At 71.7% G+C, this 57671-nt stretch carries 49 protein-coding genes (1 of these 49 running past the window's edge); 25 read left to right on the forward strand and 24 right to left on the reverse strand.

Going from position 1 to position 57671, the window contains the following annotated elements; all coding sequences use genetic code 11:
* From IO20_RS0100005 to IO20_RS0100025, 5 genes are all read left to right on the forward strand, one after another.
* Nucleotides 1-5677, forward strand: a 5677-nt coding sequence (locus tag IO20_RS0100005; protein WP_281181552.1) for a golvesin C-terminal-like domain-containing protein, incomplete at its 5' end; no start/stop codon positions are given.
* A gap of 278 nt (nt 5678-5955) precedes the next feature.
* On the forward strand, nt 5956-6276 hold the full coding sequence (locus tag IO20_RS0100010) for a hypothetical protein (protein WP_030547988.1): 321 nt from the start codon (nt 5956-5958) through the stop codon (nt 6274-6276).
* A gap of 139 nt (nt 6277-6415) precedes the next feature.
* Nucleotides 6416-7252 carry a class II glutamine amidotransferase gene (locus IO20_RS0100015; protein WP_030547987.1) on the forward strand — a complete coding sequence of 279 codons (837 nt, stop codon included), beginning with the start codon at nt 6416-6418 and terminating at the stop codon, nt 7250-7252.
* A 19-nt stretch (nt 7253-7271) separates the two neighbouring features.
* Nucleotides 7272-8372, forward strand: coding sequence for a carboxylate-amine ligase (locus tag IO20_RS0100020; protein ID WP_030547986.1), 1101 nt, complete (start codon nt 7272-7274; stop codon nt 8370-8372).
* 171 nt (nt 8373-8543) lie between these two features.
* On the forward strand, nt 8544-9773 hold the full coding sequence (locus tag IO20_RS0100025; RefSeq protein ID WP_030547985.1) for a PP2C family protein-serine/threonine phosphatase: 1230 nt from the start codon (nt 8544-8546) through the stop codon (nt 9771-9773).
* Nucleotides 9774-9845: 72 nt separating this feature from the next.
* Here the strand turns inward: IO20_RS0100025 and IO20_RS0100030 are convergent, their stop codons facing one another.
* From IO20_RS0100030 to IO20_RS0100060, 7 genes are all read right to left on the reverse strand, one after another.
* Nucleotides 9846-11462, reverse strand: coding sequence for an MFS transporter (locus IO20_RS0100030; RefSeq protein WP_030547983.1), 1617 nt, complete (start codon nt 11460-11462; stop codon nt 9846-9848).
* Between the two features lie 129 nt (nt 11463-11591).
* The gene (locus IO20_RS0100035) at nt 11592-13022 is read right to left on the reverse strand and encodes a DUF2252 domain-containing protein (RefSeq protein ID WP_030547981.1); all 1431 of its coding nucleotides are present in this window, start codon (nt 13020-13022) and stop codon (nt 11592-11594) included.
* Nucleotides 13023-13025: 3 nt separating this feature from the next.
* Nucleotides 13026-13478, reverse strand: coding sequence for an amphi-Trp domain-containing protein (locus IO20_RS0100040; RefSeq protein WP_030547979.1), 453 nt, complete (start codon nt 13476-13478; stop codon nt 13026-13028).
* Between the two features lie 53 nt (nt 13479-13531).
* Nucleotides 13532-13945, reverse strand: a complete 414-nt coding sequence (locus tag IO20_RS0100045) for an SHOCT domain-containing protein (protein ID WP_030547977.1) — start codon at nt 13943-13945, stop codon at nt 13532-13534.
* A 151-nt stretch (nt 13946-14096) separates the two neighbouring features.
* Nucleotides 14097-14546 carry a DUF7144 family membrane protein gene (locus IO20_RS0100050; protein ID WP_030547975.1) on the reverse strand — a complete coding sequence of 150 codons (450 nt, stop codon included), beginning with the start codon at nt 14544-14546 and terminating at the stop codon, nt 14097-14099.
* Nucleotides 14547-14770: 224 nt separating this feature from the next.
* Nucleotides 14771-16828: a phosphocholine-specific phospholipase C gene (locus IO20_RS0100055; RefSeq protein ID WP_030547974.1), complete on the reverse strand. Its 2058-nt coding sequence runs from the start codon at nt 16826-16828 to the stop codon at nt 14771-14773.
* A gap of 229 nt (nt 16829-17057) precedes the next feature.
* On the reverse strand, nt 17058-17474 hold the full coding sequence (locus IO20_RS0100060; RefSeq protein WP_030547973.1) for an organic hydroperoxide resistance protein: 417 nt from the start codon (nt 17472-17474) through the stop codon (nt 17058-17060).
* A gap of 119 nt (nt 17475-17593) precedes the next feature.
* Between IO20_RS0100060 and IO20_RS0100065 the strand changes: the two genes are divergently transcribed.
* The 4 genes from IO20_RS0100065 (at nt 17594) to IO20_RS0100080 (ending at nt 23706) form a co-directional block, all read left to right on the forward strand.
* Nucleotides 17594-18076, forward strand: coding sequence for a MarR family winged helix-turn-helix transcriptional regulator (locus IO20_RS0100065; RefSeq protein WP_030547972.1), 483 nt, complete (start codon nt 17594-17596; stop codon nt 18074-18076).
* Nucleotides 18077-18160: 84 nt separating this feature from the next.
* A complete protein-coding gene (locus tag IO20_RS0100070) occupies nt 18161-18607 on the forward strand; it encodes a GNAT family N-acetyltransferase (protein ID WP_030547971.1) in 447 nt (148 codons plus the stop codon).
* Nucleotides 18604-19866, forward strand: a complete 1263-nt coding sequence (locus tag IO20_RS0100075) for an MFS transporter (protein WP_030547970.1) — start codon at nt 18604-18606, stop codon at nt 19864-19866. The genes IO20_RS0100070 and IO20_RS0100075 overlap by 4 nt, the downstream gene beginning before the upstream one ends.
* Before the next feature lie 156 nt (nt 19867-20022).
* On the forward strand, nt 20023-23706 hold the full coding sequence (locus tag IO20_RS0100080) for a S8 family serine peptidase (protein ID WP_030547969.1): 3684 nt from the start codon (nt 20023-20025) through the stop codon (nt 23704-23706).
* Between the two features lie 103 nt (nt 23707-23809).
* Here the strand turns inward: IO20_RS0100080 and IO20_RS0100085 are convergent, their stop codons facing one another.
* From IO20_RS0100085 to mreB, 4 genes are all read right to left on the reverse strand, one after another.
* Nucleotides 23810-25258 (reverse strand): acyl-CoA synthetase, encoded by a 1449-nt coding sequence (locus IO20_RS0100085; protein ID WP_030547968.1) that lies wholly within the window; start codon nt 25256-25258, stop codon nt 23810-23812.
* Nucleotides 25259-25336: 78 nt separating this feature from the next.
* Nucleotides 25337-26521, reverse strand: coding sequence for a nitrate/nitrite transporter (locus IO20_RS0100090; protein WP_051874339.1), 1185 nt, complete (start codon nt 26519-26521; stop codon nt 25337-25339).
* 136 nt (nt 26522-26657) lie between these two features.
* Nucleotides 26658-28103: a GAF domain-containing sensor histidine kinase gene (locus IO20_RS0100095; protein WP_030547964.1), complete on the reverse strand. Its 1446-nt coding sequence runs from the start codon at nt 28101-28103 to the stop codon at nt 26658-26660.
* Between the two features lie 73 nt (nt 28104-28176).
* Nucleotides 28177-29238 carry a rod shape-determining protein gene (gene mreB, locus IO20_RS0100100; RefSeq protein ID WP_030220933.1) on the reverse strand — a complete coding sequence of 354 codons (1062 nt, stop codon included), beginning with the start codon at nt 29236-29238 and terminating at the stop codon, nt 28177-28179.
* Between the two features lie 414 nt (nt 29239-29652).
* Here mreB and IO20_RS0100105 point away from each other — a divergent pair, with 414 nt between their 5' ends.
* A complete protein-coding gene (locus IO20_RS0100105) occupies nt 29653-30540 on the forward strand; it encodes an SCO2400 family protein (protein WP_030547961.1) in 888 nt (295 codons plus the stop codon).
* Nucleotides 30541-30570: 30 nt separating this feature from the next.
* On the opposite strand, the gene IO20_RS0100110 is transcribed toward IO20_RS0100105, so the two are convergent.
* The gene (locus tag IO20_RS0100110) at nt 30571-31455 is read right to left on the reverse strand and encodes an NAD(P)-dependent oxidoreductase (protein ID WP_030547959.1); all 885 of its coding nucleotides are present in this window, start codon (nt 31453-31455) and stop codon (nt 30571-30573) included.
* Between the two features lie 50 nt (nt 31456-31505).
* Between IO20_RS0100110 and IO20_RS0100115 the strand changes: the two genes are divergently transcribed.
* Nucleotides 31506-31913: a MerR family transcriptional regulator gene (locus tag IO20_RS0100115; RefSeq protein ID WP_030547956.1), complete on the forward strand. Its 408-nt coding sequence runs from the start codon at nt 31506-31508 to the stop codon at nt 31911-31913.
* Between the two features lie 44 nt (nt 31914-31957).
* Here the strand turns inward: IO20_RS0100115 and IO20_RS0100120 are convergent, their stop codons facing one another.
* On the reverse strand, nt 31958-32386 hold the full coding sequence (locus tag IO20_RS0100120; protein WP_030547954.1) for a MarR family winged helix-turn-helix transcriptional regulator: 429 nt from the start codon (nt 32384-32386) through the stop codon (nt 31958-31960).
* A gap of 106 nt (nt 32387-32492) precedes the next feature.
* Here IO20_RS0100120 and IO20_RS0100125 point away from each other — a divergent pair, with 106 nt between their 5' ends.
* The 4 genes from IO20_RS0100125 (at nt 32493) to IO20_RS0100140 (ending at nt 35809) form a co-directional block, all read left to right on the forward strand.
* The gene (locus IO20_RS0100125; RefSeq protein ID WP_030547952.1) at nt 32493-33506 is read left to right on the forward strand and encodes an NADP-dependent oxidoreductase; all 1014 of its coding nucleotides are present in this window, start codon (nt 32493-32495) and stop codon (nt 33504-33506) included.
* A gap of 72 nt (nt 33507-33578) precedes the next feature.
* Complete coding sequence (locus tag IO20_RS0100130) at nt 33579-34001, forward strand: organic hydroperoxide resistance protein (protein WP_030547950.1); 423 nt, start codon at nt 33579-33581, stop codon at nt 33999-34001.
* Nucleotides 34002-34130: 129 nt separating this feature from the next.
* On the forward strand, nt 34131-34970 hold the full coding sequence (locus tag IO20_RS0100135) for an EI24 domain-containing protein (RefSeq protein ID WP_030547948.1): 840 nt from the start codon (nt 34131-34133) through the stop codon (nt 34968-34970).
* A gap of 11 nt (nt 34971-34981) precedes the next feature.
* Entirely contained in the window at nt 34982-35809 is an 828-nt protein-coding gene (locus tag IO20_RS0100140; RefSeq protein WP_030547946.1) for a pectate lyase, read from the forward strand.
* Nucleotides 35810-35870: 61 nt separating this feature from the next.
* On the opposite strand, the gene IO20_RS0100145 is transcribed toward IO20_RS0100140, so the two are convergent.
* Both IO20_RS0100145 and IO20_RS0100150 read right to left on the reverse strand, forming a co-directional pair.
* Nucleotides 35871-36584: a carbon-nitrogen hydrolase family protein gene (locus IO20_RS0100145; RefSeq protein WP_030547944.1), complete on the reverse strand. Its 714-nt coding sequence runs from the start codon at nt 36582-36584 to the stop codon at nt 35871-35873.
* Between the two features lie 231 nt (nt 36585-36815).
* Entirely contained in the window at nt 36816-37388 is a 573-nt protein-coding gene (locus IO20_RS0100150) for a TetR/AcrR family transcriptional regulator (RefSeq protein WP_030547942.1), read from the reverse strand.
* Nucleotides 37389-37541: 153 nt separating this feature from the next.
* Between IO20_RS0100150 and IO20_RS0100155 the strand changes: the two genes are divergently transcribed.
* The gene (locus IO20_RS0100155) at nt 37542-39977 is read left to right on the forward strand and encodes a glycoside hydrolase family 3 protein (RefSeq protein ID WP_030547940.1); all 2436 of its coding nucleotides are present in this window, start codon (nt 37542-37544) and stop codon (nt 39975-39977) included.
* 60 nt (nt 39978-40037) lie between these two features.
* On the opposite strand, the gene IO20_RS0100160 is transcribed toward IO20_RS0100155, so the two are convergent.
* Nucleotides 40038-40955, reverse strand: a complete 918-nt coding sequence (locus tag IO20_RS0100160; RefSeq protein ID WP_030547938.1) for an SGNH/GDSL hydrolase family protein — start codon at nt 40953-40955, stop codon at nt 40038-40040.
* Between the two features lie 259 nt (nt 40956-41214).
* Here IO20_RS0100160 and IO20_RS0100165 point away from each other — a divergent pair, with 259 nt between their 5' ends.
* Nucleotides 41215-41709 (forward strand): DUF3145 domain-containing protein, encoded by a 495-nt coding sequence (locus IO20_RS0100165; RefSeq protein WP_030220896.1) that lies wholly within the window; start codon nt 41215-41217, stop codon nt 41707-41709.
* A gap of 73 nt (nt 41710-41782) precedes the next feature.
* On the opposite strand, the gene fabF is transcribed toward IO20_RS0100165, so the two are convergent.
* The 5 genes from fabF to IO20_RS0100190 all read right to left on the reverse strand — a co-directional run bounded on the left by fabF (nt 41783) and on the right by IO20_RS0100190 (nt 46686).
* Entirely contained in the window at nt 41783-43045 is a 1263-nt protein-coding gene (fabF, locus tag IO20_RS0100170; RefSeq protein WP_030547935.1) for a beta-ketoacyl-ACP synthase II, read from the reverse strand.
* Nucleotides 43046-43124: 79 nt separating this feature from the next.
* Nucleotides 43125-43391, reverse strand: coding sequence for an acyl carrier protein (locus tag IO20_RS0100175; RefSeq protein ID WP_031126525.1), 267 nt, complete (start codon nt 43389-43391; stop codon nt 43125-43127).
* 56 nt (nt 43392-43447) lie between these two features.
* Nucleotides 43448-44479 carry a ketoacyl-ACP synthase III gene (locus IO20_RS0100180; protein ID WP_030547933.1) on the reverse strand — a complete coding sequence of 344 codons (1032 nt, stop codon included), beginning with the start codon at nt 44477-44479 and terminating at the stop codon, nt 43448-43450.
* Between the two features lie 18 nt (nt 44480-44497).
* Nucleotides 44498-45415, reverse strand: a complete 918-nt coding sequence (locus IO20_RS0100185; RefSeq protein WP_030547931.1) for an ACP S-malonyltransferase — start codon at nt 45413-45415, stop codon at nt 44498-44500.
* A gap of 89 nt (nt 45416-45504) precedes the next feature.
* Entirely contained in the window at nt 45505-46686 is a 1182-nt protein-coding gene (locus tag IO20_RS0100190) for a PucR family transcriptional regulator (RefSeq protein WP_030547929.1), read from the reverse strand.
* Nucleotides 46687-46810: 124 nt separating this feature from the next.
* On the opposite strand from IO20_RS0100190, the gene IO20_RS0100195 reads away from it, so the two are divergent.
* Nucleotides 46811-47467, forward strand: a complete 657-nt coding sequence (locus tag IO20_RS0100195; protein ID WP_030547927.1) for a pirin family protein — start codon at nt 46811-46813, stop codon at nt 47465-47467.
* Between the two features lie 17 nt (nt 47468-47484).
* On the opposite strand, the gene IO20_RS0100200 is transcribed toward IO20_RS0100195, so the two are convergent.
* A complete protein-coding gene (locus tag IO20_RS0100200; RefSeq protein WP_030547925.1) occupies nt 47485-48657 on the reverse strand; it encodes a L,D-transpeptidase in 1173 nt (390 codons plus the stop codon).
* Nucleotides 48658-48867: 210 nt separating this feature from the next.
* Here IO20_RS0100200 and IO20_RS0100205 point away from each other — a divergent pair, with 210 nt between their 5' ends.
* From IO20_RS0100205 to IO20_RS0100225, 5 genes are all read left to right on the forward strand, one after another.
* A complete protein-coding gene (locus IO20_RS0100205; protein ID WP_030547923.1) occupies nt 48868-50055 on the forward strand; it encodes a lipid II:glycine glycyltransferase FemX in 1188 nt (395 codons plus the stop codon).
* Nucleotides 50052-51698, forward strand: coding sequence for a murein biosynthesis integral membrane protein MurJ (gene murJ, locus IO20_RS0100210; protein ID WP_030547921.1), 1647 nt, complete (start codon nt 50052-50054; stop codon nt 51696-51698). The genes IO20_RS0100205 and murJ overlap by 4 nt, the downstream gene beginning before the upstream one ends.
* A 97-nt stretch (nt 51699-51795) precedes the next feature.
* Nucleotides 51796-52479 carry a response regulator transcription factor gene (locus IO20_RS0100215; protein ID WP_030547919.1) on the forward strand — a complete coding sequence of 228 codons (684 nt, stop codon included), beginning with the start codon at nt 51796-51798 and terminating at the stop codon, nt 52477-52479.
* On the forward strand, nt 52476-53999 hold the full coding sequence (locus IO20_RS0100220) for an ATP-binding protein (RefSeq protein ID WP_051874327.1): 1524 nt from the start codon (nt 52476-52478) through the stop codon (nt 53997-53999). Before IO20_RS0100215 ends, IO20_RS0100220 begins: the two co-directional genes overlap by 4 nt.
* A complete protein-coding gene (locus IO20_RS0100225; protein WP_030547915.1) occupies nt 53996-54625 on the forward strand; it encodes a hypothetical protein in 630 nt (209 codons plus the stop codon). The genes IO20_RS0100220 and IO20_RS0100225 overlap by 4 nt, the downstream gene beginning before the upstream one ends.
* A 25-nt stretch (nt 54626-54650) precedes the next feature.
* On the opposite strand, the gene IO20_RS0100230 is transcribed toward IO20_RS0100225, so the two are convergent.
* A complete protein-coding gene (locus IO20_RS0100230) occupies nt 54651-55481 on the reverse strand; it encodes a serine hydrolase domain-containing protein (protein WP_030547913.1) in 831 nt (276 codons plus the stop codon).
* A 50-nt stretch (nt 55482-55531) separates the two neighbouring features.
* Here IO20_RS0100230 and IO20_RS0100235 point away from each other — a divergent pair, with 50 nt between their 5' ends.
* Both IO20_RS0100235 and IO20_RS0100240 read left to right on the forward strand, forming a co-directional pair.
* Complete coding sequence (locus IO20_RS0100235; RefSeq protein ID WP_030547911.1) at nt 55532-55948, forward strand: MerR family transcriptional regulator; 417 nt, start codon at nt 55532-55534, stop codon at nt 55946-55948.
* On the forward strand, nt 55945-56985 hold the full coding sequence (locus IO20_RS0100240) for an aldo/keto reductase (RefSeq protein ID WP_030547909.1): 1041 nt from the start codon (nt 55945-55947) through the stop codon (nt 56983-56985). Before IO20_RS0100235 ends, IO20_RS0100240 begins: the two co-directional genes overlap by 4 nt.
* A 14-nt stretch (nt 56986-56999) precedes the next feature.
* Here the strand turns inward: IO20_RS0100240 and IO20_RS0100245 are convergent, their stop codons facing one another.
* Nucleotides 57000-57671 carry the 3' portion of an acyltransferase family protein gene (locus IO20_RS0100245; protein WP_030547907.1) on the reverse strand. Its footprint extends 525 nt past the window's final position, so the window shows 672 of its 1197 coding nt (coding positions 526-1197); its start codon lies beyond the right edge, outside the window — the gene reads right to left on this strand; it ends in the stop codon at nt 57000-57002.

The following is a 57671-nucleotide window of genomic DNA, read 5'->3' on the forward strand; positions in this document are numbered from 1 at the left end:
GGATCACGTCCTCAGCTACAAGTGGACGCTGCCCGACGGCACCGACGTGACCACCGGCGGCAACCAGGTCCAGACGGCTCTGCCGTCGGCCGTCGCCCCCGGTGACAGTGTCGATCTCCAGGCCGTGGTGAAGACCCCGATCAACTCCGACAACGGCAACAAGCGTACCGACTACGTCCTGACCTGGGACGTCTACAACAAGACCACCGGGGCGTGGACGTCGGGCACCTCCGGCATCCCCGGTCTGAAGCAGAACGTGGCCGTGGAGGACCCCACCTCCAACCAGCTCGGCCTGGAGAAGTTCTACGCCTACACCGGCAAGAACACCGGCGCCGGCGGCAGCCTGATGAACAACCTCGCCTCCGGCAACGCGGCGTGGTCGTACAACGCGTTCAACAACCCGGGTCGTGGTCTGAACACGTTCTTCCGGCTGGCCTACAACAGCCTGGACACCTCCGACACGGTCTCCGGTGCGGGCTGGTCCATGCAGGCGTCGGGGCCGATCCGGCTCGGCGCGCCGCTGGAGTTCCACCCGAAACCGCACCCCACGGAGATCCGTCTCCCGGACGGCGACGGCACCACCCACGTCTTCCGCTGGGACAGTGTGAACAGCGTCTGGAAGGCACCGGCCGGTGTCCACTACAAGCTGACGGCGAAGCCCGGTCTCGACTGCACGCCGCTGAAGGACCCGATCCCGGACGCCTGGACCATGGCCAGGCCGGACGGTACTCGCTTCCTGTTCGGCTGCGACGGCTACCTGACCTCCACGGTGGACAAGAACGGCAACACCATGCTGTTCACCTACGAGGAGCGGAAGTCCAACAACAAGCCGACCAAGTTCCTGACGTACATCACCGACCCGGCGTCGCGGCAGACGCTGACGGTGGACTACTTCAAGAAGGGCGACGCCTCCTACGAGTACGTCTCGGGCACCGGCACCATCGCCACGGGCTCGAACCTGACCAACTCCAAGATCTACGACCACATCAAGTCGGTCACCGACGTGTCCGGCCGTAAGATCAACTTCTGGTACACCGACAAGGGTCTGCTCGGCCAGTTCACCGACGGTGTGGGCTCCTCGCAGCCGAAGGTGTTCAAGTTCACCTACGACGCCACGCAGGGCAACAAGAACGTCAAGCTGGTGGCGGCCACGGACCCCCGGGGCAACGCCACCAAGCTGGCCTACTACGCCCCGCAGGCCGGCGACGACCCGAAGTACCACTGGTGGACCAAGACCATCACGGACCGGCTGAACAACAACACGACGTTCGCCTACAAGGCGAACGTGACGAACCCGAAGTTCACCGACACGAAGGTCACCGACGCCGAGGCGCATGCCACGGACTACGTCCTGGACGACTTCTCCCGTCAGGTGAGGGCCACCAACGCCAAGTCGCAGGCCACGGACCTCTCCTGGGACGCCGACAACAACGTCACGCTCCTGAAGGACGCGAACGGCGCCCAGACCACCTGGACGTACGACCAGAAGACCGGCTACCCGCTGACGATGAAGGACGCGGAGGCCAACAAGAACGGCACCGCGGCCTCGGTCTACACGTACCAGACCCGTCTGGACGGCTACTCGGCCGATCTGTCCACCAAGACCTCTCCGGAGGGCCGCAAGTGGCAGTTCGGCTATGACGGCTTCGGCAACCTCAAGACCGTCACCGACCCCAAGGGTGTCGCCACCACCTCGGTGACCGGCGACTACACCACCACGTACGACTACGACGCCTACGGGCAGTTGGCCAAGGCCACCGACGCCAACGGCAACGCCACCGTCAACTCCGACTTCAGCGACATCGGCTACCCGAAGAAGATCACCGACGCGGAGAGCCACGCCACCTCGTTCGTCTACGACGAGCGCGGCCAGGTCACCTCGGTGACCGACACGCTGGGCACCACCACCACCCAGACCTACGACGCCTTCAAGCGTCCGCTGGTCAACAAGGTGCCCAAGGTGCAGGCGCAGGGGTCGTTCATCACCACGCCCGCCCCGGTGTACGACGCCAACGACAACGTCACCTCCAGCACCGCCGCGGACGGCGCGGTGTCCACCGCGGTCTATGACCCGGCGGACCAGGTGACCTCGTCGACCGGCCCGGACAACAACCTGAGCGGACGCACGTCGCTCTACAGCTACGACAAGGTCGGCAACCTCAGGACCACGACCGAGCCCAAGGGCGCGGCGACGACCGCCGTCCCGGACGACTACGTCACCACCAACACCTACAACGAGATCTACCAGCTCCTGTCGGTGGTCAACGCCCAGGGCGACAAGGTCTCCTACGAGTACGACAACGTCGGCAACGCGGTCACGGTCATCGACCCGAAGAAGAACGCCACCGCCGACACCACCGACTACACCAGCAAGACCGCGTACGACCTCAACCACCGCGTCACCAAGGTCACGGACGCGGCGGGCAAGTACACCACCACCACCTACGACAAGGACTCCCTGGTCCTCGAGACGACCGACAAGGAGGGCAACAAGTCCCAGGTCGTCTACGACGAGCGCGGCAAGGTCATCGAGCAGAAGGTTCCCTACGAGGGCACCACGGTCCGGTCGACCAAGTTCGAGTACGACCAGATGGGCAACACCACCAAGGTGATCAGCCCGCGCGGCACCGCCACCGCGGCCGCGGACGACTTCACCAGCCGTACCGAGTACGACAAGCTCAACCGGCCGGTCAAGCAGTTCCTGCCCTACGACCCGGCGGACACCCGCCACAACAACCCCAACGTCTACACACAGACGGTCTACGACGCCGTCGGCCGCACCGCGCGGGTCTCCGCGCCGCCGTCGGAGGGGCAGACGGTCCGCAACGACACCGACTACACCTACTTCGACAACGGCTGGCCCAAGACGGTCACCGACCCGTGGGACATCGTCACCTCCTACGGCTACAACCAGACCGGCCAGCAGGTGTCGCGCACCCTCACCTCCGCCGGCGGCTCCAGCTCGCGGACCATGGGCTGGGCGTACTACCCCGACGGCAGCCTCCAGGCCCGCACCGACGACGGCGTGCCGTTCGGCGCCCACGTCGTGGTGGGGGACAACTCCGACACCCAGAGCACCTCGGCCACCGGCACCTGGGCCACCGCCTCGGCCACCGGCCAGCAGGGCTACGACCACCGCACCCACGCGGCGGGGGCCTCGACGGACAGGTTCACCTGGACGCTGAACGTTCCGCAGGACGGCAGCTACACCGCCTACGCGAAGTACCCGACGACCTCGGGCGCCTCCACGGCGGCGAAGTACAGCGTCACCCACGGCAGCGGCACCACCGACAAGGCGGTCAACCAGACCACCGGTGGCGGCACCTGGGTCTCGCTGGGCGCGTTCACCTTCAAGCAGGGGAACACGTCCAAGATCACCCTGGCGACCGACGCCTCGGGCAAGGTCGTCGCCGACGCGGTGAAGATCGTCCGTAACGCCACGGAGACCGACAACGAGAAGAGGAACTTCACCTACTCGTACGACCTCAACGGCAACCTCACCTCGATCGCGGACGCCTCCTCCGGCACCAAGGTCGACGCGTACTCGATGACCTACACCGAGCTCAACCAGCTCCAGAAGGCCAGTGAGTCCCTGTCCGGCGCCGAGAAGAAGGCCACGTCGTTCACGTACGACGCCAACGGCCAGCCGCAGACGGTGACCCACCCCGACCAGTACTCGCAGTACTTCTACGACCTGCGGGACCTGACGACGACGGTGAAGGTCGGCAAGTCCGCCTCGGACGCCTCGCCCGAGACCACCGCGTTCACCTACACCGACCGCGGCCAGCGGCTGAAGGAGACCAAGGCCAACGGCAACACGGTCGACTACACCTACTACCTCAACGGAGCGCTGAAGACCCAGAGCGAGAAGAAGCCGAACGCCACGCTGGTCTCCTCGCACACCTACGCCTACGACGCCAACGGCAGCAAGGCGCAGGACGTCGCGTCCAAGATGAACGCCGACAACCACGGCGCGTACCTGACCTCCACCACGAACTACACTTACGACCCGGTCAACCGGCTCACCAAGTCGGTGAAGACGGGCAGCGGCGCGGGCACCGAGACCTACGCCCACGATGACAACGCCAACGTCATCAGCCAGACCGTCAAGGACATCACCACCACCTACACCTACGACCGCAACCGGCTCCTCAGCGCGAGCGTCAGCGGTGTCAGCAACAGCTACAACTACGACCCGTACGGCCGACTGGACACCGTCACCGCCGGTGGCAAGGTGCTCCAGGACAAGGACTACGACGGCTTCGACCACGTCATCAAGAACTCCACGCTGCAGGACGACGGAGTCTCGACGAAGACCAGCACCTACGTCTTCGACCCGCTGGACCGCACGACGTCCAAGACGGAGTCCGGCAAGACCACCGACTACAACTACCTCGGTACCTCCAGTGAGGTCCTCAACGAGGCCGTTGCCGGCGCGGTCACCAAGTCCTACCAGTACAGCCCGTGGGGCGAACGCCTGACGCAGCTGAAGCACAACACCGACGGCACCGAGGAGCTCGGCGTCTACGGCTACAACGGCCACACCGACGTCGAAACCCTCACCGACACCAGCGGTGACACGAAGTCCACCTACGGCTACACGGCCTACGGCAGCAACAACGACGCCGAGTTCACCGGCATCGACAAGCCCGACGCCGCCCAGCCCGACAAGGAGGCGTACAACCCCTACCGCTTCAGCGCGAAGCGCTGGGATTCCGCCAGCGGCACGTACGACATGGGCTTCCGTGACTACGACCCCGGCCTGAACCGCTTCACCAGCAGGGACATGTACAGCGGCGCCCTTGCCGACATGCGGCTGGGATCGGACCCCTTCACGGGGAACCGCTACGCCTTCACGGGCGGCAACCCGATCAGCAACGTGGAGATCGACGGGCACAACTGGTGCGAGGGCGGGGCCTTCTGCCCCTACAACGAGACCTTCGCCGATGCGTGGATCACCGGCATCGGTGTTCTCACCGACAACCTCGCCGGCCCCGTGATCGCCGCGGAGCCGATCCTTCGGGACCAGTGCCCCTCGTGCTTCGGAAGCCCCGGTGACCCCAACGGGGTGGACCTGGGATTCGAATGGGTCTCAGGCAGGGGTCCCAGTAAGCGGGACTTCGGCGGGAACGACGCCTTCACGCAGTCGCTCATGGACCACTACCACGTCCAGCGCGTGCGCGAGATCGCTGCCGACAACATCAACGGCGGAAACTACAACGTCGGCGCAACCGTCAAGCAGTACACGGACAAGAAGACGAAGAAGGTCGAGAACAACGGCCTGAACCACTCGCTGAACTCCAAGACCGTCCTCCTGGATTTCACGACCAACATGTCCGCTGCGTTCCTCGGTTCCTACACCATGGACTACACGGTCAAGTCGGTCGACAAGAAGGCGGGAACCGCGACCATTGAATTCCATGTGAAGAATGGCAGCGATATCAACTCCGGGACGCACATCGCCCCGGAGCTCGGCGGATACAGTCCGTGGTGGGATGAGAACATCGCCATCCCGCTCAACGACAACTACACTACGGGGCGTTTCGGCGCGAAGGAGCAGGAGTTGACGTGGACGGAGACGATCGACCTCGGCGATCCCGCGGCTCCGTCGGGGGCGTCGGAGTCGTCGCCCGGCCTGTTCGACGGCCTCACGGATTGGGTCTCCAGCCTCTTCTGACGGCAGGCTGACGCGTAAACGGCCGGGCTGCCCCCGGAGGCCCGAAAGGGTCTCCGGGGGCAGCCCGGCCTCCGGAACCAAGGGAAGCAGACAACGTGCGATTCGGCGCATCTCGCAGTGGTGCAGGCCTCGCGGCCGCCGCCTTGACGGTACTCACATCGACCGCTTGCGGCATACTTCAACCCGCCCGGGCCCCGGTGGAGACCCCGGAGTCCGTAGTGCATTCCGAATTGGTCGGCCGATGGGACGGGAGCCCGGAATGCAGATCTCCGCTTCCGGTGATCCGACTGCGTGACGATTACACCTATACGGTCAAGGACTTTCCGACGGAGTGGGACGGCCCGGTGCCGGACTCTCAGGTGACACGTCGTTCGACCGACGGGAAATGGCACGCGGTCAACAAGGACCCCGGCCTGTCACCCTATCTCGTGCTTCGTTTCGAGAAGGGGAAGGGGGAGTGGGAAATAGAGACTCTCTTTTTCACCCTGGAGAAGGGAACACTGTGGATGGGCACGTCCGTCGAGGTGGAGGGGGAGCCCGGACATTCCTTCTCGTGCGACTTCAGACGTACTTCTGCCGACCCTGAATCCGCCGGATAGCGGATGACGCCCCCAGCCGGCACGGCGCCCTGTCGGGTGCGGCCCCCGCGCCCGTGGCGCAGCGGCGCGGCGAGCCCGGGGCGCAGGTGCCATGCTGGAAGGCAGCGGGGGCCGGCGGCAGGAACACAGGTGATCGCTCATGTGTCGATGGCTCGCATACTCGGGTACGCCCCTGCTGCTCGACACCATCCTCTACAAGCCCGCCCACTCGCTGATCGACCAGAGCCTCCACTCCAGACTGGGCGTCGAGACGACGAACGGTGACGGCTTCGGTGTCGGCTGGTACCCGGAGGAGGCCGGGGCCACCCCGGCCCTGCTCAGGGACATCGGCCCCGCCTGGAACAACCGCAACCTGCGGGAGATCGCTGACCACGTCCGGTCACCGCTGTTCTTCGCCCACATCAGGGCGTCGACCGGCACCGCGGTCCAGCAGTCGAACTGCCACCCGTTCCGGCACGGCCGCTGGATGTGGATGCACAACGGCGCCATCGCGGACTTCCATCTCGTGCGCCGCGAGCTGTCCCTGCTCATCGACCCCGCCCTGTACTCCGACGTCGAAGGAACGACGGACTCCGAGGTGATGTTCTACCTGGCGGTCACCTTCGGCCTGGACCAGGACCCGCCCGGTGCCGTGGCCCGCATGGTGGGAGTCGTGGAGCGCATCGGCCGCGACCACGGCGTGGAGCTCCCGATGCAGATGACGGTCGCCGTGACCGACGGCGAACGGCTCTGGGCCTTCCGCTACTCGAGCGCGGGCGCTTCCCGGTCCCTCTTCTACAGCACCCGTGTGGACACCCTGCGCACGCTGCACCCCGACGTCGCGTTCCTGCGGGAACTGTCCGACGAGTCCCGCCTCATCGTGTCCGAACCCCTCGGCGATCTGCCCGGCGCCTGGAACGAGGTACCCGAGAGCAGCTACGGCGTCGTCCAGGCGGGCGGCGACGAGTTGCGCCCCTTCGTCCCGGAACCGGCATGACGCGGTGCCGGCACCCGTCGTGATCACGGTCGGGGTCGAGGAAGAGTACCTCCTGGTCGACCCGGCGACTCTCCTTCCCGTACCGCGCGTGCGGGAGGTACGGGCAACCGCCGGCCTGGCGACGATCGCGGAGGCGCGGGAGGTCCAGGACGAGCTGCTGCAGGCCCAGATCGAGGTCGCCACCCCTGTGTGCACGGCCCTCGAAGAGGTGGGGGGCCATCTGCTGCGGCTGCGCCACGCGGTCGCCTCCGCGGCCGAGGCCAACGGCTGCCGCATCGCGCTCTCCGCCACCGCCCCGGTCAGGGACGCCGCACCCGTACCCCTCACGCGTACGGCCCGGTACCTGAAGATGCGGGACGAGGCCCGACTGCTGGTCGACGAGCAGCTGATCTGCGGCATGCACGTCCATGTGGGGATCCCCGACCGCGCGGCGGGAGTCGCGGTCCTGAACCGGTTGCGCCCCTGGCTTCCGACCCTGCTCGCCATGTCCGCGAACGGGCCCCTGTGGGACGGCCGGGACACCGGGTTCGTCAGTTGGCGCACGATCATCTTCGGCCGTTGGCCGGTCAGCGGCCCACCACCGCATTTCGAAGGAGCGGCGGACTACGAGGCGCTGGCCGACGCTCTCGTGGCACCGGGGCTGATCCCGGACCGGGGGCAGTTGTACTGGCATGCCCGGCTCTCGGAGCGGTACCCGACCGTCGAGGTGCGCTGTTGCGACGTGCAGCTGGAGGCGGACGACGCGGTGATGCTCGCCGGTGTCGTCCGCGGGCTCGCGGCCACCGCGATGGCCGAGGAGAAGGCCGGGGTCGGAGCCGCGCCCTGCCGGCCGGAGGTGCTGCGCGCCGCGACGTGGCACGCGGCCCGGCACGGGTTGAGCGGCACCCTGGTGGACGTGGCCGGTGGAGGCCGTCTCCGGAGCAGCGACTCCGTGCTGCGCGCGCTCCTGCGGTACATCCGCCCGGCCCTGGAGGACAGCGGTGACCACCGCGAGGTGGCCTCGCTCGTCCAGCGGCTCATCCAGCGGGGAACGGCGGCCGACCGCCAGCGCCGCGCCCTGGCCGAGACCGGTCTGGCAGGGGTCGCGGCGCTCGTCACCGCGGGAGCCACCACCGCCTGAGGCCCGTACGTGCCCGGGAGCCGCGACGACCGGGCCGGCCGCCGGCGCGGCCGGGCGGTCGCCTCCGTCCCCTCCCGGGCCGACCGGCTCGTCTCACCGGGCCGACCGGCCCGTCCGTGCCTATGGTGAGAGGGCGGAAGACCGCAGAGGTCTCGCGTGGGCAGGTGGAACGTGGGCACAACCGGCATCGACTTCGAAGCGGTCTTCCGCGCCCTGCCGGGCGCGGCCGCCCTGCTGAGCACGGACCTCGTGTTCGTCGACGTCAACGAGGCGTACAGCGCGCTGTCCGGCCTCACCCGCGAGGAACTGGCGGGCCGCTACCTGTTCGACGTCTTCCCCGACAATCCCGGCGATCCGGCCGCGAGCGGCATGCGCAACCTGCATGCGTCCCTGCACAGGGTCGTGGCCACCGGGGAGAGCGACAGCATGGCGCTCCAGCGCTACGACGTGGAGGACCCCGACCGGCCGGGGGAGTGGCAGGAGCGGTACTGGAGCCCGGTCAACGTCCCGGTGCTCGGGCCCGACGGCGCCGTGGCCCTGGTGCTGCACCGGATCGAGGAGGTCACCGAACTCATCCGCGCCCGCGGCACCCGTGGCGGCTCCGGTGCCCGGGTCCTGGAAGCGGAGCTCTACACCCGCGCCCGTGAGCTGCAGGAACTCAACCAACGTCTGCGCGAGGCCCACGCCCGCGAACGCGAGGTCGCCCTCCATCTCCAGCAGGCCATGCTGCCCGCGCCCGGCCCGCTCGACCACCACCGCGCGGCCGTGCGGTACCGGCCCGCCACCGGCTCCCTCAACGTGTGCGGTGACTGGTACGACCTGATCGACATGCCCGAGCGCGACCACACGGCCGTCGCCGTCGGCGACGTCGTCGGCCACGGGCTGCACGCCGCCGGGGTCATGGGCCAGCTCCGCAGCGCCCTCTCCGCCGCCTCCAGGGTGGCGACCGGTCCCGCACAGGCCCTTGAGGCGCTCGGTCTGTACGCCCGGCACGTCGACGGTGCGGAGTCCACCACCGCCGTGTCGGTCTTCATCGACCGGCCCGGCCACACCCTCACGTACAGCAGCGCCGGTCACCTCCCACCGGCCCTCTGCCACCTGGACGGCACCGTGACGTTCCTGGACCGGGCGACGGACCCCCCGCTCGGCGCCCGGCCGGAACACGAGTCCCGCCCCCAGAGCCGGACGGGCTTCACCGATGGCTCCACCCTCGTCCTCTACACCGACGGGCTCGTCGAGCGCCGCCACGAGGACATCGACACCGGCCTCCGGCGGCTTGCCGACTCGCTCTCGCGTCACCGCGCCGCCGAGCCCGACGACCTCGCCGACGCTCTCCTGAGCGACCTGGTCCCGCCCGCCGGGATCACCGACGACACCGCACTGGTCATCCTTCGCCTCTGACGGTCCGCTCGCGACGTCCGGGCCGTCAGCGCCTCGTCGACCGGGGCCGTCACGGCTCGGTCGACCGGGCCGTCACCGCCTGGCCGAGCGGGGCTGGGTGGTGGGGATGCGCTGGGTGAAGAACAGGGCGACCAGCGCGGCGAAGGCGAGGATCGCGAGTGCGGCGCGCAGCCCGTCGAGCCGCGCCGCGGCGTTCGCCTCCAGCGCCTCCTGCGTCAGCCGCTCGCTGGTGCCGGCTTCGTCAAGCGCGCTCTCCAGCTGGACGTCGGAGAGGAACGGCACGCCGCTCTGGAGCTCCACGGCCGTCTGGCTCTTCACACTGGCGGGGACGGCCGGATTCTGCTCCACGTTCGCCAGGAAGGACGAGGTCAGCGAGGCGATCAGGACCGATCCGGCGAGTGCGGTGCCGATCGAGGCGCCGAGGTTGGTGACGGCGTTCTGGACGCCTCCGACCTCCGCGCTCTGTTCCTCCGGCAGCGCGGAGACGGTGACGGACCCCAGCTGGGAGGCGAGCGCCCCCATCCCGAGCCCGATCAGGAGCATGGGGATCGTCACCACTTCCGCGCCGGCGTCCGCGTCGAGCGCGGCCATCAGGGTCACCGCGCCGAGGAGCAGCGCGGTGATCCCGCTCCGTACCACCCGTCGGGGTGAGACGTCCGGGAGGAAGCGGGGGATGAGGACCGCGGCCGCGAGCAGGGTCGCCGAGAGCGGCAGGAGCCGGACACCGGTGGCGAGCGCGGAGAGGCCCAGGGCGACGGAGAGGTAGAGCGGGACGACGAAGAACACGCCCATCTGGACGAGGTACTGGAAGAAGAACATCGTCAGGCCGCCGTTCAGCTGCTTGTTCTGCAGCATGGCGGGGTCGAGCAGCGGTTCCGCGCCCTGCCGGACGAGGCGGGCCTCCCAGCGGAGGAACAGCCACGTGATCCCCATGCCGAGCAGCATCAGCCACACCGTCAGGGACACCCCGAGCAGTGCGGGTGCGTCGGGCTTGGGCTGGAACCAGCCCCACTCGTCCGATCGGAGCACCCCGTAGACGAAGCCCCCCAGCCCGAGGGCGGACAGTGCCGTGCCGACGAGGTCGATGCGCGACCGTACGTCACTCACCGCGTCGGCGATCGGGCGGGCGAGGACGAGGATGCCCAGGACCACGAGGACCTCGCCGGCGAAGACCCAGCGCCAGGAGAAGTACGTCGTGGCGACACCGCCGACGAGCGGACCGACCGCGATGGCGATCGCGCCGGCCGCGGCGACGAGACCGTAGGCGGCCGGACGACGCTCCGCGGCGAAGTTTCCCGCCACGAGCGCCACGATCGCCGGAAGAATCAGCGCGGCCCCGATGCCCTCCAGGAACGCCCAGCCGATGAGCAGCACCGGGAGGTTGGGTGCGAGGGCCGTGGTCAGGGAGCCGCAGCCGTAGATGACGCACCCGATCATGAACGCGCGCTTGCGGCCGATCAGTGCGCCGATCTTGCCGCCGGGGATCATGAACATCGCCATCACCAGGGTGTAGGCCGTGATGGCCCCCTGGATCCCGGCCACCGTCGTGCCGACGTCCTCCGCCACCGTCGCGATGGAGACGTTCATGACGGAGCTGTCGAGCGCCATCAGGAACTGGCCGGCCGCCAGCGTCAGCAGCACGACGCGCGCCTTCGCGGCGCCCTCGGCGGTGCCTTTGTGTGATGCCATGGCTGTCTTGTCCTTGCGCTTCGACGTCCGGACGCCCCGGGTCAGGCTCCGGGCCGCGGGCCCCGGGTCAGGCTCCGGGCCGCGGGCCCCGGGTCAGGCCGCAGGCCCCGGTCACGCCGCGGACCCCGGTCAGGCCGCGGGCAGTTCCTCCGCGGGCAGCCGGCCCGCCCGCACCGCGTCCGTCAGGGCCTGGTGGTCACGCTCGTTCTGGTCGGCGTACGCCTCCGCGAAGGTGGCGAGGGCGCGGTCGAACGCGTCGCCGCCGCCCAGATAGGCGGCGATGGCGATCCGGTCGCCGGACCTGGCGTGCGCGCGGGCCAGCGTGACGCCGCACAGTTCGCCGAACGCCGCCATGCGTCTCGGGTTCATCGTCTCCGGCATGGCGATGCCCTTCCAGTCGCGCAACTGCCGTACGTAGAAGTCACGCTGACGGCCGTCGATGCCGTCCACCCGTTCCCAGCCGAGGAAGATGTCGCTCGTGGCCTGCATCAGCCGCTGGCCCGAGACGACCCGCTCTCCCTGGTTGCGGTACTCGCTCGCGCCGACGTGCGCCGCGAGCACGGAGGTGTCGGCCTCCTTGGCCTGGAGGAAGAGGGGGTCCTTGTCGTCCCGGCCGAGGAGCAGGAAGATCCAGCAGCGGGTGCCGACGCTGCCGACGCCGACCACCTTGCGGGCGACGTCCACGAGGCGGTAGTCCTCCAGGAGCGTGCGCCGGTCGGAGGGCAGGGTGCGTCCGTACCGCTCGATCAGGCCGCGGAACTGACGTTCCAGCGCGCCGCGTTCGACGTCCGGCAGGAGGTCGGCGATGGGGACGAGCAGCGGGGGATCCGCCGCGATCATGGGCTTGCCGTCGACCGAACGGGTGACTTTGGCGAAGGCCTGCAGACTGTCGCGCGTGCGGGCCTTGGCCATGACGCGGGCCAGTCTCTTCCGGCCGCCCTTGTGGAGCCGGTCCGCGGCCAGGGTCTCGAGGCGGGCCGCGTCGATCTTCGCGTACCAGACGTCGAGGGTGCGCATCCCCGCGAAGCGGATCATCGCCTCGCGGTAGGAACGGACCGTGGTGCGGACGATGCGGGCCCGCTCGGCGTCGTCGAAGCCGTTCGCCCGGCCCGCGATCACGAAGCTCGCCGACAGCCGCTTGACGTCCCACTCCCAGGGGCCGGGAAGCGTCTCGTCGAAGTCGTTGATGTCGAACATCAACTGCCGCTCCGGCGAGGCGAGGAGCCGGAAGTTGAGCATGTGGGCGTCCCCGCACAGCTGGGCCGTGAGCCCGGAGCTCGGGGTGCCGGCCAGGTCGGACGCCATGATCGCGGCGGCGCCGCGGTAGAAGCGGAACGGGGACTCGAGCATGCGGCCGTAGCGGATCGGTACGAGTTCGGGGACCCGTGTCGCCGACTGCGCCTCCAGGACCGTCAGCGGGTCCGGTCTGTCGCCGGCCGGCCGGTACTCGGCGTGGCCCGACCGCGGCGAGCGGCGCCGGGCCTCCTTGCCGAGTGCCGCGCGTTCGCCGGGCGTGGCGTGGTGTGCCGCGCGCAGCGCCGTGGTCGTGTTCCGGGCCACGGGTCAGGACTTCTTCGGGACGGGCGGCTTGGCCGGCGTGTCCGTCTTCCTGGTGTCCGTACCGTCCCGTGCGGTACCGGTACCGGTACCGATACCGGCGCCGTCTCGTGCGGGCTTGGAGGGCGCGCTCTTCCGCTTCCGCGGGGTCGCCTTCTTCTCCGTGGCCGCCTTCTTCGTGCCCGCGGCCTTCTTCGTGTCCGTCGTCTCCTTCGACGGGGCACCGCGGGTCGGCCCGGTCGGCCACTTGAACTCGATCTCCAGCTCCACCTCCCCGCCGCCGATCTCGATCTCGACCTCGCCGCGCAGGTCGTCGGGGATCTGCAGGCTCAGCGTCCCGTGGCCGAACTCCATGTCGACCTCGCCGCCCTTTCGCAGCGCGGCCGCGAGCGCCGCGAGCTGGTCCGCGGCCTCGAGCCGTGACATCGCGCGCTTCTGCTCGAACTTGAGATCCTTCATGTGGCGTTTCCGATCAGGTAGGAACGGTGGACGGGCTGAGGTCTTCCGACCGGTCAGGTCGCGAGGACCTTGGCCTTGGCCTGCGCGAACTCGGCCTCCGTGATCGCGCCCCGGTCCTTGAGCTCGGCGAGCCGGGCCAGTTCCTCCGCGTGCCCGCCGCTGCCGGCGGTCTCCCGCACGTAGGAGCGAAACTGCTGCTCGTTCTGCCGGACCCGGTTCAGCTCGCGCTCGCCCATGCCGCGCCCGCGGGCGATCAGGTAGACGAACACGCCGAGGAAGGGCAGCAGGATCACGAAGATGGTCCACCCCGACTTGCCCCAGCCGCCGAGCGAGTCGTCGCGGAAGATGTCGCCGATGATCCGGAAGAGGAGCATGAACCAGAGGACCCAGCAGAAGATCAGCAGCATGGTCCAGAACATGTTCAGCAGCGGGTAGTCCACTGCCAGCTGCACCATCGAGTCGTTCATGGCCGATCTCCTGCCGGTCGGGACCGGCCGCGACTGCCTGTTTCTCCGGAGGTCGCGGTCCGGTGGACGAAACTTCCTCCAGGGTGCGGCGCGGTCGCGCATTCCGCACTCCGGGCGGGGAGAGCCGGCCCGGAGTGCCGGTTTCGGCGTGTCAGTCGGCGGTGTGCGACCAACTGGAACACAGCGCCCAGATGATGAACACGTCGATCGCCAGGAGGGTGAGCGCCCACCAGGGCTGGTAGGGGAGCCAGAGGAAGTTGGCGATCATGCTGAGGCCGGCCAGGCCGACACCGGCCACGCGCGCCCAGTTCGCGCCCTTGAAGAGACCCACTCCGGTGACCACGATGATGATCCCGAGGATGAGGTGGATCCAGCCCCAGGCCGTCAGGTCGAACTCGAAGACGTAGGAGCCGACGCGGGCGTAGACGTCGTCCTCCGCGATGGCCGCGATGCCCTGGAGGACGGCCAGGGCGCCCGACACGGTCAGCAGCACCGCGGCGAACACCGTGCCGCCGCTCGCCACGCCGCCGCCGGACCGGGGCACGTCACCTGGTGTGGTCCGGGCGTTCCACTGTCCTCCGGCCGGGGTCTGCTGGCTCATGGAAGTCACCTCACAGCTCGCGATCCTCGCCGGGCATCCCGTCGCTCGCCGACCTGCTCGCGCTGCCACGGGACGCCGGGCCCAGACACCTCCTTCCCAGTATCGGCGCCCTCCGGGCGACGTGCTTGACGGCGGTACGACCACCCCTGTCCGGCGGTGCGACCACCCCTGTCCGGGGCCGGCCCACACGGGGGAACCGGCCGCGAGCCAGGGGTGGCGACGGATCAGTACGTCAGGATGCCCGGGTCCGTGACGCCGGGTGCGCCCGTCTCCACGTGGCCCGCGAGGCGGCGGAGGTAGTCCGCGTTCGCCGGGATCGCGACGGTCACGTCGTACCAGCGGGCCGCCGTCGTCAGGTCGACCGTGTGGGTGACCGTCGCTCCCCTCGGGACGGTCACCGTCTGCGGGGTGCCCGCGTAGGTGTTCGTGACCGTGAGGGTGGCCGCCGCCGCGGTGCCGTTCGTCAGCGTCAGTTCCAGGTTGCCCGTGGAGGCGTTGTGGCGGGCCGTGACCTCGGGGACCGCCGTCTTGCCGGGGGAACGGAAGCGGCGGAGGAAGCCGTTGGGGCCGTGGACCGTGAGGTCGGTGACGCCCTTGGAGTACTTGGTGTTCCAGGTGTCCGAGAGGGTCTTGGCCGCCTCGGTCGTGTACGTCCAGGGCGCGTCCGTGCGGTTCGCCGAGGTCACGTAGAACTGGGCGCCCGCCGCCGGGCCGCCGCTGAAGGTGAGGCGGTAGGTGCCCGCAGTGGTGTCGGCGGCGCCGTCCACGTACGGGGCGTACTTCAGCGGACGGGTGGGCTTGGTGCCCGGCTCCTGGCGGGGCATGGTGCCGGCCGCGGGGGCGGTGGCGAGGAAGTCGGGGTGGCGGTCGCGGTCCGGCGGGTAGTAGCCGTCGGTCGGCGGCAGCGGGGCGGGCTGGGCGTTGGTGCTCGTGAAGTCGAACGCCGAGGTCAGGTCGCCGCAGACGGCCCGTCGCCAGGGCGATATCTGGGGTTCGAGCACGCCGAAGCGCTGCTCCATGAAGCGGATGACCGAGGTGTGGTCGAAGGTCTCGGAGCAGGTGTAGCCGCCGGTGGACCAGGGCGAGACGACGATCATCGGGACGCGCGGGCCGAGACCGTACGGGCCGGCGACGTAACCCGTCTTGCCCGGGAAGTGGTCGAGCGCCGTCGGGGTCGTGGAGAGGCCCTGCGCCGCGGAGGCCGGGACGTACGGCGGGACGACGTGGTCGAAGAAGCCGTCGTTCTCGTCGTACGTGATGAACAGGGCGGTACGGGCCCACACGTCGGGGTTCGAGGTCAGCGCGTCCAGGACCTGCGCGATGTACCAGGCGCCGTAGTTGGAGGGCCAGTTGGAGTGTTCCGAGAAGGCCTCGGGGGCGGCGATCCAGGAGACCTTGGGCAGCCGGCCGGCCTGGACGTCGGCGCGGAGGTCGGCGAGGTAGCTCTCGCCCTTGGACGCGTCCGTGCCCGTGCGGGCCTTGTCGTACAGCGGGTTGCCGGGCTGGGCGTTGCGGTAGGTGTTGAAGTAGAGGAGGGAGTTGTCGCCGTAGTTGCCGCGGTAGGCGTCGTTGATCCAGCCCCAGTGCCCGGCGGCGTTCAGGCCGTCGCCGATGTCCTGGTAGACCTTCCAGGAGATCCCGGCCGCCTCCAGGCGCTCGGGGTACGTCTTCCAGCCGTAGCCCGCCTCGGCGTTGTTGAGGACGGGGCCGCCGCCCGTGCCGTCGTTGCCGGTGTGGCCGGACCACAGGTAGTAGCGGTTCGGGTCGGTCGAGCCGATGAACGAGCAGTGGTACGCGTCGCAGACCGTGAAGGCGTCGGCGAGCGCGTAGTGGAACGGGATGTCCTCGCGCGTGAGGTACGCCATCGTGGCCGGGGTCTTGGCCGGCACCCACTGGTCGTACTTGCCGCCGTTGAACGCCTTCTGGCCGCCCGCCCAGTCGTGGTTGAGGCCCTGGAGGAACTCCATGCCGAGGTCGTCGCTCGGCGGCCGGAACGGCAGGGTCACCTTCCTGCCGTCCGTCTGGTTCCAGACGGACTTGCCGCTGGGCAGGGTCACCGGGCGGGGGTCGCCGAAGCCGCGCACGCCCTTCATCGCGCCGAAGTAGTGGTCGAAGGAACGGTTCTCCTGCATCAGGACGACGATGTGCTCGACGTCCTGGATCGTGCCGGTGGAGCCTTGCGCCGGGATGGCGGCGGCCCGCGCGATGCTGTCGGACAGCATGGTGAGGGCGGCGGCGCCGCCTGCGAGCTGGAGGAACCTGCGGCGATCGAGGTCGACCATGGGGAGTTGCCCTCCGGAGGGGAAGCGGACGAGTACGGGTGCGGGTGCGCGCGGCCGACCGGTCGAACGGTCCGCGAAGCGCCCCAAGGACAGCGCCCGCGCCCCACCACCCGGCGGCCGCCCCATGACTGCCCGCCGTACAGCAGGCGAACCCCTCGTGCGCGTACGGGAAAACCCCCGGCGCGGGATGCCGCGCGCCGGGGGTTCTCCGGTGTCCGTACGGGTGGGACTACTCGACGACGAGGTCGACCTTGATGTTGCCGCGGGTCGCCTTCGAGTACGGGCAGAAGGCGTGGGTCTTCTCCAGGAGGGTCAGGCCCGCCTCGCCCTGCAGGTGGTCGGGGAACTCGGCGCGCATCACGACCGCGAGGCCGAAGCCGCCGTCCGTGGCGTCCTTGCCGATGGAGACCTCGGCGGTGATGGAGGCGTCGGAGATGTCGATCTTCTCCTGGCGGGCGACCAGGCCCATGGCGCTGGCGAAACAGGCCGCGTACCCGGCGGCGAAGAGCTGCTCGGGGTTGGTGCCCTGACCGTTGCCGCCGAGTGCCTGGGGGTGGGCGAGGGGGAGGTCGATGTGGCCGTCGGAGCTGACGGCGCGGCCCTCGCGGCCGTTGGCGGTGGCGACTGCGGTGTAGATCGCGTCCATGTTCTCTTCCGTTCCTGTCCTCGGGAGGCCGTGTCGTGCGGTGGCCCTCTATTAATAGCGCACTATTCAGTTGTGCACAACTGAATAGTGCGCGAGAAGGCCTCGCGTATCCTGGAGTCATGGAGACGCTCGACACGGTCCCGGACGAGGACTTCCTCCGGCTCGACCACCAGATCTGCTTCTCGCTGCACGCGGCGACCCGCGCCTTCAACGGCGTCTACCGCGAGGCCCTCAAGGAGCTCGGGCTCACCTACCCGCAGTACCTCGTCATGCTCGTGCTCTGGGAGCACGGCGAGCTGCCCGTGAAGGGCATCGGCGAACGCCTCCGGCTCGACTCCGGGACCCTGTCGCCGCTGCTCAAGCGCCTGGAGGCGGCCGGCTACGTCGAGCGGCGCCGCAGCCCCGAGGACGAGAGGTCCGTCACCGTACGCCCCACCGTCGAAGGGTCCGCGCTGAAGGCGAAGGCCCGAGCCGTACCCCGCCGCATCGCCACCGCGACCGGCCTCGACCTGGAGGAGATCCGCGAGCTGCGGGATCGCCTCGCCGCGCTGGCGGTCCGCCTCGACGGCGTCGACCCGGACGACCTCGCCTCCTGTGGCTGACGGCCGTCCGGTCTCCCGCGCCGCGAGGCCGGCGGTCATCGAACCGTAAGGAGCGATCTCCACCCCCGTCCCTATACTCACCCCATGCCCGACATCACCATCCGGCGCGCCACCGCCGACGACTCCAAGCGGCTCACCCGGCTCGTCCGGGGGTCCCGGGCCTACCGGGGGGACTACGCCGGCATGGTCGACGGGTACCAGGTCGGCGGTCCGTACATCGAGCACCACCCCGTCTTCGTCGCCGTCGACGAGGAGGGCCTCGTGCTCGGGTTCTACGCCCTCCTCGTCGACGAGGCCGAGCTCGACCTCGCCTTCGTCGCCGACGGCGCCCAGGGCCTCGGCATCGGGCGGCAGCTCATGGCGCACATGACCGGGCAGGCCAGGGCCGCCGGGCTGCGGTCCGTGCGGGTCGTCTCGCATCCGCCCGCCGAGGAGTTCTACCTGCGCACCGGCGCCGTCCGCACCGGGACGGTCCCGCACGCCGGGCACATCCACTGGGACCGCCCCGAGCTCCGGTACGACGTCGCGTGACCGCCACCAAGGAGGAGCGGGAGGAGCAGGACCGCCGCCGGGTCTTCGCCGACCTCACCCCGCTGCGCACCTCCCCGCACTACCGCCGTCTCTGGTTCGGCAGCACCGTCTCCTGGGTCGGCCAGGGAATGACGTCTCTCGCCGTCTCCCTCCAGGTCTACGACATCACCCGCTCGCCCTTCTCCGTCGGGCTCGTCGGGCTCTTCTCCCTCGTGCCGCTCGTCGCCTTCGGCCTGTACGGCGGCGCCATCGCGGACACCGTCGACCGCCGCAAGCTCGGCCTCTACAGCGCCTGCGGCTCCGCCGTGCTCTCGATCGCGCTCGCCGCCGCCGCGTTCGCCGGCTTCCACCGGGTCTGGTTCCTGTACGGGATCGTCGCCCTCCAGGCCGTCTGCGCCGCCCTCAACTCGCCCGCCCGCACGTCGATGATCCCCCGGCTCCTGCCGCCCGAGCAGCTGCGCGCCGCCAACGCGCTCAACTCGATGGTCATGACCTTCGGGATGCTGGTGGGGCCCAGCCTCGGCGGTCTGATCGTCGGGTTCGCCGGGTTCCAGACCGCGTACCTGATCGACGCCGTCGCCTTCTCCGCGAGCCTCTACGCGATGTGGCGGCTGCCGTCGATGCTCCCCGACCGCAAGGGGGGCAAGCGGGCCTCGGTCCTCGACGGGCTGCGGTTCCTCGCCACCCGCCCCAACCTGCGCATGACGTTCCTCTCGGACTTCTGCGCGATGATCCTGGCCCACCCCCGGGCCCTGTTCCCGGCCGTCGCCGTGGTCTGGTTCGGCGGCGACGCCAAGACGGCCGGACTCCTGGTCGCGGCGCCCGCGTTCGGTGCGCTGCTCGGCGGAGTGCTGTCCGGCTGGCAGGGCCGTATCCGCCACCACGGGCAGGCGATCCTGATCGCGGTGGCCTGCTGGGGCACCGCCATCGCCGTCTTCGGGCTCACCAGGAACCTGTGGCTCGGGCTGCTGCTGCTCGCCCTCGCGGGATACTCCGACACCGTCTCGATGATCTTCCGCAACACGATGATGCAGGTCGCCGCGCCGGACGAGATGCGCGGCCGGCTCCAGGGCGTGTTCATCGTGGTCGTCGCCGGAGGGCCCCGCCTCGGCGACTTCCTCGCCGGCTCGGTGGCCGACCTGACCTCGCCGGCCGTCGCCGTCACGGGCGGCGGGCTCGCCTGTGTCCTCGCGATCGGCGTCCTCGCCCTGTACGGGCGCGATTTCCGCCGGTACGACGCCCTCGACCCGACTCCGTGAGCAATTCGCCCCGAACGGCACGTCCTGTTCTGGCGGTTGGCCGCCACGGCGCATAACCGCCAGGAGCGAGCGGACTCAACTCCCGCCACCAGGGCCAAGACTCCTCGCAGCACCCGGAAAACACCCCCGACCCCGGGTCCGCGAGGAGTTCCAACGATGACGTCGAGGACCACACCCTTCGGCAGAGGGAGAGTCGCGCTGCTCGCCGCGGGCGTCTCCCTCGTGATGCTCCCGGCCGGGCAGACCGCCGCCGCCGGGACCACCGCCTCCGCCGTACCGGAGACGTTCGGGGCGGCGAAGAGCGCCACCGTCACCCTGGTCACCGGCGACCGCGTGACCCTCACCGACCTCGGCGGCGGACAGCAGACCGTCACCGTCGACCGGGCCGAGGGCGCCACCGGCGCGATACGCAGCCGGATCGCCGACGGCCGGGTCACCGTCGTCCCCGACGAGGCCCGCCCCTACCTGGAGTCCGGGGTGCTCGACCCGCGCCTCTTCGACGTCACCGGCCTCGTCGAGCAGGGCGTCACCGGCGAGCTGCCGCTGATCGTCACGTACGGAGGCAAGCACGCGCGGACCACCGCGGGAACCCCGCGCGGCGCCGAGACCGTCCGCGCGCTGCCGAGCATCGGCGGCGCCGCCGTCACCGCCACCGACCCCGCCGCCTTCTGGCGTGGCTTCACCGCCGCCCCGAACGCCCGCGCCGCAGCCCCCGCCAAGGTCTGGCTCGACGGCAAGGTCGACGCCGCCATGGCCGAGTCCAACGCGCAGATCGGCACCCCTAAGGCCTGGGAGGCCGGGCTCACCGGCAAGGGCGTCAAGGTCGCCGTCCTCGACACCGGCGCCGACCTCGGCCACCCCGACCTGACGGGCCGGGTCGCCGAGTCGAAGTCCTTCATCGAGGGCCAGGAGGTCGCCGACCGCGACGGCCACGGCACGCACGTCGCCTCCACCGTCGGCGGCAGCGGAGCGGGCTCCGACGGCAAGGAGAAGGGCGTCGCCCCCGGCGCCACCCTCGCCGTCGGCAAGGTCCTCAGCGACGAGGGCTCCGGCACCGAGTCGCAGATCATCGCCGGCATGGAGTGGGCCGCCAAGGACATCGACGCGAAGATCGTCTCGATGAGCCTCGGCTCGCGCGAACCGAGCGACGGCACCGACCCGATGGCCCAGGCCGTCAACACCCTGTCCGCCGAGACCGGCGCACTCTTCGTCGTCGCCGCGGGCAACTCCGGCGCCCCCGGCTCCATCGGCTCGCCCGGCGCCGCCGACTCCGCCCTCACCGTCGGCGCGGTCGACCCGGCAGACGAGGCCGCGTACTTCACGAGCCAGGGCCCCCGCCACGGCGACCAGGCCCTCAAGCCCGACCTGTCGGCCCCCGGCGTCGGCATCCTCGCGGCCCGCTCCCAACTCGCCGCCGGAAGCGGCCTCTACACCTCCATGAGCGGTACGTCGATGGCGACCCCGCACATCGCCGGTGTCGCCGCCCTGCTCGCCGAGAAGCACCCCGACTGGACCGGCGCCCAGCTCAAGGACGCGCTGATGTCGTCGTCGAAGACGCTCGACGCCTCCTCGTACGCGCTCGGCTCCGGACGGGTCGACGTGGCCGCCGCGATCTCCGCGAACGTCACCGCGACCGGCTCCGCCGACCTCGGCTTCTTCTCCTGGCCCTACGAGACGAACAAGCCGGTCACGAAGACCGTCACCTACACCAACTCCTCCGACGCGCCGGTCGAGCTGAACCTCGCCGTGGAAGGCATGCCGGCCGGGGTCACCGCCCTCGCCGACACCACCCTCACCGTCCCCGCCCACGGCACCGCGTCCACCACCGTCACCGGCGACGGCGCCAAGGCCCCCGTCGGACAGTCCTCCGGCCGGATCACCGCCACCGCGGGAGGCGCGCCCGTCGCGCACACCGCGCTCGGCCTGGTGAAGGAGGAGGAGCGCTACACCCTCACCGTCCACGTCAAGGACCGCGACGGCGCCCCCGCCCCCGCCTTCCTCGGCGTCCAGAAGCTCGCCCGGGGCGAGGACCCCTTCCCGGCCACGGTCGGCGAGTCAGGCACCCTCGAACTGCGCCTCAAGCCCGGCACGTACACCGTCGACACCTTCCTCGACGTGCGCGGTTCCCACGGCGCCGACTCCCTCGGCCTCGGCTTCCTCACCGAGCCGGAGATCACCCTCGACCGCGACCGCGAGATCACCCTCGACGGCCGGCGGCTGCGCGAGGTCCGCGCCGAGGTCGAGAAGCGCACCGAGACCCGGCAGCTCCTCATGGAGTTCGACCGGAAGGCGAACGGCGCCTCCTACGGCGGAGCCGTCCAGGTCCCGCCGCTGTACGACTCGATCTTCGCCGCGCCCACCCGTGAGCCCGCGACCGGCACCTTCGAGTACCGGACCGTCTGGCGGCTCGGCAAGCCGATGCTCGACGCGAGCGTCGACGGCGTCCGGCTGGCCGGTGCCACCCCGCAGGCCGGCACCGGCCTCCTGGAGGGCGGTCACCGCCTCGGCCTGGTCGACGCGGGCACCGGCACCCCCGCCGAGTACGCGGGCCGGAACGTCACCGGCAAGGCCGTCCTCGTCCGCCTGACCGACGGCGCCGACCCGACCGCGCTCGCCCAGACCGCCCAGGACGCCGGCGCCAAGACCCTGTTCGTCACCGACGACCGGGCCGGCCGGCTGATGAAGTGGTTCGGCACCGCCGACTACCAGGACCGGCCGCTCCCGGTCGCCACCGTCAACACCGCCGACGCGAACCGGCTCGCGGCCGGCGCGGCCCGGGGCGGCCGCGTCGACCTGACCGGCACGCGCTTCACCCCGTTCACGTACGACCTCTCCGAGGGCCACCCCGGCGCCATCGGCACCGACCTGGTCTTCCGCCCCGACGAGGACGAGCTCGCCACCATCCGCTCCACCTTCCGCATGCCGACCAAGCGGAAGGAACTGGGCGGGGAGTTCCGCTACTCGATCACCGACACCTTCCCGATCGGTTTCGGCTTCAAGGAGTGGATCGCCTTCCCGGCCGAGCGCACCGAGTACGTCTCCACCGGCGCCGGCCAGCGCTGGCACGAGTCCGTCGACCTCGGCGACTCCCTGGAGCAGCGCGGCGGCACCCCGTCCTACCGGGGCGGCAGCCGGGTCGCGCTCGACTGGTTCGGCCCCGTCTGGCACCCGTGGCTGGGCACCGGCCTGGGCTGGGGCCAGCAGCGCAGCGGCAACGACCTGCGCTTCAACACCCCCGGCTGGGGTGACTCGGGCACTGACCACACGGGCTTCGGCAACGTGTGGGGCGACGACACGATGACCCAGTACACCGAGGTGTACGTCGACGGGGTCCGCGTCGACCGGAAGATGAGCTCCGGCGCCTACGCCTGGGACGCTCCTGCCGAGGAGGCCACGTACAAGGTCGTGACCGACACCGCGCTCGACCCGGCCCGCTGGCGGCTCGGGAGCAAGGGCCACAGCGAGTGGACGTTCCGCTCCGCCGAGACCCCGGCCGACCGGATCACCTACCTGCCGATGCTCAACCTCGGCTTCGACCTGGACACCGACCTGAACGGTGACGTCCGGGCCGGAAGCAGGCTGCCCGTCGGGATCTTCGCCGAGTACGTCGAGGGAGCGACCGGCACCGGCACCATCGCCTCCGGCACCCTGGAGGTCTCCTACGACGAGGGCGCGACCTGGACGAAGGTCGCCCTCAGGAAGTCGTGGCGCGGCGCGGCCTGGACCGGGGAGCTGCGCGTCCCGTCCGGTGCCGACTCCGTCTCGCTGCGGGCCGGCGCGAGCGACGACCGGGGCGGCTCGGTCAAGCAGGAGCTGATCCGCGCGGTCGGCGTGAGGTAACGCTCGACACCCTCAGGGCCGGGCCCCTTCCCACGAGGAGAGGGCCCGGCCTCTCGGCGAGGAGGGGCCCGGCCATTCAGAGAGGGGCCCGGCCATTCAGCGGTCAACTCCTTCCAGGGAGCGCCTTCTTCAGGACCTTGCCCATGTCGTTGCGGGGGAGCGCGTCGAGATACCGCACCGTCCGGGGCCGCTTGTGCGGAGCGAGGAGGCGCGCCACGTGATCGGCGAGCTCCGCCGCCGCCGGGGGCGCCGAGGCGTCCGCCGGCACCACCCAGGCCACGATCCGCTCGCCCAGGTCCGGGTCGGGCTCACCGGTGACGGCCACCTCGCGTATGCCGGGGTGGTCCAGGAGGGCGTTCTCTATCTCGCCCGCCCCGATCTTGTAGCCGCCGCTCTTGATCAGGTCGGTGGCCTTGCGGCCCACCAGACGCACCGCCCCGTCCGCCTCCCTTACCGCCATGTCGCCGGTGCGGAACCAGTCGCCGTCGAAGGCCTCCGCCGTCGCCTCCGGCCGGTTGAGGTAGCCGGAGAACAGGTTCGGGCCCCGCACCTGCACCTCGCCGACCGTCTCCCCGTCCAGCTCCTTCAGTACGGAACCGTCCTCGTCCACGAGCCGCAGGTCGACCCCCGCGAGCGGGTGCCCGACGGTCCCGGGGCGCGGCCCGGCGCCCGGCCGCACGCTGGTGTTCATGAGCGTCTCGGTCATCCCGTACCGCTCCACCACCGTCCGGCCCGTCGCCGCCGTGATCCGCTCGTGGTCGTGGACCGGCAGCGCCGCCGAACCCGACACGAGGAGCCGCGCGCCCGCCATCGCCGCGACGAGCGCCGGGTCGTCGGCGAGCGCGTCAGCAAGCCGGTGGTACATGGTCGGTACGCCGAACAGCATGGTGCCGCCTCCGGCGCCCAGCTCCCGCGCCACGCCCTCCGCCGAGAACGCGCCCAGGTGCCGCACCTCGCCGCCCCGCCGCAGCGGCCCCAGGATTCCGAGGATCAGCCCGTGGACGTGGAACAGCGGCAGCGCGTGCACGAGGACGTCGTCGGCAGTCCAGGACCAGGCGTCGGCGAGCGCGTCGAGGGACGCGCCGATCGCCCGCCGGGACAGGACGACCCCCTTCGGCGGGCCGGTGGTGCCGGAGGTGTAGACGATGAGGGCGGGGGACTCGGGGTCGGCCGGTTCCAGGGGAAGGGGCCCGGCGGGCCCGGTGAGGGCCACGTCGATCCGGGGAAGCCCCGCGAGACCGGCGGGCAGCTCGTCCCCGGGCCCGGCGAGCACCACCGTGGGCTCGCTGTCAGCGAGGATGTGCGCCAGCTCCCGCTCGCCCGTCCGCGGATTGAGCGGTACGGCGGGCAGGCCCGCCATCAGGGCGGCGACCACCGCGACCGCCGTGTGCGCGGTCGGTGTCGCCCGGACGGCGACCCGCCCCGCGCCCCCGATCCGGGCCGCCAGGGCCCCGGCGGCCCGCGCCAGTTCCTCGTACGTCAGGGTGTCCGTGCCGAAACGCAGCGCGGGCCGGGCGGAAGGGGCCGCAAGGGCCGGGAAGAGCGCACTCACCGGTCGTACTCCTCGGGGTCGAGGTCGAGGGTTGCCGGGGAGCATTCTCCGGGGTGAGGAGCACGTTCCGCCGGGGTGTCAGGGCCTGCCGGCCGTGACCTTCGTCGCTTCCGGCGCCGGCTCCCCGCCGTCCGGCCGGATTCCGCGCATCCGCCCGTACGCGTACACACAGCCCGCGAGCGCCAGGTCGGACAGCAGCATGAAGCCGATCGAGTACGAGCCCTTGGAGCTGTAGATCGCGCCCATCACGAGCGGCGGAAGGAAGCCGCCGAGCCCGCCCATCGCGCCGACGATCCCGGTCACGCTGCCCACCTTGGCCTGCGGGGTGACCTGGGAGACCAGGGCGAAGACGGAGCCGCTCGCCGTGCCGAGACCGGCCGCCATGACGAGCAGGGCGGTCGTGCCGCCCGGGTTCAGGGGCGGGTCGAAGGCCTGGACGATCGCGAGTAGGGCGACCGTGCCGAGCGCGACGGCCGTGACGAGCGCCGGGTGGACCCGGTCGGACAGCCAGCCGCCGATCGGCCGGAAGACCACCGTGACCAGGGCGAACCCGGCCGCCTTCGTGCCCGCGTCCGTCGGGTCGAGCTCGTACCAGGTCTTCAGGTACGTCGGCAGGTAGACGCCGAACGCGACGATGCCGCCGAACCCGATCGCGTACAGCGCCGACAGCTCCCACGTCACCCGCAGCCTGCCCGCCGAGCGCAGCCGGGTCCCGAGCGGCTCCGTCGGCACGGGCCGGTCGGGCCGGTCCGTGATGAGGAACACGGCGAGCACCGCGTACGCGGCCAGCGCGACGGCCACCACGATGAACGGCAGGTTCTCGCCGTGCTCGGCGATCCGGGGCGTGAAGTAGCCGGAGAGCGCCACACCGCCCATGCCCATGCCGAACACCCCGAGCGCCAGGCCGCGCTTCTCGGGCGGGAACCAGGAGTTGACCAGCGGGATGCCGATGGCGAACGTCGTGCCGCCGAGGCCCAGGAGGAAGCCGACCACCAGCATCAGGCCGTAACTGTCCTTGACCACGATGAGGAGCAGTACGGGGATGATCGTGAGCGCGGAGACGAGCGGGAACATCAGCTTCGCCCCGTAGCGGTCCGTCAGCGCCCCGGCCGGAATGCGGCCGACCGAGCCGACCAGGACGGGGACCGCGACGAGCAGCGACTGCTGGAAGGAGCTGAGGTCGAGCCGGTCGCCGTACCAGCTCGCGATCGGCGCGATCAGGTCCCACGCCCAGAAGGTGAGCGTGAAGCCGATCGTGGCCATCGCCAGATTGCGGTACGCCGCCGCTGTCGGGGGCTTGCTCTCGGTCGTCACGCCTCCAGTCAAGATCGGGGCGGCGGGGGCGGCGCGCCGGGCTGGTCCGTACGGGTACCCCGCGCGCACCGGCCCCTGAATGCCTTTACGGCCAGGTCACCACCGTCGGCGGGGTGCCGTCGTCCTCGACCCGGAGGCGGACCCCTCCGCCCCCGGCCGACACCTCGACCGTGATCGCCCCGATCCCCGACCGCCGGTGCGCCGTCGCGAGCGCCCCGCGCAGGGCGCCGAGGAGCTTCCCCTCCGACTCCTCGTCCACGAGGGTGTCGACCGCGCCGGAGAAGTGCACGGACGGCTGGAAGCCGAGCAGGACCGCGGCCCCGCCGGTCTCCCTGAGCACCTTCCCGCGGAAGGACGCCGGCGCGTCCGCGGGCGGCTGCTGGAGCGCGAAGATGGTCGTGCGGACCTCCTGGATCGTGGAGTCCAGCTCGTCCACCGCCCGGCCGAGGAGTTCGTTCTCGTCGGCGGAACCGGCCGCCCGCCGCCGGGTGGACTCCAGCATCATCTCCGTCGCGAACAGCCGCTGGACGACCAGGTCGTGCAGGTCGCGGGCGATCCGGTCGCGGTCCTCGAACACCGCGAGCCGCTCCCTGTCCTGCCGCGCGTCCGCCAGGACGAGCGCGAGCGCCGCCTGCGAGGCGAACTGCGAGGCGAGGAGCCGGTCCACCGCCGTGTAGGGGAGATCGCCGCGCCGCCGGGGGAGAGCAAGGGTGCCGATGAGCTTCCCGCCACTCTGCAGCGGCAGCATCATCGACGGGCCGAAACGGGACCGCACATGGGTGGTCATCCGGGGATCGATGGCCGAGTCCTCGACGAACACCGGCTCCCCGCCGAGCAGTTGCACGAGAACGGGGGAGCCGGGCGCGATCGTCGTACCGACCAGATCGCCCGGGTCGTCCGTCGTCGAGGCGGCGACGATCTCCATCCCGCCCTCCGTGGTGGGCTGGAGGACCACCCCCGCCGACGCGCCGGCGAGGATCCGGGCCTGCTCGGCCACGGTCATCAGGGCGTTCTCGGCGGACGCGCCGGTGAGCAGGGCCGTCGTCACCGCCGCCGCGCCCTCGATCCAGCGCTCCCTCTGCCGGGCGGTCTCGTACAGACGGGCGTTGCCGATGGCGATCCCGGCCTGCGACGCGAGGACGCGGAGCAGACCGAGGTCCTCCTCGGTGAAACCGCCCGTGCGCCTCTCGGCGAGGTACAGATGGCCGAAGACCTCGGTGTGGACGCGGATCGGGACGTCGAGCAGCCCGGTGGGGTCGTCGGGCAGACGGGCGACGCGCTGCCGCTCCTCCTCGGGCATGCCGGAGGTGAGGAGTTCGGTGAGCCGGCGGCGCTCGGGGTCGACGACCCCGAGCGCGCCGTAGCGGGCCCCGGTCAGCTCGGTGGCGGAGTCCACGATGTGCTGGAGGGTGGTGCGGAGTTCGAGGTCCGTGCCGACGCTGAGGACCGCTTCGAGCAGCATGGGCAGACGGGGGCCGCCCTCCGGGTCCGAGTCGGTGCTCTCGTCCCTGTCCTCGTCCATGATCGTCATGGTCTCATCGTCATGCGAATCGGGTCGTCTCGTCGGTTCGTTCCGGTCGGTTCGTCTTCTCAGTCGCCGAGGGTCAGTCCTCGTCGGCCAGCGGGTCACGCTCCGCCAGCGGGTCGAGGATCATCGGCTGGACCTTGCCCTCCAGCATCGCCCCGAGCCCCAGCACCGCGCACACGTCCGGGCGTTCCGCGATGTGCACCGGCATGCCGGTCGCCTCGCGCAGCATCTGGTCGAGCCCCGGCAGCAGGGCGCTGCCGCCCACCATCATGATCCCGCGGTCCGCGAGGTCGGCCACCAGGTCCGGCGGGCAGTCCCGCAGCACCTTCCCGATGCCGTCGAGGACCGCCGTCAGCGGCGTGTGGATCGCCTCCCGTACGGCGGCGGTGTCGACGGTCACCGAACGGGCGAGGCCCGTCGCGACGTCCCGGCCGTGGATCTCGGTCCAGGCGGGGCCGTGCGGCGTCAGGCCGTTCCCGCTGAGGGCCAGCTGCAGCGGACGTACCGACTGGCTCGGCAGCATCAGCTCGTGGTGGTGGCGCAGGTGCTGGATGACGGCGTGGTCGATGGCGTCACCGCCGACCGGCATCCGCTCCGCCGTGACGATCGCGCCGAGCGAGAGCACCGCGACCTGCGTGGTCGCCGCCCCGCACACCATGATCATGGTCGCCGTCGGCTGCTCGACCGGAAGACCGCAGCCCACGGCAGCCGCGATCAGCGTGTCGACCAGCTCGACCCGGCGCGCCCCCAGACCGACGAGGGTCTCCACGGCGGCGCGCTGCGCGAGCGGGTCGCTGTCGTGCGGGGTGCAGGCGGCGGCGCGCAGCCGGGGCTTGCGTCGCAGCTGACGGCGGAGCTTCTCGCCGAGGAGGTGACGCAGCATCCGCTGCGCCATCTCGATGTCGACGACCGTGCCGCCCGACACCGGTCTGACGACCCGGATGTAGTCGGGGGTGCGGCCGGTCATCTTCTCGGCGAGCGCGCCGACGGCGATCAGCGCTCCGGTACGGGTGTTGACGGCTGCGACGCTCGGCTCGTCGACGACGAGTCCGGCGCCCTTGACGAAGACCCGGGTGCGGGCGGCACCCAGGTCGACGGCGACATGGCAACGACGCAGCTGCTCAAGGCTGACGGTCACGGCGGATCCTCCGGAGTGCGGTGCTGGCACGGGCGAGGTGTTTCGCGTTTCGCGGTCCTGTTCGCATCGTCCGGCCGTCCGCGGCGCGGCGCGCGCTGGGATGCGCCGCCCGGGGTCAGGGCCTGTCCCTCGGATCATGCCGGGCTCGCGGGGGCTGGCACGCACGCTCGCCGCGTTGTCGTCGGTCCCCAACGCTCCGCGTCGGCTCCCTCCTCCGCCTCGCGATCGCACGCACCAGCCCCCGCTCCCTGATCCGGCCTGATCCGAGGGACAGGCCCTGGACCGGGGTGGGCAGCCAGGACGCCCCGAAGCGGGAGAATCACGACGCACCGCCGTCGACCTGCGGTTTCCTCACAGGATCCTCACTTCCGCGCCTACCTGGGGCCGTGCTGGGCCGCATAGCCTGCGGGGCCCATGGACTACTGCCACGCGTGCCGGCGGCATCTCAACGGGGCCCTCGCCTGTGCCGGGTGCGGGACTCCCGTCGAGGAACTGCGGTATGAGACCCCCCACATACCCGTCCAGCCGACGTACCCGGCTCAGCCGACCCATCCGACCCAGCAGGTCGAGTCGGTCGAGCCGGTCCTGCCCGTCGGGTCCGAGCACGTCTACGAGCTCGACGTCGTCGAGCGCCCGCGCCCGGCCTCCGGCGGCCGTCGTGCCGCCCGTGGACGCTCGGCCGCCCAGGGCCGCGCCGCCACGCGCAGAGGCCGACGTGCGCGGGGAGGCCGTACCCGTACGGTCCTGGTGGGAACCCTCGGCCTGGTGCTCGCCGCCGGGACGCTGAGCCTGGTGCGCATGGCCCTGGAGGAGCCGGAGGCCCTGGGCGCCGCGTCGGCCGTCGAGGAGCAGGACGTCCCCGAGGTCACGCTGTCCCCCGAGCCCGTCGCGAGCGACCTCCCGGACGGCTCCGGCCCGTCCCCGGTCGCCTCGGAGACGTCGACGCGCCCCCGCCACGTGAGCGCGGCCCCGGCCACGGGCCGCCCGGCCGCGGGATCCAGCGCGGGCGCGGGATCAGGACCAGGTACGGGATCGGGCACGGGACCGGGACCGGGGACGGGTACGGGTACGGGAAGCGGGGGAGAGGGCGCACCGACCGGATCGCCGACCGCCACCGACCCGGCGTCCCCGTCCGCCACGCCCACGGCGACCTCCTCGGCCACGGACGGCGACGGGACGCCGTCCCCCTCGGCGACGACCGGCGGCCCCGCCCCCTCGACCACGGGGCCCGCACCGACCGCCACCACCCCGACCCCGACGCCGTCCCCGACGTGCACCCGCTTCCTCTGGTGGTGCGTCTAGGGCCTGCAGTCCGGGTCGTGTCGGTCTCCGTCAGACGTCCCGGGGCGTGACGAACTCCTCGATCAGCACCGGGTACTGCTCCTTGCCGTGCCCGGCGGCGACCGAGCGGTCCGCCATCGCCTTGAGCAGCCTGGGCAGTTCGGCGTTGATCCCGGCGGCCTCGCTCTCCTCGACCAGGTGCGCCATCGCCCGTACGTCGGTCTCCAGGGCCGCCACCTCGGCGGGGAAGGAGCCGTTGTCGATCTGCTCGGCGTACCCGGGCAGCCATTCGGCGACCCCGGCGGCGATCTGCCGCGCGAACGGCGCGTACGTCCTGGCGTCGACGCCGGCCGTCCGGAGCAGCGCGGTGCCCTGGAGCCAGGCGTTCAGGACGCTCCACATCATGGCGAGGCCGGCCACGTCGTACAGGGACGCGAGGCCGGGGTCCTCGCCGAGGTGGGTGACGGTGCCGAGCGCGCCGAGCGTGGCGGCGTGCGCCTCGAAGACCGCGGGCGGCCCGCTGTGCAGGATCACCGCGTCGGCGGTCCCGATCACCGGCGGGACGGCCATGAGGGCGCCGTCCAGGTAGCGGGCGCCCCGCTCCCCGGCCCAGCGGGCCGTCTCCCTGGCCTGGGCCGAGTCGCCCGAGGTCAGGTTGACGAGGGTGGCGCCGTCCAGGGCGACGTCGCTCGCGCCGAGCAGCTCGCGCACGGCCCGGTAGTCGGTGACGCAGAGGACCGTCAGGCCGCCGGCCGCGACCGCGTCGCCGACCGACGCCGCCCGCAGCGCGCCCTCGGCCACGAGCCGGTCGGCCTTGGCGGACGTCCTGTTCCATACGGTCGTGGGGTGTCCGGCCCTCAGGAAGGCGCCGGCGAGTGCCTGGCCCATCAGCCCGAGTCCGATGACCGTCACAGGTGTGGTGGTGGTGTCGTTCATGGCAGCATCGTCGACGTTCATACCGGTGTGAAGGTCAAGGGGGAACGTCGATGCGGATCGGGGAGCTGGGCCGCCGGACGGGCCTGAACACCCATCAGCTGCGCTACTACGAGGCCCAGGGCCTCCTTGAGGCGGGACGCGGAGCGAACGGCTATCGGGAGTACGACGAGAGTGCCGTGCTGCGGGTGCGGCAGATCCGGCACCTCCTCGACGCCGGCCTGTCCTCCGAGGACATCGCGTACCTGCTGCCGTGCGCGGTCGGCGAGGTGCCGGAGCTGATCGGCTGCCCCGACCTCGTGGCGGCGATGCGGTCGCGGATGCGGCGGATCGACGAGCAGATGGACCGGCTCGCCCGGTCGCGCGGGGCCCTCGCCGCGTACATCGAAGCGGCCGAGCGGATGAGCGACGAGAACTACCCGCCCTTCGAGGGCGCCGCCCCGGAGCCCGCCACCGCCTGAAGTCCGGAGGGCTTCAGACCTCGCCCAGCATGCGCGGGGGGTTCTTAGACCTCGCCCAGCATGCGCTTCAGCAGGTCCCGCAGCACGGTGCGCTCGGCCTCGGTCAGCTCGCCGAGCGGCTCGCGGGCGAAGTCGAGGGACTCGCGCAGCCGGCGGGCCGTCTCGCGGCCCTCGTCCGTGGGGACGGCCAGCTTGACGCGGCGGTCGGCCGGGTCGGGTCGGCGCTCGACCAGGCCGCGCGCTTCCAGCCGGTCCACGATCCCGGTGATGTTCGACGGCTCGCACTTCAGCTTCTGGGCGATCCGGCGCATCGGCAGCGGGTCGAGCGACAGCAGGCCGAGGACCCGGGCCTGCGCCCCGGTCAGTGCGTGCTGTCCGGCCGCCTGCTCGTACTCCGCGTAGTAGCGCGCCACGACGGCGCCGATGAGTTCGACGACTTCGAGGGTGACGGGGTCCGTGCGTGAGGTGGCCATGGGATCCATCGTACCCGGATACTTGACAACATGAAATATGTAGGCGCATGGTTGTTTCAGTCAGTGAATCGTTTGTGATCTCAAGCTTTTATCGGAGGCCGTGCTCATGTCCGTTCTTCCCGCGTCCAGCCGTGAGTGGCACCTCGTCGCCCGTCCGCACGGCTGGCCGACCCCCGCGGACTTCGCCCTGCGCGAGACCCCGGTCACCGAGCCCGCCGAGGGCCGCGTCCTGGTGCGCAACCTGCACTTCTCGGTCGACCCGTACATGCGGGGCCGGATGAACGACGTGAAGTCGTACATTCCGCCGTTCAAGCTGGACCACCCGATGGACGGCGGCGCGGTCGGCGAGGTCATCGCGTCCAACGCCGAGGGCTTCGCCGTCGGCGACCACGTCCTGCACGGCCTCGGCTGGCGCGAGTACGCCGACGTCCCGGCGCAGCACGCGACCAAGGTCGACCCGGCGCTCGCCCCCCTCTCCGCCTACCTCGGCGTGCTCGGCATGACCGGCCTCACGGCCTACGCGGGCCTCTTCGACGTCGCCTCCTTCAAGGAGGGCGACGCGGTCTTCGTCTCCGGCGCCGCCGGTGCCGTCGGCAGCCAGGTCGGTCAGATGGCGCGCCTCAAGGGCGCCTCCCGGGTCATCGGCTCGGCCGGCTCCGACGAGAAGGTCAAGTTCCTCGTCGAGGAGCTCGGCTTCGACGCCGCCTTCAACTACAAGAACGGCCCGGTCAAGGACCAGCTCCGCGAGGCCGCCCCCGACGGCATCGACGTCTACTTCGACAACGTCGGCGGGGAGCACCTCGAAGCCGCGATCTCCACGCTCAACGTGCACGGCCGCGCGACCATCTGCGGCATGATCGCCCAGTACAACGACACCGAGCCGGTGGCCGGACCCCGCAACATGGCGATGATCATCGGCAAGCGGCTGCGTCTCCAGGGCGTCCTCGTCGGCGACCACTACGGCCTCCAGCAGCAGTTCGTCCAGGAGGTCGGCGGCTGGCTCGGCTCCGGCGAGCTGAAGCACCGCGAGACCTTCGTCGACGGCATCGAGAACGGCGTGGACGCCTTCCTCGGCCTGCTCCGCGGTGACAACACCGGAAAGATGATCGTCTCGGTGTGACCCGTTAGTCTTCCCTCAGCCGTCGCGATCGTGGGCGCGAGTCGCGGCGAACCCATGAAGGAAGTACCTCGCATGTCGATCCAGCACTCCGACGTCCTCTACACCGCCGTCGCCACCGCCGAGAACGGGCGTGACGGCCGTGTCGCCACCGACGACGGCCAGCTCGACGTCGTCGTCAACCCGCCCAAGGCCATGGGCGGCTCCGGCGCGGGCACCAACCCCGAGCAGCTCTTCGCGGCGGGCTACAGCGCCTGCTTCCAGGGCGCGCTCGGCGTCGTCGCCCGTAACGAGAACGCCGACATCTCGGGCGCGACGGTCACCGCCGAGGTCGGCATCGGCAAGAACGACGACGGCTTCGGCATCATCGTCAAGATCTCGGCGACCATCCCGAACGTGGACGCCGAGACCGCGAAGAGCCTGATCGAGAAGGCGCACCAGGTCTGCCCGTACTCCAAGGCGACCCGCGGCAACATCACGGTCGAGCTCGCCGTCTGAGTCCAGACGGGTCCGGTCGCAGAGTCCGGACCGTAGTGCGGAACGAGGACCGCACCCCGCCCCGGGGTGCGGTCCTCGCCGTGTTCGGCCCGCCGCCGCCGGTCCGCGGGCCCCCGATAAAGTGGCCCCATGCGCGATTTCGGGGCGGGTTTCGGTTACCTGGTACAGGGCCAGAAGTGGGTGGGCCGGCACGGACGGTGGTTCGGATTCGGGCTGCTGCCGGGGCTCGTGACCCTGGTCCTCTACGCGGGCGCGCTCGTCGGTCTCGGCTACGGCGCCGACGACCTGACCGCCTGGGCGACGCCGTTCGCCGACGACTGGACCTCGCCCTGGGTCGACGTCTTCCGCGGCACCCTGACCGCGCTGGTCTTCGCCTTCGGGCTGTTCCTCGCCGTGATCACGTTCACCGCCGTCACCCTGCTCGTGGGCCAGCCGTTCTACGAGTCGCTGTCCGAGGCGGTCGACCGCAGCGAGGGCGGCGAAGTGCCCGAGTCCGGGCTTCCGCTCTGGCGCGAGCTGTGGATCTCCGCCCGTGACAGCCTGCGGGTCCTGCTGCGGGTCGCGTTCTACGGCATCCTGCTGTTCGCCTGCGGTTTCATCCCGGTGGTCGGCCAGACCGTCGTCCCCGTCATCGGCTTCTGCGTCTCCGGCTTCTTCCTCGCCGAGGAGCTGACCGCGGTCGCGTTCCAGCGCCGGGGCGTCGAGCTCAAGGAGCGCCTCGGGCTGCTGCGCGGGCGCCGGACCGCCGTCCTCGGCTTCGGAGTGCCGCTGACCCTCGCCTTCCTGGTGCCGTTCGTCGCCGTCTTCCTGATGCCGGGAGCCGTCGCGGGCGCCACCCTGATGGCCCGTGACCTGCGCGGCGAGACGGCCGACGACGACCGTGACGGCGACGCGCAGGAAAACGATCAAGAACGCGGCAACCTTTCCTCCTCCAGTGGCGACCAGAAGGTGCACCACCTCCCCCACTGAAGGAAGAGCACATGACGTCCCACAAGCGGAAGACGGGCCGCCGCCGCGCCCTCATCGGCGGCCTGAGCGCCCTCGGCATCACGGGTGCGGCCCTCGTCACCAGCTCCCTGCTCGCCCCGGCGGGCGCCGCGCCCGCCGCCCCCACGGTGGCCGCGTGGCCCCAGGCGAAGGGCAGCAAGCCGGTCCCCGCGTCCATCGAGGTCTCGGGCACCTACGACGGCAAGCTCAAGCGCTTCTACGGCACCGGTGAGCTGGGCTCCGACGGCCAGGGCGAGAGCCAGAAGCCCGTCTTCGTCCTCAAGGACGGCGCGGTCCTCAAGAACGTGATCCTCGGCTCGCCGGCCGCCGACGGGGTCCACTGCCTCGGCAGCTGCACCCTGCAGAACGTCTGGTGGGAGAACGTCGGCGAGGACGCCGCCACCTTCAAGGGCACCTCGGCGTCGTCGGTGTACGCGGTCTACGGCGGCGGCGCGAAGAGCGCGTCCGACAAGGTCTTCCAGTTCAACGGCGCCGGCAAGCTGGTCGTGACCAAGTTCCAGGTCTCCGACTTCGGCAAGCTGGTCCGCTCCTGCGGCAACTGCAAGAAGCAGTACCCGCGCACCATCCTGATCAACGACGTCGACATCACCACGCCCGGCAAGTCGATCGTCGGCGTCAACGCCAACTACGGCGACACCGCCACCCTGCGGAACATCCGCATCCACGGCGACACCGGCAAGAAGATCAAGCCGTGCACCCGCTTCACCGGCAACAACACCGGCAAGGAGCCCAAGGAGATCGGCACCGGCCCCGACGGCGTCACCTGCCGTTACGCGGCCGGAGACCTCACCTACGACTGATCCCGAAACCGGGCGGCCGTATCTCCTACGGCCGCCCGGCCCCGGCTCCCTCAGAGAGGCGTCAGCCGACCTCGGCGAGGACGAACCCCGCCGTGTCAGGGCCCGCGTCGGCGATCCGCCCACCGTCGGGGCCCCAGGCACCGGCCAGGCCGGTGCCGACCCCGTCCTCGTTGGCGCCGAGGACGTTGCCGAGGACCACGTACAGACCGAAGTCCCGGGCCCGTACCGGATACACCTTCTCGAACGAGTCGTTGTCGGCGGAGAGCACCGAACTCGCCAGGTAGACCGCGCAGCCGTCGGCGGCGGCCCGCTCGGCCAGCTCGGGGAAGCGGTTGTCGTAGCAGGTGGCGGTCGCGAACCGCACCCCGTCGAGCGTGAACCGCCCGTCGGCGGTGCCGGCCGCGAAGACCTCCAGCTCGATCCCGTACAGGTTCTGCTTGTCGTAGCGGGTGAGGAGCGACCCGTCGGGGCCGATCACCAGCGAGGTGACGGCGGGCCGCCCGTCCGCCGTCCGCACCGGCCCGTTGACCACGGCCGCGGCCGAGACCTCCCGGCAGGCCTCCCGTACGGGGGCGAGCCGCGGGTCGTCCTCGGTGAGGACAAGACCCGGGGTGTCCCGGATCAGGGCCGGCTCGTACCCGCTGAGGCAGAGCTCGGGGAAGACGACCACACGGGCCCCCTCCGCCCCGGCGGCCCGGACCAGACCGGCGACCGTACGGACGTTGGCGTCGATGTCCCCGGCGACCGGGGCGAACTGGGTGGCTGCGACGATCATGCCCGCCATCATCCCGCCCGCCCGAGGCGCGGGAACCCCCGGGGCCCCCGCAGCGCCTCCGCCGCCTCCCGCAGCCCCTCCAGGAACGCGGTCGCCGCCACGGTCGGCCCCGGCGGGGTCGCGGCACGGATCCGCCGGACCCGGCCCTCCTCGCCGAGGACCTCTCGGCGGTGGCCCGTCGAGCTCCGGTCACCGGCACCGGCATGCAGGGCCTGCTCCAGAAGACAGGCCCTAAGACCTGTCGGCCCCCTGCAGGAGCCGCAGGAAGTCGCGGAAGGCGGACGGCATGTCCACCGCCGCCGGGTCCAGGAGCCACTGGTACTGGAGGCCGTCCATCACGGCCGTGAGCAGCGGGGCCGCCCGCTCCGGGGTGAGTCCGCCGGGCAGCCGCTCACCGAACTCCAGGCGCAGCACCCGCGCCATGTTCGCCCGCACGTGCGCGTACCGCTCGGTGAAGAACTCCCGCGCCGGGTGTCCCTCGGTGACGCTCTCGCCGAGCAGGGCGGAGAACGTCTGCACGATGCCCGGCCGCATGGCGTTGTACTCGACGAGGGATTCGAGCAGGTCGAGCCGCCAGCCCTCGGGGTCCCGGGCCCCGCTGGTGTCCCAGCGGTCGCGCTCCTCCAGGACGGCGACGAGGAGCGCCTCCTTCGTCGGGAAGTAGTGCAGGAGTCCCTGCTGGGTCAGCCCGACCCGTTCGGCGACGGAGCCCAGGGTGGCACCCCGGTAGCCGCGTTCGGCGATCACTTCTAGGGATGCGCGGAGGATGTCCGCCCGCCGCTCCTCGCTTCTGGCCCGCACCATCGCCGTGGCCCCCTTCCGAGCGTTCGAGTGTCCGACAGGACCGTACCTCCCCCGTGAAAATAACAAGACGATTACGTTACCTACCGTCTTACAGGTGAGGGGTGCACCATGGCCGCATCGGGGTCACCAGTACGTCAACGAGGAGGTACGGCCATGACGCAGACCGGCGCGGACACGGCACGGGAACAGGCCGTCGAGACGGCGCTCGCCAAGCTCGACCTGGACGCCAAGGCGCGGCTGCTCGGCGGCCAGGACATGTGGTCCCTGCCCGCACTGCCCGAGATCGGCCTGAAGTCCCTGGTCATGTCCGACGGCCCCATCGGCGTCCGCGGCGTCCGCTGGACCGCCGACGACCCGTCCGTCGCCCTGCCCTCCCCGACCGCCCTCGCCGCCGCCTGGGACCCCGCGCTCGCCCGCCGCGCCGGCCGCCTCCTCGCCCAGGAGGCCCGCCGCAAGGGCGTCCACGTCCTCCTCGCCCCCACCGTCAACCTGCACCGCACCCCGCTCGGCGGACGCCACTTCGAGGCCTACAGCGAGGACCCCTTCCTCACCGGTGAGATCGGCACCGGCTACGTCCAGGGCGTGCAGGACGGCGGCGTCGGCACCACGGTCAAGCACTTCGTCGGAAACGACGCCGAGACCGACCGCTTCACCGTCGACAACCGGATCGCCCCTCGCCCCCTCCGCGAGCTCTACCTCGCCCCCTTCGAGGCCATCGTCAGGAACGCCCACCCCTGGGGCATCATGACCGCCTACAACCAGGTCAACGGCGTGACGATGACCGAGCACCGGTACCTCGTGAACGACGTCCTGCGCGGCGAGTGGGGCTTCGACGGCTTCAACGTCTCCGACTGGATGGCCGCCCGCTCCACCACCGGCGACATCGAGGGCGGCCTCGACGTCGCCATGCCCGGCCCCGTCACCGTCTACGGCGAGGCGCTCGCCGCCGCCGTTCGCGCCGGCGAGGTCGAGGAGTCCGCCGTCGACACGGCCGTACGCAACGTCCTGCGGCTCGCCGCCCGCGTTGGCGCCCTCGAAGGCGCCCCGCCGGTCGTCACCGAACCCCCGGCCCCGATCGACGGCGACGCCCTCGCCCGCGAGATCGCCCGCCGCGGCTTCGTCCTCGTACGCAACGAGAACGCCGCCCTGCCCCTCGGGAGCGGCACCGTCGCCCTCTCCGGCGCCGCCGCCCGCGACGCCCGCGTCCTCGGCGGCGGCTCCGCCCAGGTCTTCCCCGACCACGTCGTCTCCCCGCTCGCCGGCCTCACCGACGCCCTGCCGGAGGGCGCCCTGACCTTCACCGTCGGCGCCGACCCCAGCGACGAACTCGCCCCCGCGGAACAGGGCTTCACCCTCCGTGCCCGCTGCCGCGACGCCGAGGGACGGCTCCTCGGCGAGGGCTCCCTGCCCAACGGGCAGGTGCAGTGGATCGGGGACGACCTCCCGGCCGGCGTCACTTACGAGGCCCTCGCCTCCATCGAGGTCGTCGGCACCTTCACCCCGCGCGAGACGGGCACGCACTCCTTCGGCACCCGCGGCCTCGGCGCCTACACCCTCACCGTCGCGGGCGAGACCGTCTTCGACGGCGTCCAGGCCATGGGCCCCGAGACCGACCCCTTCGAGGCCCTCTTCGGCTCCCCGGTCGAGCGCGCCAAGGTCACGCTGACCGCGGGCGAGACCGTCGAGGTGTCCCTGCTCCACACCCTCGACAAGGAGTTCGCGGTCCCGCTGCCGGCCGTCGTCTTCTCCTTCGTCCACCTCGGTCCCCGCCGTGACCCCGACGAACTGATCGCCGAGGCCGTCGAGGCCGCCCGCGCCGCCGACACCGCCGTCGTGGTCGTCGCCACCACGGAGCGCGTCGAGTCCGAGGGCTTCGACCGCAAGGACCTCGCCCTCCCCGGCCGCCAGGACGACCTCGTACGGGCCGTGGCCGCCGTCAACCCGAACACCGTCGTCGTGGTCAACGCCGGCTCCCCGGTCGAACTGCCCTGGCGCGAGGACGTGGCCGCGATCCTGCTCAGCTGGTTCCCCGGCCAGGAGGGCGGCGCCGCCCTCGCCGACGTCCTCACCGGCGCAGAGGAGCCCGGCGGCCGCCTCCCCACCACCTGGCCCGGCGCCCTCGCCGACGCACCCGTCACCGACGTCACCCCCGTCGAGGGGCAACTCGCCTACAGCGAGGGTCTCTTCATCGGCTACCGCGCCTGGGACCGACTGCAGACGGCCCCCGCGTACGCCTTCGGGCACGGCCTCGGCTACACCACCTGGTCGTACGACTCCCTGGTCGTGCGCCCCGACGCGGTCACCGTCCGGGTCACCAACACCGGCGACCGGCCCGGCCGCGAGGTCGTCCAGATCTACCTGGCGCCCCGGGCCGACGACGTCCACCGCCCCGAGCGCCGGCTGGCCGGCTTCGGAAGCGTCGAGGCCGGACCCGGCGAGACCGTCGAGGCGGAGATCACGCTGCCCCGCCGCGCCTTCGAGATCTGGGACGAGGCGAAGAACGACTGGACCCTCGTCCCCGGCACCTACGAGGTGCGGGCCGCCCACTCCCTCACCGACACCCGCCTGACAGCGACCCTGGAGGTCTGACCCCCGGGGAAACCCCGCGAACGGCCCCGGGGCGGCACCTGACAACCGCCCCGGGGTCCCTCACTCCTTCGTGATCCGCCGGTACGCGAGCTCCGCGAGCCGCGCCTGCCCGTCCCGGCTCGGATGGAACCAGTCCCAGGGGCTCAACTGCCCGCCGTCGAAGCGGAAACCGAAGACCGCCCCACCGTCGTACCGGCACCGCGCGTCCTTCGCGCACACGTCCCTCAGGACCCCGTTGTACGCCACCACCCGCTCCTGGACCGCCGCACGCCGCCGCTCGGCCGCCGGACCCAGGTCCTCCGCGTCCGCCAGCATCGAGCCGCAGATCCCCAGCTTCCACACCTGGAGCCCCTGCGGGCTCAGCCGCCCCGTCGACCACAGGTGCTTGAGGTCGGGCACGCTCGCCACGTACACCTGCGCCTTCGGCGCGCCCGCCCGCAGCCGGGCGAGCGCCGCCTCGAAGGAGACGCGGAAGTCGTCGACCGGAGTCATCAGCGCCGGCGTGGGACGGCAGGCGTCGTTCGCGCCCATCATCACCGTCACAAGCTCGGGCTTCTCGGCCGCCGCCCCCGCCATCTGCTCGGGAAGCTCCGCCATCCGGGCGCCCGTCCTGGCCAGGTTCCAACTGCGGGTGGCGACCTTCGCCGGGCCCAGGAGGCGCAGGGCCAGGCTGTTCACGGTCGCGTCGGTGCCGGTGGCCCAGGACACCTCGGGGCAGTCCGCGAGGACCGCGCAGGCGTCGAAGGCGCGGGTGACGGAGTCGCCCACGGCGGCGACGGAGGCGGGGGAGACGTCCCACAGCGACGTCGGCTTCGGCGACGGTCTCGGCGCCGCGCTCGCCGTGGCGGTCTTCGCCACGGGCTCTCCCGCGGGCCCTCCCACGGGCTCGTCCGAGGTGCAGCCGGACAGTGCCCCCGCGCACAGCAGCGCGGCCGTCACGGTGACGGCAGCGGTAAGGAATCGGCCTCGGCCGCGCATCCCCGGCCCCTCCTTCGGCGTCCTGGCGAGTGAAAGCTTCGTGTTCACCCGCCCCCGGACCGACCGTACGTCACACCGATGACGGCGCGGCACGGTAGCTTTTCCCCCGTCGAACCAGAGGCAGCTTTGCCGACCGGCTCCGGTAAATTACATCACGTCACATCCTGTCCTCTTTTTGGGGGTTTGTGACGTTTTACTCCTGATGCTGTTTACTGAGGCCGCTGGGAAAGGCGAACCTCGTCCCACACTGGAGGTCCCGGTGACGACACGTGGAGTCCTGTACGTTCACTCCGCACCGCGCGCGCTGTGCCCGCACGTCGAATGGGCGGTGGCGGGCGTCCTCGGTGCGAGGGTCCAGCTCGACTGGATCCGCCAGCCGGCGTCCCCCGGCACCTGGAGAGCCGAGTTCTCCTGGCAGGGCCGCACCGGCACCGCCTCCGAACTCGCCTCCGCGCTGCGCGGCTGGCAGATGCTCCGCTTCGAGGTCACCGCGGAACCCTGCCCCACCGCCGAGGGCGAGCGCTACAGCGCCACGCCCGACCTGGGCATCTTCCACGCGGTCACCGGCATGCACGGCGACATCCTGATCCCCGAGGACCGGCTGCGGGCCGCCCTGGCGCGCTCCCTCCAGGGCGAGACGCAGCTGGAGGCCGAGATCGCCAAGCTCCTCGGCAAGCCCTGGGACGACGAACTGGAGCCCTTCCGCTACGCGGGCGAGGGCGCCCCGGTCCGCTGGCTCCACCAGGTCGTCTGAGGGCCCACCCAGGCACGCGAAAGGCCCACCCCAGGAAGTCCGGGGGGCGGGCCTTCAGTCGCGCGTAGGCGGATCAGACCGAGCGGAACGCCAGGACCACGTTGTGCCCGCCGAAGCCGAACGAGTTGTTGATCGCGGCGATCGTGCCCTGCGGGAGGGCGCGGGGCTCGTCGCGGACGATGTCCGCGTCGACGTCCGGGTCCAGCTCGTCGACGTTGATCGTCGGCGGGGCCAGACGGTGGTGCAGCGCCAGGACCGTCGCGACGGTCTCGATGCCGCCGGCGCCGCCCAGGAGGTGACCGGTCATCGACTTCGTCGCGGAGATCGCGACGTGGTCGAGGTCGTCGCCCAGGACCTTCCGCAGCGCCTTGATCTCGGCGACGTCACCCTGCGGCGTCGACGTGGCGTGCGCGTTGAGGTGGACGACCTCGGACGGCTTGAGGTCCGTCGCGTCGAGCAGGTTCTGCATCGCGGCCGCGATGCCCCGGCCGGTCGGCTCGGGCTGCGCGATGTGGTGGCTGTCGGCCGACAGGCCCTGACCGAGGACTTCGCAGTAGACGCGCGCGCCGCGCGCCTTCGCGTGCTCCTCGGACTCCAGGATCACGACGCCCGCGCCCTCGCCGAGCACGAAGCCGTCACGGCCGGTGTCGTAGGGACGCGAGGCCTTCGTCGGCTCGTCGTTGTTCTTGGACATCGCCATCATGTTGGCGAAGGCGGCGATCGGCAGCGGGTGGATCGCGGCCTCGGTACCGCCGGCGACGACCACGTCGGCACGGCCGGTACGGATCATCTCGACGGCGTAGCCGATCGCCTCGGCACCCGACGCGCACGCGGAGACGGGGGTGTGGACGCCGGCTCGGGCGTTCACCTCCAGGCCCACGTTGGCGGAGGGGCTGTTCGGCATGAGCATGGGCACGGTGTGCGGCGAGACACGGCGGACGCCCTTGTCCTTCAGCACGTCGTACTGGTCGAGCAGGGTGGTGACACCGCCGATGCCGGAGGCGATGACGGAACCGAGCCGCTCGGGCACGATCTTGTCGTCCTCGCCGGCGGGCGCGGTGTAGCCCGCGTCGGCCCAGGCCTCACGGGCCGCGATCAGCGCGAACTGCGCCGAGCGGTCCAGCTTGCGGGCGAGCGGGCGGGGCAGGACGTCACCGGGGTCGACGGCGGCGGTCGCGGCGATCTGCACGGGCAGTTCGGCGAAGCGCTCGCCCTCCAGGGGCTTGACGCCGGAGCGCCCCGCGAGAAGACCTTCCCAGGTCGACGCGGAGTCGCCACCCAGCGGTGTGGTTGCGCCGATACCGGTAACGACCACGGTGCGATTGGTCGAGCTCACAGGAATTCGTTCTCCATGTGTGTGATGGTCGGAATACGGCGCCACCGCCGGGTGGCAGGCCGAGTCAGCGGGAGCTGATTCAGACCTTCTTGATGCCGCCGTCCTGGTTCTTCAGGATGTAGTCGGCAGCGTCGCCGACCGTCTTGAGGTTCTTGACGTCCTCATCCGGGATCTTGACGTCGAAGCGCTCTTCGGCGGCGACGACGACCTCGACCATGGAGAGCGAGTCGACGTCCAGGTCGTCGGTGAAGGACTTGTCCAGCTGGACGTCCTCGACCGGGATGCCGGCGATCTCGTTGACGATCTCGGCGAGGCCTTCGACGATCTGGTCCTGGGTGGCGGCCATGGTGGCGCTCCTTCTTGTGATTGCTTGGAAATGGGCTTCCGGGAGAACCGGAGTGCCTAGGGGAGGGTAACGACCGTCGCGGCGAAGACGAGACCCGCCCCGAAGCCGATGATGAGCGCCGTGTCGCCGCTCTTCGCCTGGCCGGTCGCCAGGAGTCGTTCCATGGCGAGCGGAATCGATGCCGCCGACGTGTTGCCGGTGGTCTCGACGTCACGGGCGACCGTGACGTGTTCCGGCAGCTTCAGCGTCTTCACCATCGAGTCGATGATCCGCATGTTCGCCTGGTGCGGGATGAAGACGTCCAGGTCGTCCGCCGAGATGCCGGCGGCGTCCAGCGCCTGCTGGGCGACCTTCGCCATCTCGAAGACGGCCCAGCGGAAGACCGCCTGACCCTCCTGCGTGATGGCGGGGAACTTGATCTCGCCCCGCTCGTTGAGCGGCAGCTTGGAGACGTCGCCGACGTGGAACTCGTTCCACGGGACGGTCTGCTTGATCGTCTCCGACTTGTCGCCCTCGGAGCCCCAGACGGTGGGGCCGATGTGCGGTTCGTCGGAGGGGCCGACGACCACGGCTCCGGCGCCGTCACCGAACAGGAAGGCCGTCGCGCGGTCCTCCAGATCCGTCAGGTCGCTGAGCCGCTCGACACCGATGACGAGGACGTACTCCGCCGAACCCTCGACGATCATGCCCTTGGCGAGGGTCAGGCCGTAGCCGAAGCCCGCGCAGCCGGCGGAGATGTCGAACGCGGCCGGCTTCCCGGCGCCGATCTTGTCGGCGATCTCGGTGGCGACGGCCGGGGTCTGCTTGAAGTGCGAGACCGTGGAGACGATCACGGCGCCGATCTGCTCCGGGCTGATCCCGGCGTCGGCGATGGCCTTGCCCGAGGCCTCCACCGACATGGCGGCGACGGTCTCCTCGGGCGAGGCCCAGTGGCGCGTGGCGATACCGGAGCGCGAGCGGATCCACTCGTCGGACGAGTCGATCGTCTCGAGGATCACCTCGTTCGGCACGACCCGGGTCGGGCGGTAGCCGCCGACACCGAGGATCCGCGCGTACGGGGCGCCCTTGCTGGGCTTGATCTTCGACATGCTTCTCGACACTCCTCGTCAGACGGCCGCGTGCTCGGCGATGAGCGTACGTGCAGCGTCCAGGTCGGCAGGAGTCTTCAGGGCCACTGTGGCGACTCCGGGCAGGGCGCGCTTGGCGATGCCGGTGAGGGTGCCGCCGGGGCACACCTCGATCAGCGCGGTCGCGCCCAGCGCCTGGAAGGTCTCCATGCACAGGTCCCAGCGGACCGGGTTCGCGACCTGGCCGACCAGGCGGGCCAGGACCTCTGCGCCGTCGGTGACGACCTGTCCGTCCTTGTTGGAGACGTAGCGGGTGGCCGGGGCGGCCGGGGACAGCTCCTTCGCCGCCTCGTCCAGCTTCGCCACGGCCGGGGCCATGTGGTGCGTGTGGAAGGCGCCGGCGACCTTGAGCGCGACGACCCGGCGGACGCCCTCGGGCTTGTCGGCCTCCAGGGCCGCCAGCTGCTCCAGGGTGCCTGCGGCCACGATCTGGCCGGCGCCGTTCACGTTGGCCGGGGTCAGGCCGAGCTTCTCCAGGTGCGGGACGGTCACCTCGGGGTCGCCGCCGAGCAGCGCCGACATGCCGGTGGGGGTGATCGCGGCGGCCTCGGCCATCGCGAGCCCACGGGTCCGTACGAGACGCAGCGCGGCGGTCTCGTCGAGGACGCCCGCGAACGCGGCGGCGGTGAACTCGCCGACGCTGTGACCGGCGACGACGCCGGGCGACACGTCGCCCAGGGCCGCTGCGGACAGCAGACCGGCGGCGACGAGGAGGGGCTGGGCCACGGCGGTGTCACGGATGTCGTCCGCGTCCGCCTTCGTGCCGTAATGGGCGAGGTCGAGCCCGATGGCGTCGGACCAGGCCGCGACGCGGTCGGCGGCGCCGGGGAGTTCGAGCCAGGGGGTCAGGAAGCCGGGCGTCTGGGCGCCTTGGCCGGGAGCGACGAGTACGAGCACCCTCACACTCTCTCTTGGGGACGGCTCCCGGCGCCCGTGGGGACAGGGACGAAGAACCGTCGGGGGAATTGTTGGTGTTCGACAAAAGTCTAGGACTGCGTATCTCCGTCGGCCAAGCGTCCGAGGATGAGCGCGATCCGCAGCGTGAACGCGGAGCGTACGTCGGAGGGTGACCAACCGGTGACGTCGGTCACACGTCGAAGCCGGTATCGCACGGTGTTCGGGTGGACGAAGAGCATCCGGGCCGCGCCTTCCAGGCTGCTGGCCTGCTCCAGGTAGACACTGAGCGTTTCCAGGAGCGCCGAGCCCGCTTCCTCCAGCGGTCTGTAGATCTCCTCCACCAGCTGTTCGCGCGCCGAAGGGTCCGACGCGATGGCGCGCTCCGGCAGGAGATCGTCCGCGAGGACGGGGCGCGGGGCGTCCTGCCAGGCCGTGCACGCCTTGAGGCCGGCCGCCGCCGCCTGCGCGGAACGGGTCGCGGCGAGCAGGTCGGGGACGACGGGGCCGGCGACGACGGGACCGGCCGCGTACGGGCCGATCAGGGCCTTCGCGACGGCGAGCGGGTTGTCGTTGCCGCCCGCGATGACGACGAGACGGTCGCCGAGCACGCCGGTGAGGACCTGGAGCTTGGCGTGCCGGGCGGCCCGGCGGATCGCCTCCACCGTCAGCTCGCTGTCCCCGTCGGGGGCGGTGCCGAGGATCACGCACACATGGTCGGGGGAGTTCCAGCCGAGGGCCGCCGCGCGGGAGACGGCGCCCTCGTCGGCCTCGCCGGAGAGGACCGCGTTCACCACGAGGGATTCGAGGCGCGCGTCCCAGGCGCCCCGGGCCTCGGCGGCCTGCGCGTACACCTGGGCCGTCGCGAAGGCGATCTCCCGGGCGTAGACGAGCAGCGCCTCACGGAGGACCGACTCGTCGCCGGGAGCGGCGACCTCCTCGATCGCCGACTCCATGACCTCGATCGTCGTACGGACCATCTCGACGGTCTGGCGCAGGGTGATCGCCCGGGTCAGCTCGCGGGGCGCCGTGCCGAAGACGTCCGTCGAGATCGCCTGCGGGGTCTCGGGGTGCCGGAACCACTCGGTGAACGCGGCGATTCCGGCCTGGGCGACCAGACCGATCCACGACCGGTTCTCGGGCGGCATCGCCCGGTACCACGGAAGCGTCTCGTCCATGCGGGCGATGGCACCGGCGGCGAGCCGCCCGGCGGACTGTTCGAGGCGCTTCAGGGTCGCGGTGTGCGGGTGAGGGCGGTTCGTGGGTTCTGGCACGGGGACAAGACTGCCTTATCGGGACGGCGGCATGCGGGGTCGGGGCGGCTTCGCCTCCGGAGGCGGCCCTGCCGACAAGGACGTGCGCACCACCGATGGGCACGCGCGCACTACCGTGGGCCGCGTGATACGCATCCAGCGCGCCGCCGAGCGGTACCCGGGGGGCGACCCGGCGGCCGGGATCGAGACCCGGCACGCCCTGTCGTTCGGGCCGCACTACGACCCCGACAACCTCCGCTTCGGCGCGCTCCTCGCCTGCAACGAGGAGCGGCTCGCGCCCGGCGCGGGCTTCGACGAGCATCCGCACAGCCACACCGAGATCGTCACCTGGGTCGTCGAGGGCGAACTCACCCACCACGACACGGCCGGCCACACCACGGTCGTCCGCCCCGGCGACCTCCAGCGGCTCAGCTCGGCGGGAGGCGTCCGGCACGTCGAGCGCAACGACGCAGCCGTCCCCCTGGTCTTCGTGCAGATGTGGCTGGCACCGCTGTCGCCGGGCGGGGAGCCGTCGTACGAGGTGGTGAGGAACCTCGACGGCCCGTACGACCTCCCGGAGGCGGGCGCGACGCTCCACACCCACCGCCTGCCGGCGGGCACCAGGGTCCCCGTACCGGAGGCGGGGCACGTCTACGTCCACGTGGTGCGCGGTTCGGTGCGCCTGGACGGCGAGGACCTGGGCCCGGGCGACGCGGCCCGGCTCACCGGGCCGAAGGGCCAGGAGCTGCTGGCCACCTCCGACGCCGAGGCCCTGCTGTGGGAGATGCGCGCCGCCCTGTAGGCCCCCGGGTGCCCACCTCAGCGCACCGCGCTCTTCGCCTTCCACTGCTCCCAGCTCAGGTTCCACGCCCCGTAGCCGTTGCCCTCCGCGACCGTGCCCTTGGTGTCCTTGCCCGTGATCTCGAACGGGTCGCCGACATTCACGGCCGAGTAGAAGGCGGCGGCGTTCTCGTCGCTCATCCCGATGCACCCCGAACTCCGGTTCGCCCGGCCGAAGTGCGCCGCGTTCCACGGGGCCGCGTGCGCGTACATGCCCGACCAGGTCAGCCGCATCGAGTAGTCGACCATCTTGTCGTAGGCGTCCCCGAGCCCGACCGTCTCCGAGTTCATGTTGATCGTGCCCTCCTTCGCCATCAGCACGGCCGTGCCCCGCCAGGACCGCTTGTCCCCGCCCGGGGTGCCGCCGGAGACCGGGATCGTGCGGACGGTCCTGCCGTCCCGGTTCAGGGTCAGCTTCCGGCGGTCCAGGTCGACCTTGACGACCTGCGCGGCGCCGACCGTGAAGCCGGTGCGGTAGTCCCGTACGAACCAGCCGCCGCCCGAGTCCGTGCCGTTCAGGTCCGCTTCGAGGGTGACCTTCGTGCCGGGCTTCCAGTACTCCCTGGGCCGCCAGTCCGCCCTGTCGCGGCCCGAGTAGTCCTTGACCCAGCCCCAGGAGCCCTCGGTGGCGTTCGACGTGGTCACCTTCAACTGCCGCTCCACGTCCGCCTTCCGCGTCACCGGCAGGTCGAAGACGATCGAGAGGGGATGGGCGATGCCGACGGTGGTGTTCTTGCCGGGGGCCAGCGTCAGCTTGTTGACCTGAGCGGCCTCGGGGGTGGTGAAGGAGGACCGGTACGTCGCCGCCTCCCTGCCGTCGGCCGTACGGGACGTCACCTCCACCGTGTACGAGGAGCCCGGCGCCGCCTTGCGGTCCGACGTCCAGCGCGCCCCGCCCGTCCCCGTACGGCCGGTGAGGGCCCCGCCGTCCGCGTCGACGACCTTCACCCCGGCGATCGTGCCGCCCGTGACGGTCACGGTCACCGGCCGGCCGGCCGCCGGGTCCACGACGGTCACCTTCGCCGGCGGGGCCTTCGACGCGGGGGCCTCGGACCCCGCCGGGCCGTTCGCCGCCTGCGCCGTGCAGGCGGTGAGGGAGACGGTCAGAGCGACCGCCGCGAGAACGGGACGGGGTGTGCGTATGAGCAGCACGGAAGACCTCCGCGGTGGTGAGGGATCGAGGTGGGATGTTCTGGACTGTAAGTCGCCCCCCGGTGCCCGGAAGCCGCCCGCGGCCCATGTGACGAGGGCTGCGGCACAACGGTCATCGTCCGGTCACAAACACCGCGCGCACCCGTCGAATTCGGCTGTGAGCCTGCTGTGCGCCCCACCACCGAGGGGCGGAACAAGGAGGCTCCCGTTGTGTCAGCACTGCTCGTGACGGCCGCACCCACCGACCGCCGCGCCCCCGTGGGACCGGTCAGGCTCGGCCCCGTGACCCCCGAGGTCTACCGCGCCTTCCTGGCGTCCCGCACCGGCGCGGACGGGCCCAGCTTCCTCCAAGTCCCCTCCTGGGCCCAGGTGAAGGACGGCTGGAGCCACCAACTGGTCGGCTGGGGGCCGGAGTCCGGTGAGCTGACCGGCGTCGCCCTCGTCCTCCTGCGGCCCTTCCCCGGCACCCGCAAGTACTTCGCCTACCTGCCCGAAGGGCCCGTCGCCGACTGGGCCGACCCCGACGTCGACGGCTGGCTCTCCCCGCTCCTCGGCCATCTGCGCGCCTCCGGCGCCTTCGCCGTGCGCATCGGCCCCGGCCCCGCCCACCGGCGGTGGAGCGCCGCCACCGTCAAGGCCGGCACCGGACCGGGCCGCCGGCTCGCCGACGTACTCGCCGACGAGGTCGACCCGCTCGGCACCGTCGTCGCCGAACGCCTGCGGGCCCGCGGCTGGCGGCGCTGCGGCGGAGAGTCCGAGGACGGCGCCGACGCCCAGCCCCGGCACGTCTTCCAGGTCCCGCTCACCGGACGCACCCCCGACGACCTGTGGAGCGGCCTCAACCAGGAATGGCGGCGCAACGTCCGCAAGGCCCGCAAGTCCGGCGTCGAGATCACCCTCGGGTCCGCTGCCGACCTTCCCGAGTTCTACCGGCTGCTCCGCGTCACCGAGGAGCGCGACGGCTTCCGGCTCGGCCGCTCCCTCGCGTACTACGAGCGCCAGTACGCCGTCCTCAACGCCGAACACCCCGGCCGCATGAAGCTCTACCTCGCCCGCCACGAGGGCGAGATCCTCGCCGCCCACACCATGGTCACCGTCGGCGGACGCGTCTGGTACCAGACCGGCGCCTCCGCCGACCACCGGCGCGAGGTCCGCCCCTCCAACGCCCTCCAGTGGCGCATGCTGCTCGACGCCCACGCGCTCGGCGCCGCCGTCTACGACCTGCGCGGGGTACCCTCCACCCTCGATCCGGGCGACCGCGCCCACGGGCTCCTGCGCTGGAAGCTCGGCACGGGCGGACAGGTCGTCGAGACGCTGGGGGAGTGGGAGACACCGATGCAGGGCACGACCAACCACGCGCTGTACCGGGCCTTCACGGCCTACATGGCCCGCCGATGACGAGCGCCGCCGCCACGCTCACCGCCGACCGCCCCGAGAAGCCGAAGGCCGCGCCGTCCGCACTCCGCAGCGGCGCCCTGATGGCCGCCGGGTCGCTCGTCTCCCGCGCCACCGGCTTCGTCCGGGCCGCCGTCGTCGCCGCCGCGCTCGGCGCGGGCTACGTCGCCGACGGCTACGCGGTCGGCAACTCCGTCCCCACCATCGTCTACATGCTGCTCCTCGGCGGCGCCCTCAACGCCGTCTTCGTCCCCGAACTCGTCAAGGCCGCCAAGGAGCACGAGGACGGCGGCGTCGCCTACACCGACCGGCTCCTCACCCTCTGCGTGCTCGCCCTCACCGTCCTCACGGCGGCCGCGGTCCTCGCCGCGCCCCTCATCGTCGACCTGTACACCGACTACACGGGCGAGCGGCGCGAGATGACCGTGGCCTTCGCGCGCGCCTGCCTCCCGCAGATCCTCTTCCTCGGGCTCTTCACCCTCCTCGGCCAGGTCCTCAACGCCCGCGGCCGGTTCGGCGCCATGATGTGGACCCCCGTCCTGAACAACGTCGTCGTCGTCGCCGTCTTCGGCCTCTTCCTCGTCGTCAGCGACGGCGGCACCCTCACCCCCGGCGAGACCGCCCTGCTCGGCTGGGGCACCACCGGCGGCATCGCCCTCCAGGCCCTCGCGCTCCTGCCCTCGCTGCGCGCCGCCGGCTTCCGCTGGCGGCCCCGCCTCGACTGGCGCGGCAGCGGCCTCGGGGCGCCGCTGCGCTCGGCCGGCTGGCTGGTCCTGCTCGTCCTCACCAACCAGGGCGCGTACTGGGTGACCACCCTGCTCGCCACGTCGGCGGGCTCAGGACCCGGCGTCGGCGGCGGCTCGGGTCTCGCCGCGTACAACAACGCCTATCTGCTGTGGACCGTCCCGCACGGCATCATCACCGTCTCCCTCGTCACCGCGCTGCTGCCCCGGATGAGCGGCGCCGCCGCCGAGGGCGACCTCGCCGGCGTCCGGCGGGACGTCTCGTACGCGCTGCGGACCAGCTCGGCGGCGGTCGTCCCCGCCGCCTGTGCCCTCCTCGCCCTCGCCGTACCGCTGATGACGGTGGTCTTCCGGTACGGGGCGACCAGCGCCGACGACGTCCGCGCCATGTCCTGGATCCTGATGGCCTTCGCGCCCGGCCTCGTCGCCCTGTCCGGCCAGTACGTGTGCACGCGCGCCTTCTACGCCCTCCGCGACACCCGCACCCCGTTCCTGCTCAACCTGGTGATCGCCGGCCTCAACGCGGCGCTGTCCTTCGCCGCCTACCACTACCTGCCCGCCCGGTGGGCGGTCGCGGGCATGGCGGCCGGCTACTCGCTGGCCCTGTGGGCGGGCTGGGCGCTCACGGCGTACGTGCTGCGGCGCCGCCTCGGCGGGACCCCGTCCGAGGGCGGCGCGCTCCCCGGCCTGGTGCGGCTGCTGCTCGCGGCCGTGCCCGCCGCCGGATACGGGCTCCTCGTCACCGACCTCACGGGCCCCGCCGGGGCGGTGCCCGCCGGCGCCGCCGGGGCGCTGACCGTCCTCGGCGCCTTCGCCGTCCTCGCCAGGCCGCTCCGCCTCACCGAGGTCCGGACACTCCTCGCGGCGGGCTCCGGACGCCTCCGCGCGCTCCGCCGCCGGTGACGGACACCCGGCCCCGCGACACCCGGCCCCGCGACACCCGCCCCCGCGACACCCGCCCCCGCGACACCCCCCGCACCGACCTTGGGATACTCCACAGATGCCCCGCGTGCTCCTCATAGAAGACGACCCCTCCGTCCGGGAGGGCGTCGAACTCGGCCTGCGCCGCCGTGGGCACGAGGTGCGGACCGCGCCCACCGGAGAGGCCGGGCTCGAAGCGCTCGCCGACTTCCGCCCGGACCTGCTGCTGCTCGACCTGATGCTGCCCGGCATGAACGGCGTCCAGGTCTGCCACCGCGTCCGCGAGAGCAGCCAGCTGCCGATCATCATGCTGACCGCCCGAGGCGACGACTTCGACGTCGTCATAGGCCTGGAGGCCGGGGCCGACGACTACATCGTCAAGCCCGCCCGTACCGAGGTCATCGAGGCCCGGATACGGGCCGTGCTCCGCCGCATCGAGGAGCCGGGCGGCAGCCGCTCCGCCGTCGAGTTCCACGGCGAACTGGCCGTCGACCGGGCCGGCCTCACCGTCGCCAAGGCGGGCGAGCGCATCGCCCTGGCCCCCTCCGAGATGAAGCTGCTCCTGCACCTCTCGGCCGCCCCCGAGCAGGTCTTCAGCCGCCAGCAGCTCCTCGAACACGTCTGGGAGCACAGCTACCACGGCGACGCCCGGCTGGTCGACGCCTGCGTCCGCCGGCTGCGGAACAAGATCGAGGACACCCCGGGCGAACCCCGCTACATCCAGACCCTGCGGGGCTTCGGCTACCGCTTCGGACCGCTGTGAAGGCCTGCGTAGGACCCGAACCGGACGCCGACCGGCACGAGGCGGAAGGAGCGGACCGCGCGTCGCGGCGCAGGGCCCGCGGCCCGCGCCTGCGCCCGCACCCCTTCGGACTCCGCACCCGGCTCGTCCTCGCCTTCCTGCTCGTCGCCGCCGTCGGCTGCGGCACCACCGCCGCCCTCACCTACCGGGCCGCCCGCAACGCCATCCTGGAACAGGCACAGGACACCGCCGTGTCCGCCTTCCGCGAGCAGGTCGAGGCCCTCAGCACCGATCTGCCCGTCGTGCAGGACAGCCTGCGGGACTCCCTCATGCGGATCGCCCGCCAGGGCAAGCCCCACCCGTGGCGCGTCTACGCCGAGTACGGCACCGTGCGCGTCTCCTCCACCGACCGGCCCACCTCCTCCGTCATCACCCCGGAGCTACGGGCCCGCGCCGCCGACGAGACCCTCCAGCACGGCAGCTTCCAGCGGGTGGTGAAGGGCGGCACCCCGTACCTCACCATCGCCGTCCCCGCCGTCTTCCACGCCCGCTCGGCCGACGGGCCGCCCCAGCGCACCGGCCTCGTGTTCTACGCCGTGATGGACCTCCGCGCGGAGGAGGCCAACGTGGAGGCCATGGTCATGGCCGCCCGCGACGGAGCCCTCCCCGCCCTCGCCGTCGCCCTCGTCCCCGCGCTGATCGCCGCACGCGGTGTGCTCCGGCCCGTACGGGAGCTGCGCCGGGCGGCCCACAGCATGGGGCGTGGCCGGCTCGACACCCGTATCCACGCCAAGGGGAGCGACGAACTCTCCGACCTCGCCCGGACGTTCAACGAGTCGGCCGCCGAGCTGGAACGTTCCGTCGCGGAACTCCGCAACGCAGAGGCCCGCGCCCGCCGCTTCGCCTCCGACGTCTCGCACGAACTGCGCACCCCGCTCGCCGGGATGCTCGCCGTCACCGAGGTCCTCGACGAGGACGCCGACGGCCTCGACAGCGACACCGCCCGCGCCGTCCGCCTGATCAGCGCCGAGACCGGCAAGCTCGCCGTGCTCGTCGAGGACCTCATGGAGATCTCCCGCTTCGACGCGCGCGCCGCCGAACTGCACACGGACGAGGTCGACGCCGCCGACTGCGTCCGCAAGACCCTCCAGCACCGGCGCTGGACCGACCCGGCCCAGGTCGTCCCGTACCTCACCGAGGGGATCAGGGCCCGGCTCGACCCGCGCCGCTTCGACGTCGTCGTCGCCAACCTCGTCGGCAACGCCCTGCGGCACGGCGGCGCGCCGGTGACGGTCCGGCTGTACGCGGAAGGGGACAGCCTCGTGACGGAGGTCGCCGACCGGGGCCCGGGCATCCACCCGGACGTCCTGCCGCACGTCTTCGACCGCTTCTTCAAGGCGGACCAGGCCCGCACCCGCTCGGCGGGCAGCGGCCTCGGCCTCGCGATCACCCTGGAGAACGTCCGGCTGCACGGAGGCACCGTCACGGCCGCCAACGACCCCGTGGGCGGGGCCGTCTTCACCGTACGGATGCCGTTGTGAACCGCCGGACGGCCCCGGCGGCCGTGTCCGCCGCCCTGCTGGTCGCGCTCGCCGGCTGCGGCATCCAGGAGACCGACGTCGTCGAGGCGGGCGGGGCCGCGACCGTCGTCGTCGCGCCGATACCCGAGAGCCGGATCGTGCTCTACTTCCTCGGCCCCGACGGCCGGTCGATGCCGGTGGTCCGCGACGTCGGCCCCTCCTACCCCGATCCGTCGTCCCCGACCGACGGTTCGGGGGACGACCGCACCCCCTACGACGGATTCGGCCCGGGATACGAGATATCCGTGGACGACCTGCGCGGCTCGGACGCCACGGACAAGATCCTCGCCGCGCTCCTCGCGGGCCCCAGGGAGAACGAGACCGCGGCGGGCATCACCACCGCCCTGCCGTCGAGCAGGATCCGGGGGGCGGAACCGGTACCGCGCGTCACCGAGATCCCTGCCAAGACCGACGCGGCACGTCCGCTGGTCCGGCTCAGGGCGCCCTTCCCCGTCAACGAACTGCCCGAGGCGGCGGTCCGTCAGCTGGTGTGCACGACGGCCTACGCGAAGCACCCGGCCGGCCGTGTCGACGTGTCGGTCGGCGGCCCCGACGGCCTGCTGCCGACAGCGCGCTGCGACGACTAGGGTCTTTCGTTTGGATCAGGCCGGATCAGGCCGCGCGCAGGTCCGCGAGTACCGCGTCCGTGAACGGCGGCCAGGCCTCGACCGCCCACGCCCCGAAGGGGCGGTCGGTGAGCGCCACGCACGCGGCCCGCGCGTCCGGGTCGATCCACAGGAAGGTGCCGGACTGCCCGAAGTGCCCGAAGGTGCGCGGCGAGGAGCCGGCGCCCGTCCAGTGCGGGGACTTGCCGTCGCGGATCTCGAAGCCGAGACCCCAGTCGTTCGGCCGCTGGTGCCCGTAACCGGGCAGGATGCCCGTCAGGCCGGGGTACGTGACGCTCATCGCGTCGAGGACGGTGCGCGGGTCGAGCAGCCGCGGCGCCTGCACCTCGGCGGCGAACCGCACCAGGTCGTCGACGGTCGACACGGCGTCCTTGGCGGGCGAACCCTCCAGGCTCGTCGCGGTCATGCCGAGCGGCTCCAGGACCGCCTGACGCAGGTACTCGGCGAACGGGATGTCGGCCGCCTTGGCGACATGGTCGCCGAGCGCCTCGAAGCCGGTGTTGGAGTAGATCCGGCGGGTGCCGGGCGCGGCCATCACCCGGTTCTCGTCGAAGGCGAGCCCCGAGGTGTGGGCGAGGAGATGGCGGACGGTCGCGCCCTCGGGCCCGGCGGGCTCGTCGAGGTCGATCGCCCCCTCCTCGTACGCGACGAGGACGGCGTACGCCACGAGCGGCTTGGTCACCGAGGCGAGCGGGAAACGCCGTCCGGTGGGGCCGTGGGACCCGGCCAGGGTGCCGTCCGCGCGGACGACGGCCGCCGCCGCGGTGGGAACGGGCCAGTTCTCGATCGACGCCAGGCTCGGCAAGCTGCTCTGCATGGGCCGAGCCTACTTGCTTCGAGTGCACTCCAACGTTTTAGCGTGGGGGCATGAGCGTGATCGCGAGCACGGCCGCCGGTCCGAGCGGAACCCGGGCGCACTACACCATCAGCGAGGTCGCCGCCCTGACCGGCCTCTCGGCGCACACCCTGCGCTGGTACGAGCGCATCGGCCTGATGCCGCACGTCGACCGTTCGCACACGGGCCAGCGCCGCTTCACCGAAGGGGACCTGGGCTGGCTGGGGTTCGTCGGCAAGCTGCGCCTGACCGGGATGCCGGTCGCCGACATGGTCCGGTACGCGGAGCTCGTACGGGAGGGCGACCACACCCGCGAGGAACGCCGGGAGCTCCTGGAGGCCACCCGGCGGGACGTGCTCTCCCGGATCACCGAGCTCCAGGACACGCTCGCCGTGCTCGACATCAAGATCAGCCATTACGGGACCGCATGCGGAGGCACTTCATCATGACCGGCGCGAACAAGACCAGCGTGACCAGGATCGACACCGTACGGCTCGGCGGCCAGGACGGACCCGAGATCGGCGTCCAGGGTTTCGGCGCCATGGGCATCAGCGAGTTCTACGGCGAGACCGACGAGGCAGCCGCCCGGGACACCCTCGACGCGGCCCTGGAGGCCGGCGTCACCCTGATCGACACCGCCGACATCTACGGCAGCGGCGCCAACGAGGAGTTCCTCGCCCCCTTCCTCGCCGCGCACCGCGACGAGGTCACCCTCGCGACCAAGTTCGCCATCGAGCGGCGCGCCGACGACCCGTCCCACCGGGCCGTCCGCAACGACCCCGCCTACATCAGGAAGGCCGCGGAGGACAGCCTGCGCCGCCTCGGCGTCGAGACCATCGACCTCTACTACATGCACCGGCGCGACCCGGAGATCCCGTTCGCCGAGTCCGTCGGCGCGATGGCCGAACTCGTCGCGGAGGGCAAGGTCCGGTACCTCGGCCTCAGCGAGGTCACGGGACCCGAACTGCGCGAGGCCCACGCCGTGCACCCCATCGCCGCCCTCCAGTCGGAGTGGTCGCTCTTCTCCCGGGACGTGGAGCGCAGCGCCGTCGCGGCCGCCGCCGAACTCGGCGTCACCTTCGTGCCCTACTCGCCGCTCGGCCGGGGCTTCCTGACCGGGGCGTTCGCGGACGCCGCCAAGGACCTGTCGGGCGGCGACTTCCGCAAGTACCAGCCGAGGTTCACCGGCGAGAACGCGGAGCGGAACGCCGCCCTGCTCGAACCGGTCCGCGGGATCGCCGCCGCGCACGATGCGACCCCGGCGCAGATCGCCCTCGCCTGGGTGCAGCAGCGGGCGACCGTGCACGGTCTGACGGTCGTCCCGATCCCCGGCACCCGCAAGCGCTCCCGCCTGGAGGAGAACGCGGCCGCGACCCGGATCACCCTGACCGGGGAGGAGCTCGCCGAACTGGAGCCGATCGCGGGCCTGGTGGCGGGGGACCGCTACCCGGACATGCGCTTCACCTCGGTGACCCGCGAGGTCTGAGCGCCTCCGCCCGCTCACGCAAGCCCCAGGGCGAAGACCGCGAACCCCGCCGCCAGCAGCCCCGCCACGGTGCGGCGGGCCGTTCCGGTCTTCGTCCACGGCGACTCGAAGCCCCGCGCGAACCGCCCGATCAGGACCAGCAGTCCGGCGAAGACCGGCATCCACGCCAGCCGGGCGAGGATCCAGCCGACCGAGTCCGGCGCGCCGACCAGACCGGGCACCTCCCCGAGGTACGAGGCGGGGATCGCCGCCGTGAGCATCGCCGTCTGGTGCCAGCACAGGATCGTCATCGCGGACAGGTTGACGATCACGACGGGGGCCCACAGCGCGGGCCGCCTCAGGAGCGCGCCGAGCCGGTTCCTGAGCAGGATCGCCGCACCGCTCTGCGCGGCGGCGAGGGCGAGGACGAGCAGCGACGGCGGGTGCGAGTTGGTGCGGGTCCCGCCGGGGACGCCGACCATCGACGCCGGGTAGCCGAACCAGACGAGGAGAGCCGCGAAGAGCGCGGTGCCGCCGAGCAGCAGCGCCCAGGCGTGGCGCCGGGTGACCCGGCCCTCGCCCCAGGAGACGCCGAGCTGGTAGGCGAAGAGCCAGCCGGGCAGGATGTTCAGGAGGCTCAGCCAGGACGGCACGGCGTCGGCGTACGGCCCGTACCGCAGGAAGTCGACGACGGCGACCGAGCCGAG

This window comes from Streptomyces exfoliatus (genome assembly GCF_000725545.1).
Lineage (GTDB): Bacteria > Actinomycetota > Actinomycetes > Streptomycetales > Streptomycetaceae > Streptomyces > Streptomyces exfoliatus.

Excerpts from the sequence above, each read along its gene's own strand:
- IO20_RS0100015 (WP_030547987.1), top strand. The coding sequence starts at position 6,416 with ATGTGTCGATGGCTCGCATACTCGGGTACGCCCCTGCTGCTCGACACC.
- IO20_RS0100030 (WP_030547983.1), bottom strand. The coding sequence starts at position 11,462 with ATGGCATCACACAAAGGCACCGCCGAGGGCGCCGCGAAGGCGCGCGTC.
- IO20_RS0100040 (WP_030547979.1), bottom strand. The coding sequence starts at position 13,478 with ATGAAGGATCTCAAGTTCGAGCAGAAGCGCGCGATGTCACGGCTCGAG.
- IO20_RS0100045 (WP_030547977.1), bottom strand. The coding sequence starts at position 13,945 with ATGAACGACTCGATGGTGCAGCTGGCAGTGGACTACCCGCTGCTGAAC.
- IO20_RS0100050 (WP_030547975.1), bottom strand. The coding sequence starts at position 14,546 with ATGAGCCAGCAGACCCCGGCCGGAGGACAGTGGAACGCCCGGACCACA.
- IO20_RS0100055 (WP_030547974.1), bottom strand. The coding sequence starts at position 16,828 with ATGGTCGACCTCGATCGCCGCAGGTTCCTCCAGCTCGCAGGCGGCGCC.
- IO20_RS0100060 (WP_030547973.1), bottom strand. The coding sequence starts at position 17,474 with ATGGACGCGATCTACACCGCAGTCGCCACCGCCAACGGCCGCGAGGGC.
- IO20_RS0100065 (WP_030547972.1), top strand. The coding sequence starts at position 17,594 with ATGGAGACGCTCGACACGGTCCCGGACGAGGACTTCCTCCGGCTCGAC.
- IO20_RS0100070 (WP_030547971.1), top strand. The coding sequence starts at position 18,161 with ATGCCCGACATCACCATCCGGCGCGCCACCGCCGACGACTCCAAGCGG.
- IO20_RS0100080 (WP_030547969.1), top strand. The coding sequence starts at position 20,023 with ATGACGTCGAGGACCACACCCTTCGGCAGAGGGAGAGTCGCGCTGCTC.
- IO20_RS0100090 (WP_051874339.1), bottom strand. The coding sequence starts at position 26,521 with ATGGCCACGATCGGCTTCACGCTCACCTTCTGGGCGTGGGACCTGATC.
- IO20_RS0100095 (WP_030547964.1), bottom strand. The coding sequence starts at position 28,103 with ATGACGATCATGGACGAGGACAGGGACGAGAGCACCGACTCGGACCCG.
- IO20_RS0100105 (WP_030547961.1), top strand. The coding sequence starts at position 29,653 with ATGGACTACTGCCACGCGTGCCGGCGGCATCTCAACGGGGCCCTCGCC.
- IO20_RS0100110 (WP_030547959.1), bottom strand. The coding sequence starts at position 31,455 with ATGAACGACACCACCACCACACCTGTGACGGTCATCGGACTCGGGCTG.
- IO20_RS0100115 (WP_030547956.1), top strand. The coding sequence starts at position 31,506 with ATGCGGATCGGGGAGCTGGGCCGCCGGACGGGCCTGAACACCCATCAG.
- IO20_RS0100120 (WP_030547954.1), bottom strand. The coding sequence starts at position 32,386 with ATGGCCACCTCACGCACGGACCCCGTCACCCTCGAAGTCGTCGAACTC.
- IO20_RS0100125 (WP_030547952.1), top strand. The coding sequence starts at position 32,493 with ATGTCCGTTCTTCCCGCGTCCAGCCGTGAGTGGCACCTCGTCGCCCGT.
- IO20_RS0100130 (WP_030547950.1), top strand. The coding sequence starts at position 33,579 with ATGTCGATCCAGCACTCCGACGTCCTCTACACCGCCGTCGCCACCGCC.
- IO20_RS0100135 (WP_030547948.1), top strand. The coding sequence starts at position 34,131 with ATGCGCGATTTCGGGGCGGGTTTCGGTTACCTGGTACAGGGCCAGAAG.
- IO20_RS0100140 (WP_030547946.1), top strand. The coding sequence starts at position 34,982 with ATGACGTCCCACAAGCGGAAGACGGGCCGCCGCCGCGCCCTCATCGGC.
- IO20_RS0100145 (WP_030547944.1), bottom strand. The coding sequence starts at position 36,584 with ATGATCGTCGCAGCCACCCAGTTCGCCCCGGTCGCCGGGGACATCGAC.
- IO20_RS0100150 (WP_030547942.1), bottom strand. The coding sequence starts at position 37,388 with ATGGTGCGGGCCAGAAGCGAGGAGCGGCGGGCGGACATCCTCCGCGCA.
- IO20_RS0100155 (WP_030547940.1), top strand. The coding sequence starts at position 37,542 with ATGACGCAGACCGGCGCGGACACGGCACGGGAACAGGCCGTCGAGACG.
- IO20_RS0100160 (WP_030547938.1), bottom strand. The coding sequence starts at position 40,955 with ATGCGCGGCCGAGGCCGATTCCTTACCGCTGCCGTCACCGTGACGGCC.
- IO20_RS0100175 (WP_031126525.1), bottom strand. The coding sequence starts at position 43,391 with ATGGCCGCCACCCAGGACCAGATCGTCGAAGGCCTCGCCGAGATCGTC.
- IO20_RS0100180 (WP_030547933.1), bottom strand. The coding sequence starts at position 44,479 with ATGTCGAAGATCAAGCCCAGCAAGGGCGCCCCGTACGCGCGGATCCTC.
- murJ (WP_030547921.1), top strand. The coding sequence starts at position 50,052 with ATGACGAGCGCCGCCGCCACGCTCACCGCCGACCGCCCCGAGAAGCCG.
- IO20_RS0100215 (WP_030547919.1), top strand. The coding sequence starts at position 51,796 with ATGCCCCGCGTGCTCCTCATAGAAGACGACCCCTCCGTCCGGGAGGGC.
- IO20_RS0100230 (WP_030547913.1), bottom strand. The coding sequence starts at position 55,481 with ATGCAGAGCAGCTTGCCGAGCCTGGCGTCGATCGAGAACTGGCCCGTT.
- IO20_RS0100235 (WP_030547911.1), top strand. The coding sequence starts at position 55,532 with ATGAGCGTGATCGCGAGCACGGCCGCCGGTCCGAGCGGAACCCGGGCG.
- IO20_RS0100240 (WP_030547909.1), top strand. The coding sequence starts at position 55,945 with ATGACCGGCGCGAACAAGACCAGCGTGACCAGGATCGACACCGTACGG.